The following is a 57671-nucleotide window of genomic DNA, read 5'->3' as shown; positions in this document are numbered from 1 at the left end:
GGCAAGCGGCTGGCGCTCCCGTACTCCCGGGTGCTGATCCACCAGCCCTCCGGTGAGGCCGGCGGCCAGGTGTCGGACCTGGAGATCCACGCCGCGGAGATCGAGCGGGTGCGCACGCAGATGGAGCAGATCCTCGCGCGGCACACCGGCCGGACCGCCGAGCAGGTCCGTTCCGACATCGACCGCGACAAGATCCTCACGGCCGAGGAGGCCAAGGAGTACGGCATCGTCGACCAGGTCATCCAGAGCCGGAAGCTCAACGCGCTCCCGGCATGACCGCCGTCGTCCCCCGAACGGGACGGGGAGAAACCCGCGCGTGTCGCGGTCGTACCCCGTACCGTTCGGGGGGCAGTGCCGGGAGTGACGAGCGAGCCGAGCGCCCCCGGCGCACCGGGGCGTCGGAGCCCCGCGGCGTCGGCGGCGACAGGTACGGTCGGCGAGCGCCCGATCCCCGGCCAGCAGAGCCGGGAGGACCGTCCTCACGGCACCCGTCACCAGCGGGACCGAGCACGGGCACAGAAGTGACACACAATCGGCAGGTCCGCTTCCCCAGGGCCTGCATCCCCCCGAGGTGGAGGTCAGCAGGTGGCACGAATCGGTGAGAGCGGTGACCTGCTCAAGTGCTCGTTCTGCGGGAAGAGCCAGAAGCAGGTCAAGAAGCTCATCGCGGGCCCCGGCGTCTACATCTGCGACGAGTGCATCGACCTCTGCAACGAGATCATCGAGGAGGAGCTCTCGGAGTCGTCGGACCTGAAGTTCGACGAGCTGCCCAAGCCCCGGGAGATCCACGACTTCCTCGAGCAGTACGTCATCGGCCAGGAGAAGGCCAAGCGCACGCTCGCCGTCGCGGTCTACAACCACTACAAGCGGGTGCAGGCCGGCGGTGAGCGCTCCAGCCGCGACGACTCCGTCGAGCTGGCCAAGTCCAACATCCTGCTGATGGGCCCCACCGGCTGCGGCAAGACGCACCTGGCCCAGACGCTGGCGCGGATGCTCAACGTGCCGTTCGCGATCGCCGACGCCACCGCGCTCACCGAGGCCGGGTACGTCGGCGAGGACGTCGAGAACATCCTGCTCAAGCTGATCCAGGCCGCCGACTACGACGTCAAGCGCGCCGAGACCGGGATCATCTACATCGACGAGGTCGACAAGATCGCCCGCAAGAGCGAGAACCCGTCGATCACCCGCGACGTCTCCGGCGAGGGCGTGCAGCAGGCGCTGCTGAAGATCCTCGAGGGGACGACGGCGTCCGTGCCGCCGCAGGGTGGGCGCAAGCACCCGCACCAGGAGTTCATCCAGATCGACACGACGAACGTGCTGTTCATCGTGGGTGGTGCCTTCGCCGGCCTGGAGAAGGTCATCGAGCAGCGGGTCGGCAAGCAGGGCATCGGCTTCGGCGCGGAGATCCGCGGCAAGAAGGAGATCGAGGCCTCGAGCGCGTTCGCCGAGGTCATGCCCGAGGACCTGCTGAAGTTCGGGATGATCCCCGAGTTCATCGGCCGGCTGCCGGTGATCACCAGCGTGCAGGCCCTCGACCGGGACGCGCTGATCCAGATCCTCACCGAGCCGAAGAACGCGCTGGTGCGCCAGTACCGGCGGCTGTTCGAGCTCGACGGCGTGGAGCTCGACTTCACCGACGACGCGCTCGAGGCGATCGCCGACCAGGCCATCCTCCGCGGCACCGGCGCCCGTGGGCTCCGGGCGATCATGGAGGAGGTGCTGCAGTCGGTGATGTACGAGGTGCCCAGCCGCGACGACGTCGCCTCCGTGGTGATCTCCAAGGAGGTCGTGCTGGAGCACGTCAACCCGACCATCGTGCCGCGCAAGCCCGCCCGCGAGCGCCGCGAGAAGAGCGCGTAGGTCCTCCCGCTCCACCCGACGAGCCCGTCCCCGACCTGCGGGGGCGGGCTCGCTCGCGTTGATGGGACCTGCCCGAGCGTGTGCGCCGACGCCGGGTCCGGCGGCCTGGAACGCGGCGCCGGCGCACACGCCGGGCCGTACACCGGGGGCCGGCTCTCCACAGTCCGTCCCGACCCGGCCGGCGGACCCCGTGTCCCGGCGAGCCTCGCGGCATGGCACACGACCTCGACGCCGTCGTCGGCCCGGACGGGTGGACGACGTGGGAGTCGCTCACGGCCCGCGTGGACCGCAGCACGCTCACCCGCTGGGTGGCCTCGGGCCGACTGCGACGGGTCCAGCCCGGCGTCTACGCGCTGCCGCGCGCCGTCGGCGACTGGCGGGCGCGCGTCGAGGCGGCGGCGCGGTCCTTCGGTGGCGTGGTCAGCCACCGGTCCGCGCTGGCGCTGTGGGAGCTCGCGCCGTCCGGTGGACCGGTCCACCTGACGGTGCGGCACACGCGCAGCGGACGAGGGGCCCCGGGCGTCGTCCTGCACCGCACCCGGGAGCTCGACGACAGCGTCCGCCGGGTCGAGGGACTGCCGGTGAGCTGCGCGGCGCGGGCGGTGGTGGACACGTGGGGGAGACCCGGCGGGTTGACCCGGGCGGAGGTCCGCGCCGCCGCGATCGACGCCGTCCGGCGCCGGCTGTGCCGACCCGACGACCTGGCCTGGGAGGTCAGGCGCCGACCGTGCCTGCCCGGACGGGCGTCCCTGGTCGAGCTGGTCCGGTTGCTGGCCGAGGGCTGTCGCAGCGAGCTGGAGGGCTGGGGCTGCCTGACCGTGCTCCGCGGCCCCGGCATGCCGGCGTTCACCCTGCAACGCCGACTGGTGGTCGCGGGCGACGTGTACGTCCTCGACGCCGCGTACGAGGACGCGCTGCTCGCCGTCGAGATGGACGGCGCCGCCTGGCACGGCTCGCGGGCACAGCGCGAGCGGGACATCCGGTGCGATGCGCGGGTGGCGACGGCGGGCTGGCAGACGCTGCGGTTCGGCTACCGCCGGCTGACCGGCGAGCCGGACGCGTGCCGGACGGAGATCCGCGCCGTCCACGCCGCTCGCCGCCGCCTGCTGAGCCCGGAGCGTGGGCGCTGACGCCGCACTCGCGGGCCCGGAACCCGGCGCGAGCGCACACCCTCCGGCCCGGGCGGCGGGGGGCGCGCCGGGCTGGCACCCTCGACGACGTGCGCGTTCTCACCGCCCTCCCCGATGCGGCGCGCGCAGCGTTCCGCTCCCGGGTCTCCGGGGACCCCGCCGGCGCGCCGGACTGGGTGCGCGACATCGCCCGGGTCGGCACGGGGCCGGGCTGGTTCGAGCCCGACGGCGTCGTCTGGCGGGTGCACGGCGACCTCTCGACACTCGTCGGCGGCGTGGCCGCGCTGCTGGGCCAGGCGGCGCACCCGCTGGCGCTCGCGGGCGTGCAGCAGCACTCGGCCTACCGCGAGGACCCGTGGCAGCGCCTGGCCGGCACCGCCCGCTGGCTCGTGGTGAGCACCTTCGGCTCCGCCGAGCTCGCCGAGCGCGAGGCCGCCCGGGTGCGCGGCATGCACGAGAGCGTCCGCGGCCGGGTGCGCGGGCGGGCCTACTCGGCGTCGGACCCGCAGCTGCTGCGCTGGGTGCACCTGGCCTTCACCGACGCGTTCCTCGCCGCGCAGCAGGCGGTCGGCCGCGACCTCACCGCCCGCTTCGGCCCCCGCTGGCCCGACGTCTACGTCGCCGACTGGGCGCGCAGCGCCGAGGAGCTCGGCGCCACCGACCTCCCGCACAGCGCCGCCGAGCTCGCCGATGCCCTCGCCGCGTACCGCCCGCAGCTCGCGCCCGTGCCCGACTCGCTGCGCGCCTTCCTCGCCGCCCCGCCCGGGCTCAGCCCGCCCGAGCGGGTCTTCTACCGCGGCCTGTCCGGCGCCGCCGCGCAGCTGGTCTCGCCCGCGCTGGCCGGGTGCGCCGGTGTCCCGGGCCGCGGCCGCGGCGGGGCCGCGCAGGTCGCCGTCGCCCGGACCCAGCTGATCGCCCTGCGGCTCGCGCTCGGGGACCGCAGCCCCTCGGAGGAGGCCGCCCGCTGGCGGCTGGGCCTGGGCCCGGCACCGGACTGGGCGGTCGAGGACGCCGCCTAGCCAGGGAGCCGGGCTCAGCCCTCCGCGGGTGGCGCCAGGACGACGTCGACCGACAGCGGGCCCTCGCCGGCGACGACGGTCAGCGACGCGATCCGCCCGGCGTCGGTCAGGTCACCGCGGCCGGCCTCCACCAGCGCGACGTCCGGCGTGGTCACGGTCGCGGACTCGACGTCGGCCCGCATCGACACCTTGGCGTCGGACTTGGCCTTGCGGACCCCGGCCAGCGCGGCGGCCACCGCGGGCAGCACCTCCGGGTCGCCCCCGGCGGGCAGCTCGGCGGCGGCCGGCCACGGCGCGCGGTGCACCGAGCCGCTCTGCCACCAGGACCAGACCTCCTCGGTGACGAACGGCAGCACCGGCGCGAACAGCCGCAGCTGGACCGACAGCGCCAGCGCCAGCGCGGCCTGCGCCGACTCCGCCGCCGCCCCGCTGCCGTAGGCGCGGGACTTCACCAGCTCGACGTAGTCGTCGCAGAACGACCAGAAGAACGTCTCGGTCACCTCGAGCGCGCGGGTGTAGTTGTAGGACTCCATCGCCGCGGTGGCCTCGTCGACGACGTCGGCCAGCCGGCGCAGCAGCCCCAGGTCGATCGGCTCGGTGACCTGCTCGGCGGAGAGGTCGGCGGTGACCCCGAGCCCCAGCACGAACTTGCCGACGTTGAGGATCTTCATGGCCAGCCGCCGGCCGACCTTCATCTGCGCCTCGTCGAACGGCGAGTCCGCCCCCGGCCGGGCGCCGGCGGCCCGCCAGCGGACGGCGTCGGTGCCGTAGCGCTCGAGCACGTCGATCGGGGTGACGACGTTGCCCTTCGACTTCGACATCTTCTTGCGGTCGGGGTCGACGACGAACCCGGAGATCGTGGCGTGCGTCCACGGCACCGTGCCGTGCTCGAAGTGCGAGCGGACGACGGTGGAGAACAGCCAGGTGCGGATGATGTCGTGCGCCTGGGGCCGCTGGTCCATCGGGAAGACGTGCGCGAACAGCTCCGGGTCGGTGTCCCAGCCCGAGGCCACCTGCGGCGACAGCGACGACGTCGCCCAGGTGTCCATGACGTCGGGGTCGGCGACGAACCCGCCGGGGACGCCGCGCTGCGACTCGTCGAACCCGGGCGGCACGTCGGACGACGGGTCGACCGGCAGCGACTCCTCGGGGGCGAGGATCGGGTCGTCGTACACGGGGTCGCCGGCGGAGTCGAGCCGGTACCAGACCGGGAACGGGACGCCGAAGAACCGCTGCCGGCTGATCAACCAGTCGCCGTTGAGGCCCTCGACCCAGTTCTCGTAGCGGTACCGCATGTGCTCGGGCACCCACTGGATCTCCCGCCCGCGGGCGATGAGGGCGTCGCGCAGCTCGGCGTCGCGGCCGCCGTTGCGGATGTACCACTGCCGCGTGGTGACGATCTCGAGCGGGCGCTCGCCCTTCTCGTAGAACTTCACCGGGTGGGTGATCGCGGTCGGCCCGCCGTGCAGGTCGCCGGACTCGCGCAGCATCTCCACGATCCGCTGCTGCGCGCTGTACGCCGTCTTCCCGGCCAGCTCGGCGTAGACGTCGGCGGGCACGTCGGCCGGCGCGTCGGGCACCAGCCGACCGTCCCAGCCGACCACCGCGCGGGTGGGCAGCTGCAGCTCCCGCCACCAGGTGACGTCGTTGAGGTCGCCGAAGGTGCAGATCATCGCGATGCCCGAGCCCTTGTCCGGCTCGGCCAGGCGGTGGGCGACCACCGGCACCTCGACGCCGAACAGCGGCGTCCGCACGGTCGACCCGAACAGCCCCTGGTAGCGCTCGTCGTCGGGGTGGGCCACCAGCGCCACGCAGGCCGGCAGCAGCTCGGGCCGGGTGGTCTCGATGAACACCGGCCCGTCCGACGAGTGGAACGAGATCCGGTGGTAGGCGCCGGGGCGTTCCCGGTCCTCCAGCTCGGCCTGCGCCACCGCGGTGCGGAAGGTGACGTCCCAGAGGGTCGGCGCCTCCTGCGCGTAGGCCTCGCCGCGGGCGAGGTTGTGCAGGAAGGCGCGCTGCGCGGTGGCGCGGGAGGCCTCGGAGATCGTCCGGTAGACGTTGGTCCAGTCCACCGACAGCCCGACGCGGCGCCACAGCTGCTCGTAGGCGGCCTCGTCCTCCTCGGTGAGCCGCATGCACAGCTCGACGAAGTTGCGCCGCGAGACCGGCTGCTGGTCCCTGCCCGGCTTCGCGGGGGGCTCGAACGACGGGTCGTAGGGGAGCGAGGGGTCGCAGCGGACCCCGTAGAAGTTCTGCACCCGGCGCTCGGTGGGCAGCCCGTTGTCGTCCCAGCCCATCGGGTAGTAGACGTGCCGGCCGCGCATCCGCTGGTAGCGGGCGACGACGTCGGTGTGGGTGTAGCTGAACACGTGCCCGACGTGCAGCGACCCGCTCGCGGTCGGCGGCGGGGTGTCGATGGAGTACGTCTGCTCCCGGGGTGCCGACAGGGCCGCCGCGCGGTCGAAGGCGTAGGTGTCGGCCTCCGCCCAGCGGGCGGCCCACTTCTCCTCGAGACCGTCGAGGCTCGGCTTGTCGGGTACGCCCGCGCCGGCTCCCGGAGCGGTGCTGACCGGGGTGCGGGTGTCGGCGACCATGGGCTCCATCCTAGGAACCGCCCGGCTGGCATCCTGGGGAGGATGAGCAGCGACCTGACCCGCGTCGAGGAGGAGCTGCTGGCCCGCTGGCCGGAGACCCGGCTGGAGCCCTCGCTCACCCGGATCGCCGCCCTGGTCGACCTGCTGGGCAACCCGCACCGGGCCTATCCGGTGGTCCAGGTGGCCGGCACCAACGGCAAGACGACGACGGCGCGGATCGTCGACGAGCTGCTGCGCGGCTTCGGCCTGCGCGTGGGCCGCTTCACCAGCCCGCACCTGCAGTCGGTGCGCGAACGGATCGTCCTCGACGGCGAGCCGGTGGGCGCCGAGCGGTTCGTCGAGACGTACGCCGACATCGCGCCCTACGTGCAGATGGTCGACGCCGCCGGCGAGCACCCGATGAGCTTCTTCGAGGTCATGGTGGGCATGGCCTACGCGACCTTCGCCGAGGCCCCGGTCGACGTCGCCGTGATCGAGGTCGGCATGGGCGGTACCTGGGACGCCACCAACGTCGTCGACGCACGGGTCGCCGTCGTCACCCCGGTCGCGCTCGACCACGCGGAGTACCTCGGCCCCGACGTCGGCACGATCGCCGGGGAGAAGGCCGGGATCGTCAAGGCCGACGCGATCGCCGTCCTCGCGCACCAGCAGCCGGCCGCCCTCGACGCCCTGGTGCGCCGCGCCGTCGAGGTGGAGGCCGTCGTCGCCCGCGAGGGCGCCGAGTTCGGGGTGCTGGAGCGCAAGGTCGCCGTCGGCGGGCAGCAGCTGCGGCTGCAGGGCCTCGGCGGCGAGTACGACGAGCTCTTCCTGCCGCTGTTCGGCGCGCACCAGGCGCAGAACGCCGTCACCGCGCTGGCCGCCGTCGAGGCGTTCCTCGGCGCGGGGGCGACCACCGGCCCGATCGACGTCGACACCGTGCGCGCCGCGCTCGCCGCCGTGCGCTCCCCGGGCCGGCTCGAGCGGGTGCGCACCAGCCCCACCGTGCTGGTCGACGCCGCGCACAACCCCGCCGGCATGGCCGCCACCGTGGAGGCGATCCGGGAGTCCTTCGACTTCACCCGGCTGGTCGGCGTCGTCGGCTGCGTGCGCGGCAAGGACGTCGAGGGGATGCTGCGCGAGCTGGAGACCGTCTGCGCCGAGCTGGTGGTCACCCAGAACGGGTCGCCCCGGGCGATGCCGGCCGACGAGCTGGGCGCGCTGGCCGTCGACGCCTTCGGCGCCGACCGGGTCAGCGTCTCCCCGCGGCTGCCCGAGGCGATCACCGAGGCGGTCGAGCTCGCCGAGGCCGGGCCCGACGACGCGCTCGGCGGCTCGGGCGTGCTGGTCACCGGCAGCGTGGTCACCGCCGGCGAGGCCCGCACCGTGCTGGGCGGGAAGCCGTGACCGCGCCCGACCCGGTCCGGGCGGGGCGGGCGCTGCGCGGCGCCGCCGCGGCCGTGCTGCTCCTCGAGGGCATCGCGGTGCTGTTCGTGCCCCGCGCGATCGCCCAGACCGAGGCCGGCCTCGGCGGGGCGCGGCTGACGGTCCTGCTGGTGCTCGCCGTGCTCCTGGTGCTGGCCAGCGGGATCCAGCGGCGGCCGCGCGGGCTGGAGATCGGCACCGCGCTGCAGGTCCCGCTGCTGCTCACCGGCCTCGTCGACGCCGCCATGTGGTTCGTCGGCGGCGTCTTCGTGCTCATCTGGCTCTACCTGCTGCAGATCCGCAAGGAGCTGCTCGGCTCGCCGTTCCGCGAGCCGGCCGCGCCGCCCGACCAGGACGCCCCGCCGCCGGTCTGAGCCGCCCCCGCTCTGGCAGGGTGACCGGGTGGGCCTCGACCGCGCGGTGCTGTTCCGGCTGGCGACCAGCGCGCGCTTCGAGAGCGCCGTCCGCGCGCTGCCGGCCGGCGAGCGGCTCGGCTGGCGGGCGGCGTCCCGCTACGTGGCCGGCCGCACCCGCGAGGAGGCGCTGGCGGTCACCGGGCGGCTGCTCGCCGACGGCCGGGGGGTGAGCGTCGACCTCTTCGGTGAGCACGTCGCCGACGTCGCGGTCGCCGAGCGGGTCGTCGAGGAGTACCGGTCCCTGGCCGCGGCCCTGCCCGGCCCGCCGGCCGACGCGTGGCTCGCGGTCGACCTGAGCCACCTCGCGCTCGACACGGACCCGGCCGGCACCGCCGACCGTCTCGCCACCGTCGCGGGCGCCCTGCCGCCGGGGCGGCGGATCCAGGTGGGCGCGGAGGAGGCCGCCCGCACCGACGCGGTGCTGTCCTGCGTGCTCGCCGTCGCCGGCCGTGGCCTGGCCGACCGGCTCGGCGCCACCGTCCAGGCCAACCTGCGGCGCTCACCCGAGGACGTCGACGCCCTCGTCGCCGCCGGCGTCCACGTCCGCCTGGTCAAGGGGGCCTACGTCGAGCGGGCGGGGGTCCACCGCTACGGGGAGCCCACCGACGTCGCCTACCTCCGGCTGGGCGCCCGCCTCGCCGAGCGCGGGGCGGACTGGTCGATGGCCACCCACGACGGGCGGCTGCGCGAGGCGCTGCTCCTGCTGGCGGGGCGGCCGGTGACCGTGGAGCAGCTGCTGGGCGTGCGGCCCGACGTCCTCGACGACCTGGCCCGCCGCGGGATCCCGACGCGCGTCTACGTGCCCTACGGCTCCGACTGGTTCCGCTACTGGATGCGGCGTGTCGCCGAGTCGCGGGGGGCCTGACCGGCGTCCCGTAGGCTGCCGCCCCGTGACTGATCGCACCCTGGTCCTCGTCAAGCCCGACGGCGTCGCCCGCGGCCTGGTCGGCGAGGTCGTCTCGCGGCTGGAGGCCAAGGGCCTGCGCCTGGTCGCCGCCGAGCTGCGCACGCTGCCCCGCGAGGTCGCCGAGCAGCACTACGCCGAGCACCGCGAGAAGCCGTTCTTCGGCTCGCTGGTCGAGTTCATCACCGGCGGCCCGCTGCTGGCCCTCGTCGTCGAGGGGCCGCGCGCCGTCGAGGCCTTCCGCGCCCTGGCCGGCGCCACCGACCCGGTGAAGGCAGCCCCCGGCACCATCCGCGGCGACTTCGCCCTCGAGGTGCAGTCCAACATCGTGCACGGCTCGGACTCCGACGAGTCCGCCGCGCGCGAGATCGGGCTCTTCTTCCCCGACCTGGGCTAGCCGGCGCGAGGCCCTTCGGCCCCCTCGTAGGGGCCCGCCACGAGCCTGCGAGTAGTGGGGGGCGAGGGGGTCCTTCAGCAGGCCGCGCCGATGAGCGGGCGGCCGGCGCGCACCATCCGCTCCACGGCCGCGGCCGGCACCGGGGCGCCGAACAGGTGCCCCTGGGCCACGCCGCAGCCCAGCGCGCGCAGCGCGGCGAGCTGACCGGGCTGCTCGACGCCCTCGGCGACGACCTCCAGGCCCAGGCTGTTGCCCAGCGCGATGACGGCGTCGGCGAGCGACCCGCCCGCCGCCCCGGCGGCCAGCCGCGCCACCGAGGACGGGTCGATCTTCAGCCGGTGCAGCGGCAGGTCCCGCAGCCGGGCCAGCGACGACGAGCCGGTGCCGAAGTCGTCGATCACCACGTGCACGCCCAGCGCGTGCACGTCGCGGATGCCGGCCGCGGTGTCGGGCCCGGACGCCACCGCCTCGGGGACCTCGATCTCCAGCCGGCCGGGGTCGACCCCGGCGGCGCGCGCGGCGCCGGCCAGCGAGACGGCGAGGTCACCGGTGGCCAGCCGGCGCGGGGAGACGTTGACCGCCATGCGCAGCTCCGGCAGGCCCGCCGCGTCCCACGACCGCAGCTGGCAGCACGCCTCGCGGATGACCCAGTCGTCGATGGCGTCGATGACCCCGGCGGCCTCCGCGACCGGGATGAAGCCGGCCGGCTCGACCAGCCCCCGGCTGCCCGACTGCCAGCGGGCCAGCGCCTCGACGCCGGTGACCGCGCCGGTGCGCAGGTCGACCTGTGGCTGGTAGAGCACCCGCAGCTCGCCGGCGTCGACGGCGGCGCGCAGGTCGCGCACCAGCTCGTCCTGCGCGGCGACCTCCTCGCGCATCCCGCGCTCGAACACCCGCACCCGGTTCTTGCCGCCGGACTTGGCCACGTACATCGCGAGGTCGGCGTCGCGCAGCAGGTCGTCCATGCCGCGGCGGTCGTTGGCGTCGGTGAGCGTGACGCCGACGCTGCCGCCCACGGTGAACCGCTCGTCGCCCCACGCCACGGGCTCGCACAGCGCCCGCAGCAGCCGTTCGGCCACGGTGACGACGTCGCGGCGGCCCTCGACGTCCTCCATCAGCACGACGAACTCGTCCCCGCCGAGGCGGGCGACGGTGTCGGCCGGGCGCACGCTGGACTCCAGCCGCCGCGCGACCGCGGTCAGGACCGCGTCACCGGCCTCGTGCCCGCAGTCGTCGTTGACCGCCTTGAAGTCGTCGAGGTCGAGCAGCAGCACCGCGTGCCGGCGGGCGCGGCGGTCGGCGAGGGCGTGCTCGAGGCGGTCCTGCATCAGCGCGCGGTTGGCCAGGCCGGTGAGCGGGTCGTGCAGGGCCAGCCGGGCCAGCTCGCCGGCCTGCTGCTCGAGCTGGCGGGCCGCCGCGTGCGCCTGGGCCTCGCTGCGCTTGCGCCCGGTGATGTCCCGCGCGATGCCCGCGACGCCGGTCGGCCGCCCGTCGTCGTCCCGGATGAGCGAGAAGGTGACCAGCGCGTCGAAGGCCGAGCCGTCCCGCCGGCGGTGCCGCCGCTCGTGGCTGCCGGGAGGCAGCCGCGTGAGGTCCGCCGGCAGCGGCGGGCCGGCCGACAGCAGCGAGACGTGCCGGCCGACGATCTCGGGGGCGGACCAGCCGTAGAGCCGCTCGGCGCCGGGGTTCCAGCTGGTGATCGTGCCGTCGGTGGTGGTGGTGACCACCGCGTCGTCGGTGGTCTGCACGACGGCGGCCAGCCGGGCCAGCGCGTCGCGCTGGGCGGCGAGCTCCGTGGTGCGCTCGGCGACCAGCGCCTCGATGACCTCGCGCCGGTCGTCGAACCGCCGCCAGGCCACCAGGCACGCCCAGCTCTCCACCAGCACGAAGGCGGCGTGCAGCAGGGCCATGGGCAGCGGCGCGACGTCGTGCTCGAACACCGCGTGCGGTACCAGGGTGCCCAGCACGAGGTGGTGCACGCCGACGAAGGCGATCGCGAGCAGGAACGGCGCCCGGGCGGCGTAGAGGGCGGCCAGCGGCAGCAGCGCGAAGAAGAGGAAGTGCGCCTCGGTGGCGCCGGAGGACAGCTGCACGGCCAGCGCGGCGGCGGTCATGAGCGCGAGGGCCGCGGCGGCCGCCCGGGTGCTGCGGCGCAGGGCCGGCGCCGCCGCGAGCAGGACCAGCACCGCCAGGGGAGCGGTGTGCAGGGCCGCCGACACCGGACCGGCGCCGCGCACCAGCGCGTACACCGGCACCGCGGCCAGCAGGACGACGAGCGTGCGCAGGACGAACGCGTGGTGGGCGGCCCACTGCTCGACGGGCATCACGCGCCCCGGGGGGAGGGTCAGCCAGGACCCGCCGCGAGGTCGGGTGGGGAGGACGCCGTCGGCGTCCTGGAGCACACCGGTGCCCCCGGCCGGCTGGCTCATGGTCCCCCTCGCGAACGCCCCCGTCGGTCACTCGGAGTTTAGGTGCGGTCACGGAGTGGTGCAGCTCGGCGAACCGGTCCGGCGCCGGGGGACGGCGCGTCTACCCTGGACCGGTCATGACCGGACAGAGTCTCTACCCCCGTCTCGAGCCGCTGCTGGCCCAGGTGCAGAAGCCGATCCAGTACGTCGGCGGTGAGCTGAACGCGCAGGTCAAGGCGTGGGACGACGTCGCCGTCCACTGGGCGCTGATGTACCCCGACGCCTACGAGGTGGGGCTGCCCAACCAGGGCCTCATGATCCTCTACGAGGTGCTCAACGAGCGCCCCGACGCCCTCGCCGAGCGCACCTATGCCGTCTGGCCCGACCTCGCCGCGCTGATGCGCGAGCACGGCGTCGGCCAGTTCACCGTCGACGCCCACCGCGCCGTGCGCGACTTCGACGTGCTCGGGGTGAGCTTCGCGACCGAGCTCGGCTACACCAACCTGCTCGAGGCCCTGGACCTCGCCGGGATCCCGCTGCACGCAGCCGACCGCGACGCGACCCACCCGGTCGTCGTCGCCGGCGGGCACGCCGCCTTCAACCCCGAGCCGATCGCCGACTTCGTCGACTGCGCGGTCCTCGGCGACGGCGAGCAGGCCGTCGGAGACATCACCGACGTCGTCAGGGCGTGGAAGGAGCAGGGCCGCCCCGGCGGCCGCGAGGAGCTGCTGGCCCGGCTGGCCCGCGTGGACGGCGTCTACGTCCCGCGCTTCTACGCCGTCTCCTACGGTCCCGACGGCGCGATCGCGGCGGTGACCCGCACCCGCGACGACGTCCCGGCGCGGGTCGGCAAGCGCACCGTGATGGACCTCGACGAGTGGCCCTACCCGAAGACGCCGCTGGTGCCGCTGGCCGAGAGCGTGCACGAGCGGATGAGCGTGGAGATCTTCCGCGGCTGCACGCGGGGCTGCCGCTTCTGCCAGGCCGGGATGATCACCCGTCCGGTGCGCGAGCGGACGATCACCGGTATCGGGTCGATGGTCGACCAGGGCCTGCGCGCCACCGGCTACGAGGAGGTGGGGCTGCTCTCGCTGTCCAGCGCCGACCACTCCGAGATCGCCCAGGTGGCCAAGGAGCTCGCCGACCGCTACGAGGGCACGAACACCGGGCTGTCCCTGCCCAGCACCCGCGTCGACGCCTTCAACGTCACGCTGGCCAACGAGCTGTCCCGCAACGGCCGGCGCTCCGGGCTGACCTTCGCGCCCGAGGGCGGCAGCGAGCGGATCCGCCGGGTGATCAACAAGACCGTGTCCAAGGAGGACCTGGTCCGCACGGTCACCACCGCCTACGCCAACGGCTGGCAGCAGGTGAAGCTCTACTTCATGTGCGGGCTCCCCACGGAGACCGACGAGGACGTGCTCGAGATCGCCGAACTCGCCGTCGAGGTCATCCGCGCCGGCCGGGAGGCCAGCGGCCGCAAGGACATCCGCTGCACCGTCTCCATCGGCGGCTTCGTGCCCAAGCCCCACACGCCCTTCCAGTGGGCCGGCCAGGCCAGCGCGGAGACCATCGACCACCGGTTGAGGGTGCTGCGGCAGGCCATCAACGCCGACCGCCGGATCGGCCGCTCGATCGGCCTGCGCTACCACGACGGCAAGCCCGGCGTCATCGAGGGGCTGCTGTCCCGCGGTGACCGCCGCGTGGGCCGGGTCATCGAGCGGGTGTGGCGCGACGGCGGCCGGTTCGACGGCTGGAGCGAGCACTTCTCCTACGAGCGCTGGACCGCCGCGGCCGCCGAGGAGCTCGGCGCCCTCGGCGTCGACCTCGACTGGTTCACCACCCGCGAGCGCACGCAGCACGAGGTGCTGCCCTGGGACCACCTGGACTCCGGGCTGGACAAGGAGTGGCTCTGGGACGACTGGCAGGAGGCGCTGGCCGAGGAGGAGGTCGCCGACTGCCGGTGGACCCCCTGCTACGACTGCGGCGTGTGCCCGACCATGGGCACCGAGATCCAGATCGGCCCCACCGGGCGCAGCCTGCTGCCGCTCACCGTCGTCGGGCGCTGACCGGTGGCCCGCTCCCCGGAGGGCCCGCCTCCGCCGCCGACCGTGCAGCGGCTGCGGCTGCGCTACGCCAAGCGCGGTCCGCTGCGCTTCGCCTCCCACCGCGACCTCGCCCGCGCGCTGGAGCGGGCGCTGCGCCGGGCGCGGGTGCCCATGGCGTACTCCGCCGGCTTCACCCCGCACCCGAAGATCAGCTACGTCGGGGCGGCGCCGACCGGGGCGGCCAGCGAGGCGGAGTACCTGGAGATCGGCCTGGCCGAGCGGCGTGACCCCGAGCAGGTCCGGGCCGCCCTCGACGACTCGCTGCCGCCGGGCATCGACGTCCTCGAGTGCGTCGAGGCCGCCGAGGGCGGCGGGTCGCTGGCCGACCGGATCGACGCCGCCCGGTGGAGCGTCGAGCTGCCCGGGATCGAGCCCGCCGAGCTGTCCGCGGCGCTCGCCGCGTTCCTCGCGCGGGACGAGGTCACGGTGGCCAAGCGCACCAAGAACGGCCTGCGGGACGTCGATGCGCGGGGTCCCGTGGCCTCGGCGTCCGCGGGCGGTGCGGCAGGACGTGCCATACTGCACATGGTCGTCCGGCAGGTGACGCCCGCCGTTCGACCCGACGACGTGGTGGCCGCTCTCGCTGCCGTCGCCGACCTGCGCCCGCCGTCGCCCCCACGGGCCGTGCGTGAGGCGCAGGGCCGGCTCGACGACAGCGGGACCGTGGCCGATCCGCTCGGTCCCGACCGAGCGGCGCGCACCCGCTGCCAGGGGGAGCACGCCGCGGTCTGACCGGCGACCCCGGGCGCCACCGCGCCGTCGAGCGGCACGGCTGCCAGACGTGACGCGCCCCGCCCGGCACCACCCCAGACCACCGGCACCACCGCACCACCTGCAGTCCGCACCACCTGCAGTCCGGCTCCGGCCGCGGCCACCGCCGACCGGGACCGACCACAGACTTCGCGAGCCGAGCGCGCCGCCGTACCCCGAGCGGCCGCCCGGCCCGCCCAACCCGTGCTCCTGCGCGGCCGCCTGTCCCCGAGGGGACCGGCGCCCGGGAGCACCACACAGGAGGCGAGCCCTCGTGGCCGACCAGGACAACGACACCACCAGCGACACCACCAGCGACCCGACCGCCACCGACGGCGCCCCCGGCCCGGACACCCCCGCCGGCGACTCCGCCGCCGTCGCGGAGGTGCTCACCGGAGAGGCGGCGAACGGCGAGCCGCTCCCCGATGCGGACGAGCAGGCCGAGGCTCCCGCCGAGCCCGAGCCCGAGCCCGAGGCCCCCGCCGGACCCGAGGCCGAGGAGGAGCCCGAGGAGACGCTGCCGGCGCCGTTCGGCGCGCAGTTCAGCTCACCCGAGCCCACCGCCGTGATCGCCCGGCCCCGCCGCCGGGCCACCCGCCCCGCCGGGTCGGCCGACCCCGTGGCTGCCCCACCCCCGCTGCCGGTCGCGCCGGTGGCCCCGGCGTTCGTGAGCTTCGTGGCGCCCCCCGAGGCCGAGGTCGCGCCCGCACCCCGCCGGCGCAGCCGCCGGCCGCTGCCCGAGTCCCCCGAGGTCGAGGACGCCGGCCCGCCGGCGGAGGACGGGGAGCAGGCGCCCGCGCCCCGCTCGCGCCGCGGTCGGTCCCGCCGCCGCGGCGGGTCCGCGGACGCCGAGGGCCCGGCCGACGAGACCGTCGCCGCCGAGGACGCGGTCGCCGAGGACGCCGTCGACGACACCGAGACCGACGCCGAGGAGACCGACCGCGACGACGCCGACCGCGACGAGGCCGGCGGCAGCCGGCGTCGCCGCCGCGGCCGCCGGGGCCGCGGCCGGGGCCGCACCGGCGACGAGGCCGACGAGGAGTCCGGCGACCGGGCCTCCGACGAGGACGCCGACGACGAGGACGCCGACGCGACCGAGGACGCCGACACCGAGGGCGAGGACGGCGCCGACGCCGACGCCGAGGACGAGAGCGCCGACGCCGAGGCCGGGTCGGGCACCCGCCGCCGGCGCCGTCGCCGCCGCCGTGGCGGTGAGGCCGCCGCCGAGTCCGGCGCCGAGGACGACGACGACCGCCCGGAGCGGGCCGGCCGCAACGGCCGCGCGACCAGCGACGACGACGTCCGGGGCGTCACCGGCTCCACCCGGCTGGAGGCCAAGCGCCAGCGCCGCCGGGAGGGCCGCGACACCGGGCGCCGCCGCGCGCCGATCCTCACCGAGGCCGAGTTCCTCGCCCGCCGCGAGTCGGTGGAGCGCCGGATGGTCATCCGCCAGCGCGGTGAGCGCACCCAGATCGCGGTCCTCGAGGACGGCGTCCTGGTCGAGCACTACGTCACCCAGGCGCAGGCGACGTCCTTCGCCGGCAACGTCTACCTCGGCCGGGTGCAGAACGTGCTGCCCAGCATGGAGGCGGCGTTCATCGACATCGGCAAGGGCCGCAACGCCGTCCTCTACGCCGGCGAGGTCAACTGGGAGGCCGCCGGCCTCACCGGCAAGCAGCGCTCGATCGAGCAGGCGCTCAAGTCCGGCGACAAGGTCCTCGTCCAGGTCACCAAGGACCCGATCGGCCACAAGGGCGCCCGGCTCACCCAGCAGGTCAACCTGCCCGGCCGGTTCCTGGTCTACGTGCCCGGCGGCTCGATGACCGGGATCAGCCGCAAGCTGCCCGACACCGAGCGGCAGCGGCTCAAGGACATCCTGCGCACGATCGTCCCGGAGGACGCCGGCGTCATCATCCGGACCGCCGCGGAGGGCGCCTCGGAGGAGGAGCTCACCCGCGACGTCGCCCGGCTCAAGGCGCAGTGGGAGGTCATCCAGACCAAGGCGTCGTCGTCGAGCAACGCCCCCTCGCTGCTCTACGGCGAGCCCGACCTCGCCATCCGGGTCATCCGCGACGTCTTCAACGAGGACTTCACCGAGCTCGTCGTCCAGGGCGACGACGCGTGGGACACCGTCGAGGCCTACGTCGCGCACGTCTCCCCGGAGCTCACCGGCCGGCTGATCCGGCACACCGGCGAGGGCGACGTCTTCCGCGACCTGCGCATCGACGAGCAGCTGGCCAAGGCGCTGGACCGCAAGGTGTGGCTGCCCTCGGGCGGCTCGCTGGTCATCGACCGCACCGAGGCCATGACCGTCGTCGACGTCAACACCGGCAAGTTCACCGGGTCCGGCGGCAACCTCGAGCAGACCGTCACGCGCAACAACATGGAGGCGGCGGAGGAGATCGTCCGCCAGCTCCGGCTGCGCGACATCGGCGGCATCATCGTCATCGACTTCATCGACATGGTGCTCGAGAGCAACCGCGACCTGGTGCTGCGCCGGCTCACCGAGTGCCTGGGCCGCGACCGCACGAAGCACCAGGTGGCCGAGGTGACCTCGCTGGGCCTGGTGCAGATGACCCGCAAGCGGGTCGGGCAGGGCCTGCTCGAGGTGTTCTCCGAGCCGTGCGAGCACTGCCGCGGCCGGGGCGTCCTCGTGCACACCGACCCGGTGGACGAGAAGCGCCGCGGGAGCTCCGGCGGGAACGGCTCCGGCGGCGGCAACGGCGGCCGCCGGGACGCGGGCCGCCGGGACGAGCGCAAGCAGGAGGCCGAGCGCAAGGAGGCCGAGCGCGAGCCGGTCGAGGTCGCCGCGACCGAGTCGTCCGGCCCCGACGCCGACGCGACCCCCGGTGACGGGCAGCGCTCCGGCGGCCGGCGCAACCGCGGCCGGCGCAACCGCGGGCAGTCGGGGGAGGAGCGGGCCGCCGAGGACGCCGCCGTGCTCGCCGTCGCCTCCGGTGCCGACCCGGCCGCGGAGGACACCACCGCCGAGCCCGCCGACGACGCACCGGCCGGGGCCGACGCCGCCGAGGCGCCCGTCACCGAGCCGGCCGTGGTGGCCGCCGAGGCCCCCGAGGTCGAGGTGACGGTGCAGATCGGCGCCGAGGTGCCCGGCGGAGAGGTGACCCAGCCGGTCGCCGACGAGCCGGTCGCCGACGAGCCGGCCGCCGGTCCCGTCCCCGGGGACGACGACGAGGCGCTCCCCCCGGGCGCCGGCGTCGACGACCCCGGCCCGGTCGACGAGGACCCCGCCGACGGCGGGCCCGCCGGCAACGGTGCCGGTGCGGTCGCCGGCGCCGTGCGCCCGCGGCGTCGCCGCGCCGCCAGCCGCCCGGCCGGTCCGCCGGCGAGCTAGCAGCCCCTGGAGCGGCCGGGACCGCGTTCGACCCCGGCGCGGCCGCTCGGGTACGCTGGTCGGGTTGCACCGCCCCGACCGGGCTCCGCCCCGGGGTCGAGGAGGCGGTGCGGCCCGTCCAGCACCCGGCGCCCGCGCCGGGGTGCGCTCGGGGACGATTCGCGGGACTGACAGCAGCGATCGAGGAGTTCAGTGGTGTACGCAGTCGTGAAGGCCGGTGGCCGGCAGCACAAGGTGGCCGTGGGCGACCGGTTCACGGTCAACCGTCTCGCGGGTGAGGCGGGCGACACCGTCACCCTCCCGGCCCTGCTCCTGGTCGACGGCGAGACCGTCACCAGTGACGCGCAGGCGCTGGCCGGCGTGACCGTGACCGGCGAGATCGTCGGCCACGGCAAGGGCCCGAAGATCCGCATCCACAAGTTCAAGAACAAGACGGGCTACCACAAGCGTCAGGGCCACCGTCAGCCGCTGACCGACGTGGTCATCCGCGACATCACGAAGGGCTGACGACGACATGGCACACAAGAAGGGCGCCTCGTCCTCCCGCAACGGCCGCGACTCGAACGCCCAGCGCCTCGGCGTGAAGCGCTTCGGCGGCCAGGTCGTCAAGGCCGGCGAGATCATCGTGCGCCAGCGCGGCACCCACTTCCACCCGGGCCTGGGCGTCGGCCGTGGCGGCGACGACACGCTGTTCGCGCTGCAGCCCGGTGCGGTCACCTTCGGCACCAGCCGCGGCCGCAAGACCGTCTCGATCACGACGGTCTGAGGACCCCCTCGCCCCCCGCGCCTCGCAGGCTCGGCGCGGGCCCCTGCGAGGGGGCCGTTCCAGTACGTCACCTACGAGCGCACGGGCCGGCCGGCCCGTGCGCTCGTGGCGTTCCCGAGGCAGTGAGCAGGTAGAGCAGACATGGCCGCGTTCGTCGACCGCGTCGTCGTGCACGTCACCGCGGGCAACGGCGGTCACGGCGTCGCGTCCGTGCACCGCGAGAAGTACAAGCCGCTCGGCGGCCCCGACGGCGGCAACGGCGGCAACGGCGGGGACGTCGTCCTCGAGGTGGACCCCAACGTCCACACCCTCCTGGACTTCCACCACCGCCCGCACCAGAAGGCCGGCAACGGCCGCCCCGGCGCCGGCAGCCACCGCAACGGCGCCAACGGCGAGGACCGGGTGCTGCGGGTCCCGGAGGGCACCGTCGTCAGCACCCCCGACGGCGAGGTGATCGCCGACCTCGTCGGCGCCGGCACCCGGGTCGTGCTCGCCCAGGGCGGGAAGGGCGGCCTGGGCAACGCCGCCCTGGCCAACCCCCGCCGCAAGGCGCCGGGCTTCGCGCTGCTCGGCGAGCCCGGGGAGGCCCTCGACGCCGTCCTCGAGCTCAAGAGCATCGCCGACGTCGGCCTGGTCGGGTTCCCCTCGGCGGGCAAGTCCTCGCTGATCGCGGCGATGTCCGCGGCCCGGCCGAAGATCGCCGACTACCCGTTCACCACGCTGGTGCCCAACCTCGGCGTGGTCCGGGCCGGCGACACCGTGTTCACGATGGCCGACGTCCCCGGGCTCATCCCCGGCGCGTCCGAGGGCCGCGGGCTGGGCCTGGAGTTCCTCCGGCACGTCGAGCGCTGCGCGGTGCTGGTGCACGTGGTCGACATGGCCACCCTGGAGCCCGGCCGCGACCCGGAGAGCGACATCGACGCGCTCCAGCACGAGCTGGCGCAGTACCGCGAGGATCTCGTCGGCCGGCTGCGGTTCGCCGTCCTCAACAAGATCGACGTGCCCGACGGGCGGGAGCTCGTCGACCTGGTCCGCCCGGCGCTGGAGGCCCGCGGGCTGCAGGTGTTCCCCGTCAGCGCCGCCACCGGCGAGGGGCTGCCCGAGCTCGGCTACGCGCTGGCCGCCGCCGTCGAGCGGCACCGGGCCACGCTGCCGGCGCCCGAGCCCGCCCGGGTGACCGTCGTGCCGCGCGCGGTCGACGACTCCGGGTTCACCGTCACCCCCGACCCCGACGACGCGACCACGTTCGTCGTCCGCGGCGTCAAGCCCGAGCGGTGGGTGCGGCAGACCGACTTCACCAACGACGAGGCCGTCGGCTTCCTCGCCGACCGGCTCAACCGCCTCGGCGTGGAGGACGAGCTGGCCCGGCTCGGCGCGCAGGAGGGCGACACGGTCGTCATCGGCGACGTCGCCTTCGACTTCCAGCCCAGCCTGCCCGCCGGCACCCCGCTCGCCGAGGAGACCGCGGGCCTCGGCGGCCGGGGCACCGACAGCCGCATCGACGCCCCGCACCGCGTGCGGGCCGCCGAGCGGCTGGCGGCCAAGAAGGCCCGCCGGACGCCCTACGAGCTCACCGAGACCTGGACCGACGAGGACCTGCCCGACGACGACCTGCCCGGGGACGGCGCGTGACCGTGCGCCCGGAGATCGCCGGCGCCGCCCGGGTCGTGGTCAAGGTCGGGTCCTCGTCGCTGACCACGCTGCCCGGCGGGCTGGACCCCGCGCGGCTGAGCGCGCTGGTCGACGTCCTCGCCGCCGTGCGGGCGTCGGGCCGGGAGGTGGTCCTGGTGTCCTCCGGCGCGATCGCCGCCGGCCTCGCGCCGCTCGGCGTCGAGGGCCGGCCGCGCGACCTCGCCACCGCCCAGGCGGCCGCCAGCGTGGGGCAGCTGCGCCTGGTGCAGACCTACGCCGACGCCTTCGACCGGCACGGCATCGTCGTCGGGCAGGTGCTGCTCACCGCCGACGACCTCACCCGCCGCGGCCACTACCGCAACGCCCGCCAGACGGTGGAGCGGCTGCTCACCCTCGGCGTCCTGCCGATCGTCAACGAGAACGACACCGTCGCCACCGAGGAGATCCGCTTCGGCGACAACGACCGGCTCGCGGCGCTGGTGGCGCACGTGGCCGCCGCCGACGCGCTGGTCCTGCTCTCCGACGTCGACGGCGTCTACGACGGCGACCCGCGCACCGGCCCGGCGCGGCTGGTCGACCGGGTCGGCGGCCCGGGCGACCTCGCCGCGGTCACGCTCGGCACCGCCCGGCGCAACGGGGTGGGCACCGGCGGCATGGCGACCAAGGTCGAGGCGGCGTTCATCGCCTCGGGCGCCGGCGTGCCCGTCGTCGTCACCTCGACGCAGCAGGCGGCCGCGGCCCTGGCGGGGGAGCGGGTGGGCACGCTGTTCGCGCCGACCGGCCGCCGTCCCTCGGGCCGGCAGTTCTGGCTGCGCTACGCCAGCCGGCCGCGCGGGCGGCTGCTGCTCGACGAGGGCGCGGTGCGCGCGGTCCGCGAGCGGTCGGCGTCGCTGCTGGCCGCCGGCATCACCGGCGTGGACGGCGACTTCCTGGCCGACGACCCGGTCGAGCTGGTCGGGCCCGACGGCGCCGTCGTCGCCCGCGGGCTGGTCGCCTACGACGCCCGCGAGCTGCCCGGGCTGCTCGGCCGGCGCACCCCCGACCTCGACCCGGAGTACCGGCGCGAGGTCGTGCACCGCGACGAGATGGTGCTGGTCGGGCGCCCGCGGGCGGCTGGGAGACTGCCCGGGTGACGATCCGCCCCATCCGCGAGCTCGGTGACCCCGTGCTCCGCACGCCCGCCGACGAGGTGCGGGCCTTCGACAAGGAGCTCGCCGCCCTGGTGCGCGACCTCGTGGAGACCGTCGACCACCCCGGCCGCGCCGGGCTGGCCGCCCCGCAGATCGGGGTGAGCGCCCGGGTGTTCAGCTACAACGTCGACGGCGAGATCGGCCACCTGGTCAACCCGCGGATCGTGGAGCTGTCCGAGGAGACCCAGGACGGCGACGAGGGGTGCCTGTCCATCCCCGGCATCTGGGCGCCGACCGTGCGGGCGATGCACGCCGTCGTCGAGGGCTTCGACGTGCACGGCGAGCCGCTGCGGCTGTCGGGCTCGGGCCTGATGGCGCGCTGCCTGCAGCACGAGGTCGACCACCTCGACGGGAAGGTCTTCCTCGACCGGCTCACCGGCGAGCCCCGCAAGAACGCCCTGCGCGCGCTGCGGTCCCGCTAGACGCCGGCCGTACGGTCGGGAGCCGTGACCGACCTCGCGACCCGCGCCCGGACCCTGCTCGACCTGCACACCGCCCCCGAGATCCTGGTCCTCACCAACGTGTGGGACGTCGTCTCGGCGCAGGTGGTGGCCGCCACCGACGGCGTGCGGGCGCTGGCCACCGCCAGCCACGGCATCGCCGCCACCTTCGGCTACGAGGACGGCGAGAACATCCCGCTCGACCTGCACCTGGACATGGTCGGCCGGATCGCCGCCGCCGTGGACCTGCCGGTGAGCATGGACATGGAGGCCGGCTACGGCGACGCCGGCGAGACGGCGCGGCGGGCCATCGCGGCCGGCGCCGTCGGGGGCAACCTCGAGGACCAGATGAAGCCGCTCGACGAGGCCGTGGCCGCCGTCGAGGCCGTGCTGCGGGCCGGGCGCGACGCCGGCATCGACTTCGTGCTCAACGCGCGCACCGACGCCTTCGTCCGCGCCCCGCGGGACGCCGACCGCGGCGAGCTCGTCGCCGAGGCGATCCGCCGCGGGCAGGCGTTCCTCGAGGCCGGCGCCCCGGTGGTCTTCGTGCCGCGGCTGGTCGACCGCGACGAGATCGCCGAGGTCGTCGAGGGCCTGGGACGGAACAGGCTGTCGCTCATCAGCGTCCCCGGCGCGTCGCTCCCGGCCCGCGAGATGCAGGAGCTCGGCGTCGCCCGCGTCTCCACCGGTCCGTTCACCCAGCGGGTCGCGCTGACCGCGCTGCAGGACGCCGTCGTCGACATGGTCGGCGGCGGCGTCCTGCCGCCCGGCACCCGCGCCCTCAACTGACACCGGGCCTCAGCGGGCCGCCACGCCGGCCGGGACCACCAGGCCGCGGACGTCGAACGGGGTGACCACCACGGTCGGCCACGGCCGCCCCGCGAGGACCTCTGCGACCAGCGGCCCGATGCCCTCGCGGCCGTAGCGGTCGTACTGCTCGCGGGACTCCCACACCGCGACCTCCCGCAACCCGTCGGCGGTCGCCCAGGCCAGCTGGACCAGCCGGCCGTCGACGACCCCGCCGGTGCGCTCCAGCACCAGCCGGTGCACGGCGTCGTAGAGCTCCACCACGTCGTACGGCTGCTCCACCGGTGCGGACGCGTCCTCGATCACTGCCCACACCACCTCGTCCCCCTCTCCGACGAGAGCGCGACGTCAGACCGCGACGCCGGCCCGCGGCAGCACGAGGCCGCGGACCTCGAACTCGGTGACCACCCTGGGCGGCGGTGTCTGGCCGCCGAGCGCCTCGAGGGACGCCGGGCCGACGATCTCCTGGATCCCGCGCTCGTAGGCCTCCCGGGACTCCCACACGTCGATCACCTGGAAACCACCCGCGGTGGGCCGGGCCAGGTGCAGCAGCAGGCCGTCGACGGCCGGGCCGGTCTTCTGGAGCATCACCGCGTGCACCGCGTCGTAGGCCTCCACGGGTGCGGACACGTCCGTGATCACGCCCAGGGTCATGTCGTCCTCCTCGAGTCCTCCCGGCGGCCCTGCGCCGCCGGCAGCCGGTGCAGGCCCTCGCCGGAGAGCCGGTGCAGCGTGGCGGTGCGTCCGGTGACCAGCAGCAGCAGGTCGCCGGTCGTGCCCTCGACCGGTGCGCCCTCGCCCAGCACGAGGTCGCCGTCGGTGGCCCGCAGCTGCAGGCCGGCCAGTCGCCTCCGCACGCCGAAGGGGAAGCTCATGTCCCAGGCCCGCCTGGCCGACACGGCCGCGGGGACCGGCGGGACGGGCCGCTCGCGACCCAGCGGGATCGCGACGTCCTGCCCGTGCACGAGCACGTCGGTGAGCGGCTCGATCGGGGAGATGAACGGCGCCCGCCTCCGCGAGCCGACCATCGCCCGGATCCGCCGGCCGTACTCGTCGTCGGGCAGCGGGCCGACGCGCAGCGCCGTGTCGCGGATCATCCGGTTGAAGCCGCCGCCCGCCCGGATCGCCGGGACGATCGCGTACCGGAGTCCCATCTGCGCCAGCGTCAGGTGCGCCGCGACGTCGCGCACCCGCCAGGCGTCGCACAGGGACGGGGTCTCCCACTCGGCCGGCGACAGGTCGTCGAACAGGTCGGCCAGGCTCGAGCGCTGGGCGTCGATGGTGCGCCACACGTCGTCGAGGTCCACGACGGCCCCCTCGGTGTTGGTAAGATGGTCTGACTATTCAGTCAGAACATCTGACTACCGTCAAGGGGGATCGTGAGCGTCCGCGACGAGGTCCGGCGGGACGGGGACCGCCGGGACCACGAGGAGCAGGAGCACCAGAACCTCGCCCTGCTGTGCTTCTACCCGCACCGGGCGATGGAGGCGCGGCTGCTCGCGACGCTGGCGGCCGAGGGGCACGACGACATCACCCTCGCCCAGGGCCGCATCGCCGCCCGGATCGGCCCCGCCGGCACCCGGCTGACCGACCTCGCCGCGCAGGCGCTGGTGACCAAGCAGACCGCTGGCCACCTGGTCGACCAGCTCGAGCGGGCCGGCTACGTGCGCCGCGTGCCCGACCCCACCGACGCCCGCGCCCGGCTGGTGCAGATCGCCGAGCGGGGTCAGGAGCTGGTGGCGCTCGCCCGCCGGGTCGAGGCCGAGGTCGAGGCCGAGTGGACCGCGTACCTGGGGGAGGAGACGACGGCCCAGTTGCGCGCGGCCCTCGTCCGGCTGCGCGAGGTGACCGACCCCTACCGCTGAGCGGGGGTGCAGCGGCCGCAGGTGCCGAACACCTCCAGCTGGTGCTGCACGTCGGCGAAGCCGTGCTCGGCGGCCACCCGTGCGGCCCAGCGCTCCACCGGCGGGTCGGCGACCTCCACGGTGAGCCCGCAGGACCGGCACACCAGGTGGTGGTGGTGCACCGGCGAGCACCGCCGGTACGCCGCCTCGCCGTCCTCGCCGCGCAGCACGTCGACCAGGCCGTCGTCGACCAGCGCCTGCAGCGCGCGGTAGACGGTGGCCAGGCCGACGGCGTCGCCGCGCTCGCGGAGCAGGGCGTGCAGGTCCTGCGCGGTGCGGAAGCCGTCGAGCTCGTCGAGCAGCGCCAGCACCGCCGTCCGCTGCCGCGTCTGCCGGCGGACCGGGACCTCGGGGGCGCTCACGGCCGCTCCGTCCCCACCGGCGGCGTCGCCGCAGCGTGGTCGTGGCCGCTGTGCTCGTCGTAGTGCGTCCCGGTTCCGGTCCGGTGCGGCGCGTGCAGGTGCCCGTCGTGGTCGTAGTCGAGGTGGTCGCCGTGCGGCACCGCCCGGTGGCCACAGCCCTCGCCGTGCTCGTGGGGGTGGGCGGCGTGCACCTCGACCCGGCGGACGTGCCGCCGCCGCGCCGTCGCCTCGCGCAGCGCGGCCCCGGCGGTGACCACGAGGAACAGCGCGATGGCCAGCAGCACGATCGTGCCGCCCGAGGGGGTGCCGGTGTAGTAGGAGCCGGCGGTGCCCGAGACGCTGACGACGACGCCGATCGCGCAGGCCAGGTACAGGGTGCTGCGGAAGCTGCGCCCGACGAGCTGGGCGATGGCGCTGGGCAGGATCATCAGCGCGCTGATCAGCAGCAGGCCGACCACCCGCATCGAGAGCACGACCGTCGAGGCGACCAGCACGGCGAGGACGACGTTGAGCGCCAGCACCGGCAGGCCGACGGCGCGGGCGTACTCCTCGTCGTCGCTCACCGCGTACAGCCGCTGCCCGAGCAGCCACACGACGGCCAGCACCACCACGGTGATGACCGCGAAGACGGCGACGTCGGCGCCGGTCGTCGTGGTGATGGCGCCGAAGAGGTAGGCGTCGAGGTTGGTCGCCTGCCCGCGCGGGGCCAGCGAGAGCAGCACGACGCCGCCGGCGATGCCGCCGTAGAACAGGACCGCGAGCGCGACGTCGCCACTGGTGCGGCCGCGGGCGCGGACGAGCTCGATGAGCACCGCGCCGAGCACGGCGGCGACCAGCGCCGTCCCCACCGGCGCGGTGGAGGTGAGCACGCCGACGGCGACGCCGGTGAGCGCGACGTGCCCCAGCCCGTCACCGAGCAGCGACAGCCGCCGCTGCACCAGGAAGACGCCGACCGCGGGTGCGGCCAGGCCGACCATCAGCGAGGCCAGCAGCGCCCGCTGCATGAACCCGTACTCGAGCAGCTCCACGTCAGCGGCTCCCGTCGCGCACGCGGACCGCGTCGGGCGCCGGTCGCGGCTGGTCCAGCCGGTACCCCCGCACCGGCGGGGCGGCGGCCTCGTCGGGGTGGTGGCAGTCGACGCCGGCCACCGGGCCGACGGCGGCGAGCGGGCCGTCGTGGGTGAGGCGCCCGGAGTCGACGACGACCGCGCGGGTGAGCACGCCTGACAGCGGCCCGGTCTCGTGGGTCACGACGAGCAGGGTCGTGCCCGCCGCCGACACCCGCGCCAGCACGGCGGCCAGCGCGGCCTGGCTGGCCGCGTCGACCCCGGCGGTGGGCTCGTCCATGACCAGCAGCTCCGGCTCGGCGGCCAGCGCGCGGGCCATGAGCACCCGCCGCTGCTGACCGCCCGACAGCGCGGCCACCGGGTTCTCGAGCCGGTCGGCGAGGCCCACGGCGTCGACCGCCTCGGCGACCGCAGCCCGGTCGCGCGGGCCGGGCCGCCGGAACAGGCCCAGCCGGGGCAACCGGCCCACGCCCACCACCTCCCGCACGGTGGCCGGCATCGCGCCGCTGACGGTGTGCCGCTGGGGGACGTAGCCGATGCGGCCGTGCTCGCGCTGGCGGCCGACCGGGGCGCCGAGCACCTCGACGGTGCCGCCGAGGACGGTGGCCAGGCCGAGCAGGCCGCGGGAGAGCGTCGTCTTGCCCGAGCCGTTGGAGCCGAGCACCGCGACCGCCTCACCGCGCCGCACCGTCAGGTCGGCGTCGCGGACGATCGCGACGTCGCCGTAGCCGATGGTGGCGCCGGTCAGCCGGAGCGCGAGGTCGGTCACGCGCAGCCCTGCCCCTCCTGCAGCGTGGCCAGGTCGGCCCGCATGACCTCGAGGTAGTCGTCGCCGGCCGACTCGTCGGTCAGGCCCTCGATCGGGTCGAGGACGGCGGTCTGCACACCGGCCTCCTCGGCGACGGTCTCGGCGACGGCGGGGTCGGCGAGGGTCTCGGTGTAGACGGTCGTCACGCCGCGCTCCCGGACCAGCGTAGAGATCTCGGCCAGCTGCTCGGGGGTGGGCTCGGCCGAGGGGCTCAGCCCGCTGACGCCGACCACCTCCAGGCCGTAGCGGTCGGCGAGGTAGCCGAAGGCGTCGTGGCCGGTGACCAGCGTGGTGACCGCGCAGTCGGCGAGCCCCTCCTGCATCTCGGCGTCGAGGGCCTCGAGGTCGCCGCGCAGGGCCTCGGCGTTCGCGCGGTAGGTGTCCGCGCCGGCGGGGTCGACCTCGGCGAGCCGGTCGGCCAGCGCGTCGCCGACGTCGGCCAGGCGGGTGGGGTCGAGCCAGAAGTGCGGGTCGGTGACCTCCTCGCCCTCGGCGTGCTCCTCGTCGGCGTGCTCGGCGTGCTCCTCCTCGCTCTCGCCCTCGTGCTCGTGCGCCTCGGTCGTCAGCGAGAGGTCGGCGGCCTGCCCGGCGTCCCAGGCGGCGTCGCCGGCCTCGGTGACCGCGTCGTCGAGCGCGGGCTGGAAGCCCTCCAGGTAGACGACCAGGTCGGCCTCGGTCAGCGCGGCGACGTCCTGCGGGGTGAGCTCCAGGTCGTGCGGCTCGGCGCCGGGCGGCGTGAGCGAGGCGACGCCCACCCGGTCGCCGCCGACCCGCTCGGCCGCCCACTGCAGGGGGTAGAAGGCGGCCTGCACCCGGACGCCGTCCTCGGCGGCGGCGGCCTCGTCACCGTCGGAGGAGCCGCAGGCGGCGAGCAGGAGAGCGGTCGCGGCAGCGGCGGCGACTCGCACCGCGGTCCTGGTCATGAGAACCATTCTCACACGAGGCGGGACGTGCCCGGGCGGGAGGGGCGGCGCGTACCCTCCGGGGCGTGTCCGACGCCGTCGAGCTGCCGCTGATCGGGGCCGCCGTCCTGCGCGCCCGCGCCGCCGCCCGCGTGTTGCGCACGCTGCCGACCGACGTGAAGGACGCCGCCCTGTCGGCGATGGCCGACGCGCTGGTCGAGCGCACCGACGAGGTGCTGGCGGCCAACGCACTCGACGTCGAGGCCGCGGCGGCCGACGGGACCCCGGCGTCGGTGCTCGACCGGCTGCGGCTGGACGCCGGGCGGGTGGCCGGGGTCGCCGGGGCGCTGCGCGAGCTGGTCGCCCTGCCCGACCCCGTCGGCGACGTCGTCCGCGGCTCGCGGCTGCCCAACGGGCTGGAGCTGCGGCAGGTGCGGGTGCCCTTCGGCGTGGTCGGGATCGTCTACGAGGCGCGGCCCAACGTGACCGTCGACGCGGCGGGCCTGTGCCTCAAGAGCGGCAACGCGGCGCTGCTGCGCGGCTCGGCGTCGGCGTACCGCACCAACACCGCGCTGGTCGCGGTGCTGGCCGAGGCGGGGCAGAAGGCCGGTCTCCCGGAGGGCGCCGTCGAGCTGCTCCCGGCCGACCGCGCCTCGGTGGGCGAGCTGCTGTCCGCGCGCGGGCACGTCGACCTGGTCATCCCGCGCGGCGGGACCTCGCTCATCCAGCGGGTGGTCCGCGAGGCGCAGGTGCCGGTGATCGAGACCGGCGTCGGCAACTGCCACGTCTACGTCGACGCCTCCGCCGACGCCGCCGTCGCCGAGGCGGTCGTGCTCAACTCCAAGACCCACCGGGTGAGCGTCTGCAACGCCGCGGAGACGCTGCTCGTGCACCGCGACGTGCCGTTCCTGCCGCGGCTGCTGTCCGCGCTCGCCGACGCCGGCGTGACCCTGCACGGCGACGACGCCGCCCGCGCCGCGCACGACGCCGTCGTCCCGGCCACCGACGAGGACTGGGCCACCGAGTACCTGTCGATGGACATGGCGGTGCGCGTCGTCGACCATCTGCCCGCGGCGCTCGATCACATCGCGCGGTGGGGGAGCGGGCACAGCGAGGCGATCGTGGCCGACTCCGCGACCGCGATCGCGGCGTTCACCGCCGGGGTCGACGCGGCCGCCGTCCTGGTCAACGCCTCCACCCGGTTCACCGACGGCGGCGAGTTCGGCTTCGGCGCCGAGATCGGCATCTCCACCCAGAAGCTGCACGCGCGCGGGCCGCTGGGGCTGCCCGAGCTGACCAGCACCACCTACGTCGTCACCGGGAACGGCCACACCCGCTGACCCGCCCGCGCCCGGGCCGCCCGGGCCACCCCCCGAGGAGCCGCATGCCCCGCCCGCCGACGCAGTCGCCGCAGTTCTCCTCCGTCGCCGACGTCGGCAAGCGGCTGTCCACCGCCGGCTACCTGCCCGACGAGCGGATCGCGACGACGGTCTTCCTCGCCGACCGCCTCGGCAAGCCGCTGCTGGTCGAGGGGCCCGCGGGCACCGGCAAGACCGAGCTGGCCAAGGCCCTGGCGACGGCGACGGGCGCGGAGCTGATCCGGCTGCAGTGCTACGAGGGCCTCGACGAGGCGCGGGCGCTCTACGAGTGGAACTACAAGAAGCAGCTGCTGCGCATCCAGGCCGCACAGGGCGGGGACGGCGCCGACTGGGACACCGTGCACGACGACATCTTCGGCGAGGAGTTCCTGCTCTCCCGGCCGCTGCTGACCGCGATCCGGCGCAGCGACCCGACGGTCCTGCTCATCGACGAGACCGACAAGGCCGACGTCGAGGTCGAGGGCCTGTTGCTGGAGGTGCTCAGCGACTTCCAGGTGACCATCCCCGAGCTCGGCACGGTGACCGCGACCCGCCGGCCCACGGTCGTGCTGACCTCCAACGCCACCCGCGAGCTGTCCGAGGCGCTCAAGCGGCGCTGCCTGTACCTCTCGCTGGACTACCCGTCGGCCGAGCGGGAGCGGGAGATCGTGCTCTCGCGGGTGCCCGACCTGGCACCGGGGCTGGCCGAGCAGCTGGTGCGCACCATCCGCGCGCTGCGGGCGATGGAGCTGAAGAAGTCGCCGTCGATCTCCGAGACCCTCGACTGGGCCCAGACCCTGCTCGAGCTCGGCCTGGACACCCTCGACGAGACCGCGGTCCGCTCGACGCTGGGCGTGGTGCTCAAGCACGCCAGCGACCAGGACCGCGCCGCCGCCGAGCTGCGGCTCAACTGATGTCCGCGCCGTCGGCCGCCCCGGGAGGCCTGGCCGGTCACCTGGACGGCTTCGTGCGCGCGGTCCGCGAGGCCGGCATCCCGGTGGGGATCAGCCAGGCCGTCGACGCCGCGGAGATCCTCACGGTGGTCGACCTGCTCGAGCGCGAGCAGTTGCGGCACGGGCTGGCGGCGGTGCTGCTGCAGCGGGCGTCGCAGCGGCCGGCCTACGACGTGCTGTTCGACCTGTGGTGGCCGCTGTCGGACCGTCCCGCCGACTCCTCCTCCGCCGACCCGTCCTCCGACGACGAGCCCGGGGACGACGGCCTGACGCTGGACCTGCCCGACGGGCACGGCGACGGCGACCCGCGGGACCTGGCCGACCGGATGCGCGAGGAGCTCGCCCGGCTGCTGTTGGAGGGCGACGACGAGGCGCTGCGCCGCTTCGCCCGGCAGGCGGTCGAGCAGCTCGGCCGGGCGCCGGCCTCGCCGTCGGGGCAGTCCTACTTCGGCTACCGGGTGATGCGGGCGCTGTCGCCGGACACGCTGGTCGCCCAGCTGCTGACCGGGCTGCTCGGCGGCGGTCCCGGCGAGGGCGGCGGGGGCGGGCTGGCCGAGCAGGTGGCCCGGCAGACCGTGCGGGAGCGGCTGGCCGCCTTCCGGGCCGCGGTGGAGGCCGAGGTCCGCCGGCGCAGCGCCGCCGAGCGTGGCCGCGAGCGGGTGGCGCGGAGCGCGGTGCGGCCGCTGGCCGAGCAGGTCGACTTCCTGCGGGCGCAGCAGTCCGACCTCGCCGAGCTGCGCCGCGCGGTGGCCCCGCTGGCGAGGCGGCTGGCGGCGCGGCTGTCGGCGCGGCGGCGGATGGGCCGCGAGGGCCGGCTGGACTTCCGCCGGACGGTGCGCGCCTCGCTGGGCACCGGTGGGGTGCCGGTGGTGACCCACCACCGGCCGCGCGTGGTGCACAAGCCCGAGCTGGTGGTGCTCTGCGACGTCAGCGGCTCGGTGGCCGGGTTCAGCCACTTCACGCTGATGCTCACCCAGGCGCTGCGCGAGCACTTCTCCGGCGTGCGGGCGTTCGCGTTCGTCGACTCCACCGACGAGGTGACCCGGTTCTTCCGCCCGGGCGCCGACGTCGCCGGCGCGATCGCGCGGATCGGGCGCGAGGCCGACGTCGTGGCCTTCGACGGGCACAGCGACTACGGCAACGCCCTCGAGGTGTTCGCCGACCGCTGGCCGACCGCCGTCGGGCCGAAGACCTCCCTGCTGGTGCTCGGGGACGGGCGGACCAACTACCGCCAGCCGGGGCTGCCGGTGCTGGCCGACCTGGTGCGCCGCGCCCGCTCGGCGCACTGGCTCAACCCCGAGCCGCGGCGGCTGTGGGGCAGCGGCGACTCGGCGGCCGACCGCTACGGCGAGGTCGTCGACATGGTGGAGTGCCGGAACGCCACCCAGCTGGCCGACTTCGTCACCACCCTCTGAGCCCGGCCGGGTGAGGTGGCCGGCCGGGACCGGGTGTCCCCGCGACGGCCGGGCCCGACCGCCGGGGTGACCGGTCCGGCCCGGCCCGGGCAGTCCCGCCCGGCTAGGCTCGATCGGTGACCGGCACCCGGATCGGCGTGATGGGCGGGACGTTCGACCCCGTCCACAACGGCCACCTGGTGGCGGCGAGCGAGGTGGCCGGCCTGTTCGGGCTCGACGAGGTCGTCTTCGTGCCCACCGGTCAACCCTGGCAGAAGACCGACCGGGTGGTCAGTCCCGCCGAGGACCGCTACCTCATGACCGTCATCGCCACCGCCTCCAACCCGCGCTTCACCGTCAGCCGCGTCGACGTCGACCGCGAGGGCCCGACCTACACCATCGACACGCTCACCGACCTGCACCGGGAGCGGCCCGACGCGGAGCTGTTCTTCATCACCGGCGCCGACGCCCTCGCGCAGATCCTCACCTGGCGCGACAGCGAGCGGTTCCTGCGCCTGGCGCACTTCGTCGGGGTCACCCGCCCCGGGTTCACCCTGGCCGACGCGCACCTGCCCGAGGGCGCGGTCAGCCTCGTGGAGGTCCCCGCGCTGGCGATCAGCTCCACCGACTGCCGCGAGCGCGTGGCCCGCGGCATGCCGGTCTGGTACCTCGTGCCCGACGGGGTGGTCCAGTACATCGAGAAGCGCCGCCTCTACCGCTCGGACGCCGGCCCGCGGCGGCCGGGCGCCCCGCGCGCCGACCGGCCGGACGCCGGTCCGTCCGCCCCACCCCCGACCCCCCTCCAGGAGGTACCCCGATGACCGCCTCGGCCGAGGCGCGGGAGACCGCACTGCTCGCGGCCCAGGCCGCGGCCGACAAGCTCGCGACCGACGTGTCGATCGTCGACGTCAGCGACCGGCTGGCGATCACCGACGCGTTCGTGCTGGCCTCCGCGCCCAACGAGCGCCAGGTGCAGTCGATCGTCGACGAGGTCGAGGAGCGGCTGCGCGGGCGGGGCATCAAGCCGGTGCGGCGCGAGGGCGTCGCCGAGGCCCGCTGGGTGCTGCTCGACTTCGTCGACGTCGTCGTGCACGTCCAGCACGCCGAGGAACGCGCCTACTACGCCCTCGAGCGGCTGTGGAAGGACTGCCCGACCATCCCGTTCGTCGACCGCGCGGCCCCGGCCGGCGACGGCGCCTCCGCCGGGACCCTGTCCGCGGACGACGTGGACCCGGCCGGCTCCGGCCCGGCGCTGCTGGCGTCCGACCCGGACGAGCCGGCGGCGGACGCGACCGGCGGGACCACCGACGAGGACCTGCTCGACGACGACCTGCTCGAGGGGGACCCCCTGCTCGACGGGACGGCGGGGGAGCCCGGGGACGCGACGGGCCGGTGACGGCCGCCGTCCTGCCCGACATCCCGGTGCCGCGGCTGGTCGTCTGGCGGCACGGGCGGACCGAGTGGAACGCCACCGGCCGGTTCCAGGGCCAGTTGGACCCGCCGCTGGACGGCGAGGGTCGGGCGCAGGCGGTGCGCACCGCACCCCACCTGGTCGCGGGTGGGCTGGGTCGTGGGTCGACCGCCGTCGTCTCGAGCGACCTCGTCCGCGCCGCCGACACGGCCGCGGTGCTGACCGCCCTGCTCGGCGTCCCGCTGCACCTCGACGAGCGCCTCCGCGAGCACGGGCTGGGCTGCTGGGAGGGGCTGACCCGCGAGGAGGTGGCCGAGCGGTTCCCGGGCCAGTACGCCGACTGGCTCGCCGGCAGGCCGGTCCAGGGCCGCGGCGGTGAGGAGAACGCGGCCGTGGTGGCCCGCGCGCTGGCCGCGCTGGCCGACCTGCCGGCGGTGGACGCCGCCGTCGTCGTCACCCACGGCGGCACCGCCGGACGGCTGATCGAGGCCCTGCTCGGGCTCGGCCCGCAGCACCGGCGGGTGTTCGGGCCGCTGGCCAACTGCGGCTGGAGCGAGATCGCCCGGCAGGGGGAGCGGTGGCGGCTGCTGCGGCACAACTGCTCCGTCGCCGTCGTCCCCGGGGCGGAAGGGGACGGGCGGGCCGGACGCTCCGGGCTCGACGCCGGTGCCACCCCGGAGGGTGCCCCGCCGGCCCAGGACGCCGACGCGCTGACCTGAGGCCGGCGCCTCGGCCGGTCGGCACCCCGGCGGTCGTCCGGCCGGCCGCGGACTAACCTCGCCGGATGCCCGTCGCCGTGGTCACCGACTCCACGGCCTACCTGCCTCCCGAGGTCGTCGCCCGGTACGGCATCGAGGTGGTGCCCTGCTACGTGGTGCTGGCCGGCCGGTCGGGACGCGAGGGCGAGGAGATCACCCCCGGGGACGTCGCCCGGGCGCTCAGTGTCCGCGGGCAGCGGGTGTCGACCTCGCGGCCCACGCCCGGTGACTTCGTCGCCGCCTACCGCCGTCGACTGGCCGCCGGCGCCGACCGGGTCGTCTCCGTCCACCTGTCGGCCGACCTCTCCGGCACCTGGGACGCCGCCCGGCTGGCCGCCGCCCAGGTCGGGGAGCACGTGGTCACCGTCGTCGACACCCGGTCGACGGCGATGGGCACCGGCTTCGCGGTCCTGGCCGCCGCGCGCGCCGCCGCGGAGGGCGCGGACGCCGCCACGGTCGCCGCCGCGGCCAACGGCACCGCGGCGCGCACCCGCACGCTGTTCGTCGTCGACACCCTCGAACACCTGCGCCGCGGTGGCCGCATCGGCTCCGCCGCCTCGCTGCTGGGCACCGCGTTGTCGATCAAGCCGGTGCTGCACGTGGCCGACGGGCGGGTGGTGCCCCTCGAGCGGGTGCGGACCACCGCCCGTGCCATCACCCGCCTGGTGCAGCGGGCGGCGGAGGCCGCGGGCGGGCCGGGCGCCTCCGTGGCGGTGCACCACCTGGCCGCCGCCGACCGCGCGGAGAAGCTGGCCGCCCAGTTGCGCGAGGCGATCCCCGGCATCCGGGAGCTGCACGTCAGCGAACTGGGCGCGGTCATCGGCGCGCACGTCGGACCCGGCGCGGTCGGCGTCGTGGTGGCACCGGCGGAGCAGGAACCCGATCAGGGCGAGGAGCCCGGCACCGGCGCGGAGCGGCGCGGGGACTGACCGGAGGAGGTGGGGCACCGGCGCAGCGTGCACCCGCGTGCCCGGATCCGGCTCCGGCCCGTCCACAGGCGGGGGAGCCGTCCACAGGCGCCCGCCGGACGGTCCGCGGCGGCCGACGTCGTCCCTAGCGTCCGCCGGGTGCGCCTGACCTCCCGCCGCGACGACGCCGACGTCATCCGCGCCCGGCTCCGGGTGCTCCTCGACGAGGGCCGACGGTCCGGCTGGCTGCCTGACGACGACCCCCGCGACGACACCGACGACCACACGCCTGACGACCACGCGCCTGACGACCACGCGCCTGACGACCACGCCGACGACGGGCCCGACGAGGCCGCGGACGAGGGGACGCACGACCCGGGACGGCGCCGGGCGGCGGCGCGGGCGGTGCGCGTCGACCCGGGCCGGCGCGGCACCTGGGCGCTGTGGGCGGCCGGCCTCCTCGCCGCCCTGGTGGTGGCAGGCTGGACCTGGCTCGACCGGCCCAGCGTGCAGCCCGCGCCGCCGGCCGTGAACCCCGCCCCGGCGGCACCGGACGCGCCCGCGGTGGGGGAGCCCGCCGGGACGCAGGCGACCGTCGTCGTCTCCGTCGTCGGCCTGGTGGTGCGGCCCGGCCTGGTGACCCTGCCCGAGGGCGCGCGGGTGGCTGACGCGGTCGCCGCGGCCGGCGGGCTGCTGCCCGAGGCCGACCCCGCGTCGGTCAACCTGGCCGCGGTCGTGACCGACGGCCAGCAGATCGCCGTCGGCGTGCCCGGCGCCGCACCGGCGGCCGCGCCGGCCGGTACCGGACCCCCGGGCGGGCCGCTGGACCTCAACACCGCCACGGCCGCCGACCTCGACGCCCTCCCGGGCATCGGCCCGGTCCTGGCCGAGCGGATCGTCGACCACCGGGACCGGAACGGCCGCTTCACCAGCGTCGAGCAGCTCGACGACGTCCCCGGCATCGGTCCGACCATCTACGCCGAGCTGGCCGACCTGGTGCGGGTGTGACGGTCCCGCCACCGGTCCGCCGGACGTGGCTCGACCTGCGGCTGGTCCCCGTCGCCGTCGCCGTCTGGACCGTCACACTCGGCGCGGTCCACGTCCCCCCGGTCGCATCGGCCGCCGTCGCGGCCGGGGCGGTGGCCGGCGCCGCCGTCGTGGCCCGCAGGCGGGACCGGGCCGGGGCGCTCGTCGTCCTCGCCGTGCTCGGCGCGGTGGCGACCGCGTCCGGGATCGCGGCCGTGCGGGGGGCCGCCCACGCCGCCTCCCCGCTGGCCGGGGTCGGCGCGGACCGCACGGTGACCGTGGTCCTCGAGGTGGACGGGGACCCCCGGCGGGTGGGGAGCGCGGCCGCGCCGCGCCTGGCCCTCGACGCCACGGTCACCGCGTTCGACGACGGCCGCTCGACGGTCGACCTGACCGCGCCCGTCGTGGTCTTCGCGCCCGTGGACGGCTGGGCCGACCTGCTGCCCGGTCAGCGGGTGCGGGCGCGGGTCGCCGTGCGCGCGGCGCCCGCCTCCGAGGGGATCGTCGCCCGGCTCTCGGCGCGTGGACCCCCGCACCCGGTCGGCGAGCCGCCGTGGGTCCAGCGCCTGGCCGGCGGGGTGCGCGACGGGCTGGCCGGCTCGGCGGCCCGCGTCCTGGACCCCTCCGCGGCCGGCCTGCTGCCCGGCCTGGTCGTCGGGGACACCCGCGCCATGGACCCGGTGCTCACCGAGGACTTCCGTCGCGCCGGGCTGTCCCACCTCACCGCGGTGTCCGGCGCCAACGTGGCGATCGTCCTCGCCGGGGTGCTCGCACCGCTGCGCCGCCGGGCCGTCGACCGCCGCGCGCAGGCGCTGGTCGCCCTCGTCGCGCTCGCCGGGTTCGTGGTGTTGGCCCGGCCGACCGCCAGCGTCGTCCGGGCGGCCGCCATGGGCGGCGTCGGCCTGCTGGCGCTGGCCTCCGGCCGCTCCCGGGTGGCGGTGCCCGCACTCGCGGCCGCGGTGACGGTCCTGCTGCTGCTCGACCCGCGGCTTGCGTGGGACGCCGGCTTCGCCCTGTCGGTGACCGCGACGGCGGCGATCGTGCTGCTCTCGCCCGGGTGGTCCCGCGCGCTGCAGCGGCGCCGGTGGCCCGTCGTGCTCGCCGACGCGGTGGCGGTCGCCGCGGCCGCCGGCCTGGCCACCGCGCCGCTGGTCGCCGGGCTGTCGGGCCTGGTCAGTCCCGTGTCGTTGCCGGCCAACCTGCTCGCGGCCCCGGCCGTGGCGCCCGCGACGGTGCTCGGGTTGCTCGCCGCGCTCGTCGGCACGGTCGCGCCGCCGGCCGGCGACGCCCTCGTCTGGGTGGCCGGCTGGCCGGTGCGGTGGCTGGTGGCCGTCGCCCGGACGGCCGCCGGCCTCCCCGACGCGGCCACCGGGTGGCCGGCCGGCACGCGGGGCGCGCTGCTGCTCACCGCGCTGTTCGTGGCGGCCGGGCTGGTGCTGTGGCGCTCCCGGCGGCTGCGCGCCCTGGCCTTCGCCGTCCTCCTCGGGCTGGTCCTCCTGGGCTGGCCGCTGCGCCAGGTGGCCGGCGGCTGGCCGCCGTCCGGTGCCGTGCTGGTCGCCTGCGACGTCGGCCAGGGGGACGCCCTCGTCGTGCCCACCGGCCCCGGGGAGGCCGTGCTCGTCGACGCCGGGCCGGAGGTCGGCCCGGTCGACGCGTGCCTGCACCGGCTGGGGGTCGACACCCTCCCGCTCGTGCTGCTCTCCCACCTCGACGCCGACCACGCCGGCGGCCTGGCCGGCGCACTGGCCGGGCGGGAGGTCGGGACGATCGCCACCGGGACGCTGTCCCCGGCCGACGACCGCGGGGCCGCGCTGGACGCGCAGGCCGCCCGCGCCGGGGCGCGCCGGGAGGTGCTCGAGCCGGGCGACGTGCGGACGGTCGGAGGTGCACGGCTGGAGGTCCTGGCGCCGCCTCCCGAGATCGCCACGGCGGCCGCCGAGCCCAACGACCTGTCCCTGGTCGTCCGGGTCACCCACCGGGGCCTGCGGGTGCTGCTCACCGGGGACCTCGGCGCCTCCGCCGAGGCGCGGCTGCTCGACCGCGGGGTGGACCTCACCGCCGACGTCCTCAAGGTGCCCCACCACGGCAGCGCCGACGCCGACCCGGCGTTCCTGGCCGCGGTCGGCGCCCGGGTCGCGATCGTCTCGGTGGGGGAGGACAACACCTACGGCCACCCGGCGCCGGATCTCCTATCGGCCCTGGTCAGGGCCGGAACGAGGGTGCACCGGACCGACCTCGAGGGGGATCTCGCCGTCGTCGGCAGCGCCGAGGAGTGGGGTGTCGCGCGCCACGGCCCGGCTCCTTGACTCCGCCTCGGCGCAGCAGTCACCCTCTGCCGGACCCCCCAATGACGAGGAGTTCTCTGTGAAGCACCAGCGCCGCCTGATGGTGGCCGCCATGACCCTCCCCATGCTCGCCCTGGCAGCCTGCGGCGGCGGGGACGACGACACGGCCGCGGGCGGCGGCGGAGGCGGTGGCTCCACCGACTGTGCCGCGTCCGACGGCGAGGTCACGCTCAACTTCGTGACGTGGGTGCCCGGCATGGACGAGGTCGTGGCCATGTGGAACGAGGAGAACCCCGACGTCCAGGTCGAGGTGGAGACCACCCCGGCTGGCAACGCCGGCACCTACAGCAACCTGTTCAACGGCCTGGAGGCCGGGACGGCGCCGGACGTCAGCCAGATCGAGTACGACTCCCTGTCGAGCTTCCGGCTCCAGGACGGGCTGCAGGACATCAGCGCCTGCGAGGGCGTCGAGGACGCCTCCGGCGACTTCGTCGACTGGACGTGGTCGCAGGTGCAGCTGGGTGACGAGGGCGTCTACGCGATCCCGCAGGACACCGGCCCGATGGCGCTCTTCTACCGCGAGGACCTCTTCCAGCAGGCCGGCATCACCGAGCCGCCGGCCACCTGGGAGGAGTACTACCAGGCCGCCCAGCAGCTCAAGCAGGCCACCGGCGCCTACATCACCCACTTCCCGCAGGGCGACGCGAACTGGTTCACCGGCCTGCTGTGGCAGCGCGGCGCGAGCCTCTTCGAGCTCGACGGCGACCAGGTGCAGGTCAACGTCGACAGCCCGGAGGCGCAGGAGGTGGCGGACTACTGGCAGCGGATGATCGACGAGGACCTCGTCGCCACCAACCTGCAGGGCTTCTCGCCCGACCTCTACGCCGCGTGGAACTCCGGCCAGGTGGCCAGCTGGCCGTCCGCGGCCTGGGGCTACTCGACCATCCGGGACAACGCGGCCAACACCGCCGGGCTGTGGCGGGTCGCCCCCATGCCGCAGTGGAGCGAGGGTGACCAGGCCGCGGGCAACTGGGGCGGGTCGACCACGGCCGTCCTCTCCGGCACCGAGCACCCCGCCGAGGCGGCGCGCTTCGCGCTGTGGCTGAACACCGACCCCGAGGCGCTGGCCATGGCCAACGAGCTCGGTGGTCTCTTCCCGGCCGCCAACGCCGGCTCGGAGCTGCCCGCCCTGCAGGAGGGCGTCGACTTCTACGGCGGCCAGGAGATCTTCTCGATCTTCACCGAGGCCTCGGGTCAGGTCGACACCGACTTCACCTGGGGCCCGACCATGACCGACACCTACACGGCCATGAGCGACGGCTTCACCGCCGCCCTCAACGGCCAGGGCACGCTCTCGGACGCGCTGACCGACGCCCAGGCCGCGTCGGTGGAGTCGCTGGAGAGCCAGGGCGTCCAGGTCGCGGACTGACCTCGCACCGGTCATGACCGTCGTCGCTCCACCGGCCAGCTCGTCCTCCCCTGCCGCCGCACCGCGGCGGCAGGGGAGGACGGCGGTCCGGTCCCGGGCCTGGATCTGGTTCACCCTGCCGTTCCTGGTCCCGTTCGTCCTCTTCTACCTGCTGCCCATCGGCTACGCGATCGGTCAGAGCCTGACCAAGACCGAGCGCACCGGCGGGATCTTCGGCGAGACGACCACCACCTTCGCCGGCCTGGAGCAGTACTCCCGGGTGGTCACCGACCCGGCCTTCCTCGAGGGGGTCGGGCGTGTCCTGCTCTTCGGCGTCGTGCAGGTGCCGATCATGCTGGGGTTCGCCCTGCTGCTCGCCCTGCTGCTGGACTCGGCGGTGGCCCGGCTCAAGCGCACGTTCCGGATCGCCTTCTTCCTGCCCTACGGCATCCCCGGGGTCATCGCGGCGCTGATGTGGGCGTTCCTCTACAGCCCGCAGCTGAGCCCCATCGTGGGTCTGCTGGAGGACGTCGGGCTCGAGGTCGACTTCCTCGGCTCGGGCACCATCCTGTGGTCGATCGCCAACGTCGTGACCTGGACCTACACCGGGTACAACATGCTGATCATCTTCGCGGCGATGCAAGCGATCCCGCAGTCGGTCTACGAGGCCGCCAAGGTCGACGGCGCCGGCGGCATCCGCACCGCGTGGTCGATCAAGATCCCGCTCGTCCTGCCCGCGCTGGTCCTCACCGGGGTGTTCTCGATCATCGGCACGCTGCAGCTGTTCACCGAGCCGGTCGTGTTCCGGGCGATCTCGACCAACGTGACGTCGAGCTACACGCCGAACCTGCTCGCCTACACGACGGCGAGTGCGAACAACTACCCGCTGGCCGCTGCCATGTCGGTGGTCCTGGCCGTCGCGACCTTCATCCTCTCCTTCGCGTTCCTGCGGGCGACCTCGAGGCGGTCGGGACTGTGAGCACCGCGACGCCCGTCCAGGGCGGGGAGCAGAGCGCCAACCCGCCGCGGTCGCGGCTGGCGCGCCGGGGGGCCACCCGCGAGTCCCCGGTCTCGGTGACCGCGGCGATGCTCGTCCTGGTCGCCGCGGCCGTGTACTTCCTGCTGCCGGTCTACTGGCTGGTCGTCAACTCGACCAAGTCCCAGCCGGACCTGATCAACAGCAACGGCTTCTGGTTCGCCGACTGGAACCTCGGGGCCAACCTGGCGGCGCTCTTCGCCCGCGAGGACGGCATCTTCCTGCGCTGGGCGCTCAACAGCCTCCTGTACGCGGGGCTCGGCGCGGCGGTGGGCACGCTGCTGGCGGCGATGGCCGGCTACGCCATGGCCAAGTACGAGTTCCGCGGCCGGGAGTTGCTGTTCTCGATCGTCCTCGGCGGGGTGCTGGTGCCGGCGACCGCACTCGCACTGCCGCTGTTCCTCCTGTTCGCGCGGGTGGACCTCACCAACACCTTCTGGGCGGTGTTCCTCCCGAGCATCGTCAGCCCGTTCGGGGTGTACCTGTCGCGCATCTTCGCGGCCGCATCAGTCCCCGACGAGCTGATCGACGCCGCCCGGCTCGACGGTGCGAGCGAGTGGCGGATCTTCGCCACCATCGCCGCCCGGCTGATGAGCCCGGCGCTGGTGACGATCTTCCTGTTCCAGTTCGTCGTCATCTGGAACAACTTCCTGCTGCCGCTGATCATGCTGCGCAACAACGACCTCTGGCCGATCACCTTCGGCCTGTTCTCCTGGCAGTCCCAGGTGTCGCGCGACCCGCAGCTGCAGATCCTCACCGTCGTCGGCTCGCTGGTCTCGGTGGTCCCGCTGATCATCACCTTCCTGGTCCTGCAGCGGTACTGGCGGGCAGGGCTGTCGGCGGGGTCGGACCGGTGAGCCGCTGGCCCACCGACTCCATCTCCTTCGGCGGGGACTACAACCCCGAGCAGTGGCCGCGTGAGGTGTGGGTCGAGGACGTCGCCCTCATGCGGGAGGCCGGTGTCGACCTGGTCACCGTCGGGGTGTTCAGCTGGGCCCTGCTCGAGCCCGAGCCGGGGCGCTTCGAGACCGGCTGGCTCGACGAGGTCGTGGACCTGCTGCACGAGGGCGGCATCCGGGTCGACCTGGCCACCGCGACGGCGTCGGCGCCGCCGTGGCTGGCGCGGCTGCACCCGGAGGTGCTGCCCGTCGCCGAGGACGGCACCCGCTTCGCCATCGGCGGGCGGCAGACCTGGTGCCCGTCCTCGCCGGTGTTCCGGGAGCGCTCGCTGGCGCTGGTCGAGCACCTGGCCCGGCACTACGCCGGGCACCCGGCGCTGGCCATGTGGCACGTCAACAACGAGCTCGGCTGCCACAACGTGCACTGCTACTGCGACGTGTCGGCCGAGGCGTTCCGCAGGTGGCTGCAGCGCCGCTACGGCGCCGGCACCGACGGGCTGGCGGCGCTCAACGAGGCCTGGGGCACCGCGTTCTGGAGCCAGCGCTACGGCGACTGGGCCGAGATCGGCGTGCCGCGGCGGACGACGGCCACCGGCAACCCCACGCAGCGGCTGGACTACCTGCGCTTCTCCTCCGACGAGCTGCTCGACCAGTACCTCGCCGAGGCCGAGGTGCTGCGCCGGATCACCCCGGACGTCCCGGTCACGACCAACTTCATGGTCACCAGCCACCAGTGGGCCATGGACTACGGCGTCTGGGCGCCCACCCAGGACGTGGTCTCCAACGACCACTACCTCGACCACCGGCTGCCCGACCCGCACGCCGAGATGTCCTTCTGCGCCGACCTCACCCGCGGCCTGGCCGGGGGCGGGCGCTGGCTGCTGATGGAGCACTCGACCTCCGCGGTCAACTGGCAGCCGGTCAACGTCGCCAAGCGGCCCGGGGAGGCGGTCCGCGACAGCCTCGTGCACGTCGCCCGCGGCGCCGAGGGCATCTGCTTCTTCCAGTGGCGGGCCAGCCGGGCCGGCGCGGAGAAGCACCACTCGGGCCTGCTGCCGCACGCCGGCACCGAGTCGCGCACCTGGCGGGAGGTCACGGAGCTCGGCCGCGCGCTGCGCAGCCTCGACGAGGTCCGCGGGACGCGGGTGCAGGCCGACGTGGCGCAGGTGTTCGACCACCAGGCGTGGTGGGCGAACGACGCGCCCTCCCGGCCCACCGAGCTGCTGCGCTACCTCGACGCCGGCCGCGCGGTGCACCGCGTGCTGCGCGCGGCCGGGGTCACCAGCGACGTCGTCCCCGTGGCCGCCGACGACCTGGCCGAGCGGCTGGCCGCCCACCGCGTCGTGGTCGTCCCGACCCTGCACCTGTGCACCGACGCCACCGCCGAGGCGATCGCCGCCGCGGGCGCCGCGGGAGCCCACGTCGTCGTCACGTGCTCGTCGGGCGTCGTCGACGAGCACGAGCACGTCCGCCTCGGCGGCTACCCGGGCGCCTTCCGCGACCTGCTCGGGGTGCGGATGACCGAGGTGCTGCCCCTGCTGCCCGGTGAGGTGCTCGAGCTCGAGCACGGCTGGCGCGGGACGGTCTGGTCCGAGGAGGGCACGGTCGGCGACGACGTCGAGGTCGTCGCCCGGGTGCTCGCCGGGCCGGTGCCCGGCCAGCCCGCGGTGACCCGTCGCCCGCTGCCCGGCGGGGGCGTCGCCTGGTACGTCGCCACCCAGCTCGACGACGCCTCCTGGGACGCGCTGCTGCGCCGGGTGCTCGAGGAGGCCGGCGTCGGGCCGGTCGCCGCCGTGCCGCCGGGCGTGGAGGTGGTCCGCCGGGTGTCCGACGACGGCGCGCGCTCCTACCTGTTCTGCCTCGACCACACCGGCCGGGAGCAGCGCGTCCCGGCACGCGGGACCGAGCTGCTCACCGGCCGGGAGGTCGACGGCGAGGTGGTCGTGCCGGCGCGGGGAGCCGCCGTGGTCCGCGAGGACGCCTGACCCGCCACCCGGCGGAGGACCGCGGGGCTGTCGGCGGCGCGTGACACCATGCCGGGGTGACCGCCGCACCGCCCCCGCCGACCTCCCGCCTGCGGGTCGTCGTCGGCGAGGAGGAGCTGCTGCGCTCGCGCGCGGTGGCCGCGGTGCGGGCCGCCGTCCTCGAGCGGCACCCGCAGGCGGAGCTGCACGAGCTGACCGCCCTCGGCCTCCCGGTCGGGCAGCTGGCCGACGTGCTCGCCCCCTCGCTGTTCGGCGAGCACCGCCTCGTCGTCGTCAGCGGGGTGCACGAGGCGGCGAGCGCGCTGGTCGACGCGCTGACCGGCTACTGCACGGACCCCGACCCCGACCTCACGCTCGTGGTCGTGCACCACGGCGGCAAGCGCAACGAGGCGCTGCTCAAGGCCCTGAGCGCCGCCGGCGCGGCCGTCGACGAGTGCGCCAAGATCTCCTCACCCGGCGACCGGGCGGCGTTCGTGCGCAACGAGGTGCGCGGAGCCGGCGGGCGGATCACCCCGGACGCGGTCACCGCGCTGGTCGACGCCGTCGGTGGCGACCTGCGGGCCCTCTCCTCGGCGGCCACGCAGCTGGTCGCCGACGTCGGCGGCGCGATCGACGCCGACGCGGTCGCCCGTTTCCACCGCGGTCAGGCCGAGGTCAGCGGCTTCACCGTCGCCGAGCGGGTGCTGGTGGGGGACCGGCAGGGGTCCATCGAGACGCTGCGGTGGGCGCTTGAGCGTGGCGTCGCGCACGTGCTCGTCGCCGACGCGATCGCCGACGGCATCCGCACCGCGGCCAGGGTCACCTCGCTGAACACGTCGAACACCGGCGAGCTCGCGAGGGCGCTCAAGCTGCCGCCGTGGAAGGTGAAGAAGGCGCAGTCCCAGGCGCGGGGCTGGAGCATCGAGGGCCTCCAGCAGGCGATCGGCGTGGCCGCCGAGCTCAACGCCGACGTCAAGGGCGTGGCGGCCAGCGCCGACTACGCGCTCGAGCGTGCGATCCGCCGCATCGTCGACATCCGCGCCACCACCGGCCGCGACTCCCGCGCCCGCGCCCGGTACTGAGCCGGAGAGAGCGACGGGCCCCCGTCCTCCGGCGAGGAGGACGGGGGCCCGGGAGCGCGGCGACGCAGCTCAGAGGCTGGTCAGCTGCTTGGCCATGCCCGACTTGCGGTTGGCGGCCTGGTTCTTGTGGATGATGCCCTTGCTGGCGGCCTTGTCGAGGGCCTTGCTGGCCCGCTGCAGGGCGGTGGTCGCGGCGTCGGTGTCGCCGGAGGCAGCGGCCTCGCGGAAGCGGCGGACGGCCGTCTTCAGGGCGGACTTGACGGCGACGTTGCGCTGCCGCGCCTTCTCGTTCGTCTTGTTCCGCTTGATCTGGGACTTGATGTTCGCCACGCGTGAGCCTCGGTGTCTCGCAGGAAGGGTGCAGGTCTGTCGGTACGTCCGGACGGCAGGCGTCAGCGGACCGGCCTGCCAGGTTACCAGCGTCCCGGGGGCCGTCCCACCCCGGCCGCAGGTGTGCCCCGGCACGGTGCTCCGCACCGTCGCGCCCGGCCGTGGGACGATGGCGGCACTGTGACGACTCCCGCTGCCACCGATCCCGCCCGGATCCGGAACTTCTGCATCATCGCCCACATCGACCACGGCAAGTCGACGCTGGCCGACCGGATGCTCGAGGTCACCGGGATCATCGAGGCACGGCAGATGCGCGCCCAGTACCTCGACCGCATGGACATCGAGCGTGAGCGGGGCATCACCATCAAGGCGCAGAACGTTCGCCTGCCCTGGACGGTCGGCGGCGACGAGTACGTCCTCGACATGATCGACACCCCGGGCCACGTCGACTTCACCTACGAGGTGTCCCGGTCGCTGGCCGCCTGCGAGGGCGCGGTCCTGCTGGTCGACGCCGCGCAGGGCATCGAGGCGCAGACCCTGGCCAACCTCTACCTGGCCCTGGAGAACGACCTCACGATCATCCCGGTCCTCAACAAGATCGACCTGCCGGCCGCCCAGCCGGAGAAGTACGCCGCCGAGATCGCGCACATCATCGGCTGCGACCCCGACGACGTCCTGCGGGTCAGCGGCAAGACCGGCGAGGGCGTGCCCGAGCTGCTCGACGCGATCGTCGCCCAGATCCCGCCGCCCGAGGGCGACGCCGACGCCCCGGCCCGCGCGATGATCTTCGACAGCGTCTACGACATCTACCGCGGCGTCATCACCTACGTCCGGGTGGTCGACGGGCGGATCGCCAGCCGCGAGCGGATCAAGATGATGTCGACCGGCGCCACCCACGAGCTGCTCGAGATCGGCGTCATCTCACCGGAGCCCAAGCCGGTCGACGGCCTCGGCGTCGGGGAGGTCGGCTACTTCATCACCGGGGTGAAGGACGTCCGCCAGTCCCGCGTCGGCGACACCGTCACGCTGCAGCACCGCCCGGCCGCCGAGCCGATCGGCGGGTACAGCGACCCCCGGCCGATGGTCTACTCCGGCCTCTACCCGATCGACGGCAGCGAGTACCCGCTGCTGCGCGAGGCGCTGGACAAGCTGCTGCTCAACGACGCCGCGCTCACCTACGAGCCGGAGACCTCCGCGGCGCTGGGCTTCGGGTTCCGCGTCGGGTTCCTCGGCCTGCTGCACCTGGAGATCGTCCGCGAGCGCCTCGAGCGCGAGGCCGGCATCAGCCTCATCTCCACCGCGCCCAACGTCGTCTACCGCGTGGTCATGGAGGACGGCACCGAGCACACGGTGACCAACCCCAGCGACTGGCCCGAGGGCAAGATCGACACGGTCTTCGAGCCGGTCGTCAACGCCACGATCATCGCGCCCAGCGACTACACCGGCACCATCATGGAGCTCTGCCAGGGCCGGCGCGGCCAGCTCGGCGGCATGGACTACCTGAGCGAGTCCCGCGTCGAGCTGCGCTACACGCTGCCCCTCGGCGAGATCATCTTCGACTTCTTCGACGCGCTGAAGTCGCGCACCCGCGGCTACGCGTCGCTGGACTACGCCGAGGCCGGTGAGCAGGAGTCGGCGCTGGTCAAGGTGGACATCCTGCTGCAGGGCGAGGCCGTCGACGCGTTCAGCGCGATCGTGCACAAGGACAAGGCGTACAGCTACGGCGTGATGATGGCCGGCAAGCTGCGCGAGCTCATCCCGCGGCAGCAGTTCGAGGTGCCGATCCAGGCCGCCGTCGGCTCGCGGGTGATCGCCCGCGAGACCGTGCGCGCCATCCGCAAGGACGTCCTGGCCAAGTGCTACGGCGGTGACATCACCCGCAAGCGCAAGCTGCTGGAGAAGCAGAAGGAGGGCAAGAAGCGGATGAAGATGGTCGGCCGGGTCGAGGTCCCCCAAGAGGCCTTCGTCGCCGCGCTGTCCACCAGCGAGCCCTCTTCCGCCAGGAAGTGACCGCGCGGCTGCTGGCCGTCTGCGTGTCCGGCCCCGACCTGCTGCCCCTGCCCGGGCGCCGGCCCGACCGCAGCGGCATCGACAAGCGGCCGGTCGACGGCCGGGTCGCCGTCGGGGCGCTCGGCCTCGCCGGCGACGTCCAGGCCAACCGCAAGCACCACGGCGGCGAGGGGCAGGCGGTCTACGCCTTCGCCCAGGAGGACGCCGACGTCTGGGCCGCCGAGCTCGACCGCGACCTGCCGCCGGGCCGGTTCGGGGAGAACCTGCGGACGGCGGGGATCGACCTCACCGGCGCCGAGATCGGCGAGCGCTGGCGGGTGGGAACGGCGCTGGTCGAGGTGACCGCGCCGCGGACCCCGTGCGCCACCTTCGCCCGCTTCTGGGACGTCCCCGACCTGATCAAGCGGTTCACCGCGCGCGGCGCCACCGGTGCCTACCTGCGGGTGCTGGAGACCGGCGACCTCGGGGCGGGCGACGAGGTCACCGTCGTCGAGCGCCCCGGCCACGGCGTCACCACCGGCCTGGCGTTCCGCGCGCTGACCACCCAGCCGTACCGGATCGCCCAGCTCGAGCCGGCGCTGGCCGCCTTCCCGGTGAAGGCGCAGGCCAAGCTCGCCGGACGCATCGCCCGCGCCCGCGTCCGCGCGGAGAGCGCACCCGGCGCTCAGTGCAGCCAGGGCGCGTAGGACAGCCCCACCACGAGTCCCTCGGCGCTCTGCAGCCGGGCCACGGTCTGCCCCCACGGCTCCGTGCGCGCCCCGTGCAGCAGCTCGACGCCCCGGCCCTCCAGCTCGGCCGCGCCGGCGGCCACCGCGTCGATGCCGGCGAGCTCGAACTCGACGCTCGCCTGCGGCACCGGCCGCCCGGCCGGCCAGTCAGGGGTGCCGAAGCAGGCCTGCGCGGCCTCGCGCAGCGGCCAGACGCCGAAGTGCCTGCTGCCCTCGATGCGCTCGCTGGCGAAGTAGTCGCCGTCCAGCCGTTCCAGGGGCAGGCCGAGGGCGTCGACGTAGAGCGAGCGGCTCCCCACCGGGTCCGGGGCGATCACGCTGACGCTGGCGATGAACAGGATCTCCATGCGCACACCCTGCCCCCGGCCGCCGACAGGACCGGACGCTCCCGCTGGCGCGGCTCCCGGCGCGCTACCGTGCCCGCGCCGGGCCCGCCGGCACGGACGGGGAGGGACGTCGATGCCGCTGCAGCGCACCGCCGCACTGGCCGCCGGGCTGGTGGTCGCGCTGGCCGGCTGCGGGGGAGGGGAGCCCGAGGAGTCCGCCGGCGAGCTGCTGACCCGGGCGAAGACGACGCTCGACGAGACCAGCAGCCTGCACTTCGTGCTCACCAGCGAGGGCGCCCCGACCACCGGCACCGCGCTCACCGGCGGGGAGGGCGACGTGCTGCGCCCGGCGTCGTTCGAGGGCACCCTGCAGGTCCTCGCGGCGGGGGCGTCGCTCGACCTCGCCGTCGTCTCGGTCGACGGCACCGTCTACGCGCAGCTGCCCTTCACCAGCGGGTTCAGCGTCGTCGACCCCGCGCAGTTCGGCTTCGGCGACCCCGGCGCGCTGCTCGACCCCGACACCGGCATCTCGCAGCTGCTGGCCGAGGCCGACGCCGCCGAGCTGGGGGAGGAGCGGCGGGTCGACGGCGAGGTGGTGCGCGAGGTGACCGCCCAGCTGCCCGGGGACCTGGTCGAGCAGGTGCTCACCAGCGCCGACCCCGCCCAGCCGGTGGACGCCCGCTTCTCGGTGGCCACCGACAGCGGCCAGCTGCGCCGTGCCGAGCTCACCGGCCCCTTCTACGCCGCCGACCAGGACGCCACCTTCACCATCGAGCTCTCCGACTTCGGCGCCGATGTCGAGATCACCGCACCACCTGCCGGCTGACCCGGCGACCCGCGCCGTGCCGGGGCTGCCGCTGGTCGCCCTGGCGACGCTGGCGGTGCTGGTCACCGCGGCCGACACCTACGTCGTCGTCCTGGCCCTGCCCGACATCCTCACCGGGGTCGGCGTCGGCATCGACGAGCTGCAACGGGCGACACCGATCATCGGCGGCTTCCTGCTCGGCTACACCGCCACGCTGCCGCTGCTGGGCCGGCTGGCCGACCTGCGCGGGCGGGTGCCGGTCCTGGCCGGCTGCCTGCTGCTGTTCGCCCTCGGCTCGCTGCTGACCGCGACGGCGGCCGGGCTGGGCCCCGCCGTCGCCGGCCGCGGCCTGCAGGGGGTGGGCGCCGGCGGGCTGGTGCCCGCCACGTTGGCGCTGGTCGCCGACCGCTGGCCGCCCGAGCGCCGCGCGGTGCCGCTGGGCGTCGTCGGCGCGGTGCAGGAGGCCGGTGCGGTGCTCGGACCGCTGGTCGGCGCCGCGGTGCTCGCCGTCGCCGACTGGCGCGCGGTGTTCTGGCTGAACCTGCTGCTCGGGCTGGCCCTCGCCGCCGGGGTGGTGGTCACCGGCGGGCGGCGGGCGGACCCGCTGGGGCTCCTGCTGCTCGCGGTCACCGGCGCCGCGGCGGGCCTGCAGCTGGCCGAGCCGCCCGCGCTGGCCGAGGACGTCACGCTCGGCCTGGCCTGGGTGCCGCTGCTCGACGGCGTCCCGCCCGCGACGCCGCTGGTGCTCGCCGCCGTCGTCGCGGGGGCGGCGCTGGTCGCCCGCAGCCTCACCGCTCCCGACGGCGCGGTGCTGCCGCTGCGCGGGGTGCCGCGGCTGCTGCGCGAGGTCGACGTCGCCGGCTCGCTGCTCGTGGTGGTGGCGCTCGGGGCGCTGGTGTGGGCCTTCGCCGCGGCCGACCCGGCCACCGAGGTCGTCGCGCACGGCCCGGTGCTGCTGCCGGTCGCCGCGGCCGCCGCGGTCGCGTTCTGGCTGCACGAGCGGCGCACGCCCGACCCGGTGCTGCCGCTGGCCGAGCTGCGCCCGGCCGGGGCGTGGGGCGCCCTGCTGGTCAACCTGCTCGTCGGCGTCGCACTGGTGGCTGCACTGGTCGACGTCCCGCTGTTCGCCCGGGCGACGACGACCCCCGGCGACCAGCTCGGCGCGGCGCTGGTGCTGCTGCGGCTGCTCGTCGCCGTCCCGGTCGGTGCGGTGGCCGGCGGGTGGCTGTGCCGCCGGGTGGCCCCCCGGCTGGTCGCGGCCGCCGGCACGGCGCTGGCCGGGCTGGCGCTGTGGGCGATGACCGGCTGGGGCGAGACCTCGCTGGACGAGTGGCCCTCCACCGTCGTGCTGCTCGCCGTGGGCCTGGGCTTCGGCCTGGCGATCGCGCCGGTCAACGCGGTGCTCCTGGCGGTGACCGGCGCGGCGGTGCACGGCAGCGCCAGCGCGCTCGCCGTCGTCGCCCGCACCGTCGGCATGCTCGTCGGGCTCTCGCTGCTGACCGCCGTGGCGCTGCGCCGGTTCACCGCCGAGGTCGAGGCCATCGGCTCGCCGCTGACCCTCTGCCCGGCGACCCCGGCCGACTGCCCGGCGTACGAGGCGGCCACCGACGCCGCCGTGCTCACCCAGCTGCACACCGTGTTCGCCGGCGCCGCCGTGGCGGCCGGGCTGGCCGCGGTGGCGGCGCTGGTGCTGCTGCGGGAGGACCGCGCCGCGCGCTGACCGATACCCCCGGGTCGGCGTCTGCTCTACCGTGCGCGGGGGAGGGACGCCGGTGGACGACACGCAGCAGCTGCGGATCGGCCTGCTGGGCCCGGTGACCGCCTCGTCCGCCGGGGTCCCCCTCGACCTGGGCGGTCCCCGCCAGCGCGCCGTCCTGGTGGTCCTCGTCCTGGCCCGCGGCGAGGTGGTGCCGGTCGGCAGCCTGGTGCAGGCGGTCTGGGGCGACGACCCGCCGGAGGACGGCGTCGGCGCGCTGCAGGCCTACGTCTCGCACCTGCGCCGCCGGCTGCAGCCCGGCAGCGCAGCCCGGACCCGCTCGGCGGTCATCGTCCGCGAGGGCCGCGGCTACGCCGTCCGCCTGCCGCCCGACGCGGTCGACGCGTGGCGCTTCGAGGTGCTGGTGCAGCAGGCCGGCGCCACGGAGGACCCGGTGGCCGCGGTCGCGCTGCTGGACCAGGCGCTGGCGCTGTGGCGCGGGCCGGCGCTGGCGGAGTACGCCGACGAGCCGTGGGCGGAGGCCGCGACCGGCCGGCTCGCGGAGCTGCGCGCCGTGGCCCGGGAGCGGCGGGCCGACGCCCGGCTGCGGTGCGGCGAGGCCGCGCTGCTCGTCCCCGACCTCGAGGCGATGGTCGCCGAGGAGCCGCTGCGCGAGGAGCGCTGGCGACTGCTGGCGCTGGCGCTGTACCGCGCCCACCGGCAGGCCGACGCGCTGGCCGCCCTCCGCCGGGCCCGGACCGCGCTCGCCGAGGAGCTCGGCGTCGACCCCGGCCCGGCCCTGCGCGAGCTCGAGCAGCAGGTGCTCGCCCAGGCGCCCACCCTGCACGGCCCGCCGGCGCCGGCCGGCCGCCGGCCGGCCCCGCCCGCCGCGCACGTCTCCGTGCCCGCCTCCGCGGCCGGCGCCGGCGACGAGCTGCTCGACCGCGACCGCGAGGTCGCCGCCGTGCACGCCGCCCTGGACCACCTCACCGCCGGGGAGCACGGCGTGCTGCTGGTCGAGGGGCCGGCCGGCATCGGCAAGTCGCGGCTGCTGGCCGAGACCCGCCGGCTGGCGGCGGAGCGGTCGGTGCGGGTCCTCGCCGCCCGCGGCAGCCAGCTGGAGCGGTCCTTCGGGTTCGGCATCGCCCGGCAGCTGTTCGAGCCCCTGCTCGCCGGCGAGCGGGGCGAGGCGCTGCTGTCGGGCGCGGCGGCCAGCGCCCGCGGGGTCTTCGACCTGGCGCCCGCCGAACTCGCCGACGGCTCCTTCGCCGCCTTGCACGGGCTGTACTGGCTGGTGGTCGACCTGACCGCCGAGGGACCCCTCGTCCTCGCCGTCGACGACCTGCAGTGGTCCGACGGCGCCTCGCTGCGCTTCCTCGCCTACCTCGTCCGCCGGCTGGAGTCGCTGCCCGTGCTGGTGGTGGCCACGGTCCGCACGGGGGAGGCCGACGACGACGAGGCGCTGGTCGGCGAGCTGGCCCTCGACCCGGCCGCCGTCGTCCTCCGGCCGGCGCCGCTGTCGCTGGCGGCCACCGAGCGCATGGTGGGCCGCCGGCTCGGCGAGCCGGTCTCCCCGCTGTTCGCCCAGGCGTGCCACCGGACGACCTCGGGGATCCCCCTGCTGCTGCGCCAGCTGCTGCGCGGGCTGGAGGCCGACCGGGTCCGGCCGGACGCGGCGCACGCCGACACCGTCGTCGCCGTCGGCTCGCGGGCGGTGTCGAGCATGGTGCTGGTGCGGCTGCGGCGGATGCCGCCGGAGGTGGCCGACGTCGCCCGCGCCGCCGCGGTGCTCGGCGACGGCGCCTCGCTGCCGGCCGTCGCCGCACTGGCCGGCTGCGGCGAGGCCACGGCGGCGGCCGCGCTCGCCGCGCTGGCCCGCGCCGAGGTGGTGCGCGACGAGCAGCCGGTCGCGTTCGTCCACCCGCTGGTCCGCGAGGCGATCCACCGCGACCTGCCGGCGGCCGAGCGGGCGCTGCACCACGAGCGGGCCGCCGCGCTGCTGCGGGCGGCCGGCGCCAGCGACGAGCAGGTCGCCGCCCACCTGCTGCTGGCCCCGCGGCGGCACGACGACGCCACCGTGGCGGTGCTGCAGCGGGCCGCGCGGACGGCCGCCGAGCGCGGCGCCTCCGACAGCGCCGTCACCCACCTGCGGCGGGCGCTGGACGAGCCACCCTCCGACGCCCGGCGCCGCGACGTGCTCACCGACCTCGGCCTGCTCGAGGCGCTGCTCGACGGCGCGGCCGGCGTCGGGCACCTGCTGGAGGCCCACGCGCTGCACGAGGACCCCCGGGCGCGCGCCGACATCGCCACCGCGGTGGCCCGCACCCTCGTCTTCGCCGGCGAGCGCGGAACGGCCACCGCCTTCGCCCGGGAGGCGGCGAGCGTGCTCCCCGACGAGCTCGCCGACCACCGCCAGGCGTTGCAGGCCATCGAGATGACCAGCGGCTACATGCACGCCCTCGACCCGTCGGTCTGGCGGCGGGACGTGCCCGACCCCAGCGGCGAGGGCCACGGCGCGCAGATGCTCGCGGCCGCGCTGGCCTACGACGTCACCATCCAGGGCACCGACCGCGCCCGCGCGGTGCGGCTGGCCCGCGCCGCTCTCGCCGGCGACCGGCTGTGGGAGGTCGACAGCGGCCTGTTCTGGGTGGTGGCCGCGATCATCCGGATGCTGGCCGACGACGACGTCGGCGACTTCTGGGACCGCGCCCGGGCGCACGCGCACGCCCGGGGATCGCTGTTCGCCGCCATGTCCACCAACATCTGGCAGGGCTTCTGGCACGGCCGGCGGGGCGAGTTCGACGAGGCGGAGTCCTGCCTCACCGAGGCGCTCGAGCAGGTCGCCATGTGGGGCGGCGCCGGGGTGGGCGCGCCCTTCGCCGCCGCCTTCCGCATCGGCGTCCGGCTGGACCGGGGCGACGTCGCCGGGGCCCGCGCCGCCGCGGACGTCGCCGCGGCGGTCCCGGCCGCCGGCGACGGCGACCGGCTGCTGCGGCTGGCCGGGGCCCGGCTGCTCGTGGCCGAGGGCCGCTGCGCCGAGGCGCTGGACGCGCTGGCCGCGATCCCCGCGCCGGTCCCCATCCCGAACCCGGTGTGGAACCCGTGGCGCGGGATCACCGCGGCGGCGCTGGCCGGCCTCGGCCGCACCGGCGAGGCGGCCGACCTCCTCGAGACCGAGGCCGACCTCCTGCGCCGGTGGGGCGCGCCGAGCGCGCTGGGCCCGGCGCTGGTCCGGCTCGGCCGCCTCCGCGGGGACGCCGAGGTCGACCTCCTCCGCGAGGGCGTCGCGCTGCTGGAGGGCACCACCGCGGCCGTGGAGCTGGCCCGCGCCCGCTGCGCCCTGGGCGGCGTCGCGCGGCTGCCCGACCGGGAGGCGGTCCCGTTGCTGCGCGACGCGCTGCGGGCCGCGCGCGAGCACGGCGCCGCGGCGCTGGCCGAGGAGGCGTGCGCGGCGCTGCGGGCCCGCGGCTGCACCGACGACCCGGCCCGGGACGCCGTCCGCCGGCCCTCGCCGACCGAGCGCCGGATCCTGCAGCTGGCCGGGGACGGGTACGGGACGCGCGAGGTGGCGCAGCGGCTGTTCCTGACCCCGGGCACCGTGCGCGCCGTGCTCGAGTCGGCGGCCACCGACGGCGGTCTCAGGTTCTCCTCAAGTGCCGACCGGCAGCGTGTGGGGACACCGACGGGAGGACCGCCGTGACCCAGCACCAGGTGACGACGACCCCGCGCTCCCGCGCGGACCTGTTCCGCGGCCTGTGCGGCGGCGCCGTCCACCTGCCGGGCGACCCCTCCTACGACCTGGCCCGCGCCGCGTGGAACGTGCAGGTCGACGACCGGCCGGCCGCCGTGGTCTACCCGGCCTTCCCCGACGAGGTCGCCGACGTGCTGTGCGCCGCGGCCGCCGCCGGCCTGTCGGTGGCCCCGCAGGGCACCGGGCACGGGGCGCCGCCGCTGGAGGGCCGGCTCGCCGACGCCGTGCTGCTGCGCACCTCGGCCATGCGCGAGCTCGACGTCGATCCCGTCCGGCGGACCGCCCGGGCCGGCGCGGGCGTGCTGTGGGGCGACCTGACCGAGGTGGCCGGCCGGTACGGGCTGGCCGCGCGGCACCCGTCGTCGCCGGACGTCGGCGTCGTCGGGTACTCCCTGGGCGGTGGCATCGGCTGGTACGCCCGCCGGCTGGGCCTGCAGTGCAACGCGGTGACCGCGGTGGAGCTCGTGCTGGCCGACGGCAGCGCCGTCCGGGCCACCGCCGACCGGGAGGCGGACCTGTTCTGGGCGCTGCGCGGCGGCGCCGCGCCGCTCGGGGTGGTCACCGCCCTGGAGTTCGACCTGTTCCCGCTCGACACCGTCGTGGCCGGCTTCCTCGCGTGGGACGCGGCCGCCGTCGAGGAGGTCCTGCCCGGCTGGGTGGCCTGGTGCGCGACCGCGCCGGAGGAGGCCACCACGGCGTTCCGGCTGCTCGAGGTGCCGACCGCCCCCGAGATCCCGGCCGAGCTGCGCGGCCGCCGGCTGGCCATGGTCGACGGCGCGGTGCTCGGCGACGACGCCACCGCCGCGGACGTGCTCGCCCCGCTGCGCGCGCTCCGCCCGGAGATCGACACGGTCACCCGCGTCCCGGCGTCCTCCCTGGTGCGGCTGCACCTCGACCCCGAGGGGCCCACGCCGGCGTACGCGAGCAGCATGCTGGTCTCCGACCTGCCCGACGCGGCGGTCGCGGCCGTCGTCGACGCCGCGGGGCCGCGGTCGGGGAGCCGGCTGGCCGCCGCCGAGCTGCGCCAGCTCGGCGGCGCGCTCGGCCGGCCCGCGCCGGACGGCGGGGCGCTGTCGCTGCTGGAGGGCCGGTTCCTCGCCCTGGGCCTGGGCCTGGGACAGGGACCGGACGACGGCGCCGCGCACTGGGCGCAGCAGCGGGCCGACGCCGCGCAGTTCCTGTCCGCCCTCGAACCCTGGGCGACCGGCCGGCACTACCTGCCGATGCTCGACGAGCGCACCGACACCCGGAAGGTGTTCCCGCCCGGGGTGCACGCGCGGCTGTCGGCCGTCCGCCGGGCGGTCGACCCCGGCGCGCTCTTCGTCGCGGCGCACCCCGCCGCTTGAGACCGGGTCTCAGGGCCGTCCCAACTCCGCCTCAGGCGCCCGGCGCCACGGTTCCTCCCGTCAGCGACACCCGACCTGGAGGACCCCGTGACCAGCATCCTCGACGCCCCCGTCGACACCATCGTCGACGTCGACCCGGGCGTCTGCCTCGACGCGCTGCGCGACCGGCTGACCGGCTCGGTGCACGCGGCCGGCGAGCCCGGCTACGACGCGCTCGTCTCCCCGTGGAACCTCGCCGTCCCGATGGGGCCGGCCGCCGTGGTCGACGCCCGCACCGCCGAGGACGTCGCGGCCGCGGTGCGCTTCGCCGGCGAGCACGGCCTGACCGCGGGCGTGCAGGCCACCGGCCACGGCGCCGAGAGCTCGCTGGCCGGGCACCTGCTGGTCGTCACCCGCGGCCTCGACGAGTGCACCGTCCACCCCGAGGGCTGGGCCCGGGTGGGCGCCGGCGTGAAGTGGGCGCGGCTGGTCGAGGCCGCGGCGCCCTACGGCCTGGCCGGGCTCAACGGCTCGACCACCGACGTCGGCATCGTCGGCTACACCACCGGCGGCGGCGTCGGCCCGCTCGCCCGGACGTTCGGCCTGGCCGCCGACCGGGTGCGCGCCTTCGACGTCGTCACCGGCGACGGCGTGTCCCGCCGGGTCACCCCGACCGAGCACCCCGACCTGTTCGCCGCGCTGCGGGGCGGGAAGGGCGCCGTGGGCATCGTCACCGCCGCCGAGTTCGACCTGGTCCACCTGCCGACCTTCTACGGCGGCGCGGTCTACTTCGACGGCCCGGACATCCCGGCGGTGGTCGACCGGTGGCGGGACTGGGCGGACGCGCTGCCCGAGCAGGGGACGACGTCGTTCGTGGTCTTCCAGCTGCCCGAGGCGCCGGAGGTCCCGCCGCCGCTGGCCGGGAGGATGACGCTCGGCGTCCGGCTGGCCTGGACCGGCGACCCGGCCGAGGGCGAGCGGCTGCTCGACGAGATCCGCGCCGTCGCGCCGGTGCTCCTCGACGACGCCATGCTGCGGCCCTATCGCGAGATCGACCACGTGCACGCCGACCCGGTCGACCCGATGCCGGTCACCGACCCGGCGATCCTGCTGCACGACTTCCCGGCCGCGGCGGCCGAGCGGCTGCTCGCGGTGGCCGGCCCCGGCTCGGGCTCCGTGCAGGTCATGGTGGAGGTCCGGCACCTGGGCGGCGCGTACGCCCGCCCGCCGCGGTACCCGGACGCCTTCGCGCACCGGTCGGCGCGCTTCAGCGTGCTGACCGTCGGCGTGGCGCCCGACCCGGTGGCCGAGGCGACCACGCTGGCGCACGCCGCGGAGGTCTTCGCCGCGCTGGCCGACTGGGACACCGGCGGGGTGTGGCCGAACTTCGGCATCCCGCACGACGCGACGTCGGCCCGACGGTGCTACGACCCGGCGACCCTGGCCCGGCTGAGCGACGTCGTCGCCACCTACGACCCGCAGGGCGTCCTGCAGGCCGGCCACTACACGCGGGCGGGGGCCTGACCCCGACCGCCCGGGAGCCCGGGGGCCGGCGGCCTCCGGGCTCCCGCCGTGCCGGCCGCCGGTCACGGATCGGCGGCAGGTCGGACCCGCCTGTGGTGCCGGGGAGCGACGCGTGTCACAGTTCGCCGGATCCCCCGGCGCAGGAAGGAACTCTCATGGCCGCCATCACCTACGACCACGCGACGTTGACCTATCCCGGTGCCACCGCACCGTCGGTGAGCGGGCTGGACCTGGACGTCGCCGACGGGGAGTTCCTGGTCCTGGTCGGCCCCTCGGGCAGTGGCAAGTCCACCGCGCTGCGGATGCTGGCCGGGCTGGAGGAGGTGACCGAGGGCTCGATCCGGATCGGCGACCGGGACGTCACCCACCTGCCGCCCAAGGAACGCGACATCGCGATGGTGTTCCAGAACTACGCGCTGTATCCGCACATGACGGTGGCCGACAACATGGGCTTCGCGCTCAAGATCGCCGGGATGA

51 protein-coding genes (1 of these 51 running past the window's edge) are annotated in these 57671 nt (G+C 75.8%); 40 read left to right on the top strand and 11 right to left on the bottom strand.

Annotated elements, in window-relative coordinates; all coding sequences use genetic code 11:
* From ACI78U_RS12370 to ACI78U_RS12355, 4 genes are all read left to right on the top strand, one after another.
* Positions 1-276, top strand: the final stretch of a protein-coding gene (locus ACI78U_RS12370) for an ATP-dependent Clp protease proteolytic subunit (protein WP_456875616.1). Its footprint begins 351 nt before the window's first position; the window shows 276 of its 627 coding nt (coding positions 352-627); the start codon falls outside the window, past its left edge; the stop codon is at positions 274-276.
* Between the two features lie 309 nt (positions 277-585).
* Positions 586-1860: an ATP-dependent Clp protease ATP-binding subunit ClpX gene (gene clpX / locus ACI78U_RS12365; RefSeq protein ID WP_456875615.1), complete on the top strand. Its 1275-nt coding sequence runs from the start codon at positions 586-588 to the stop codon at positions 1858-1860.
* Between the two features lie 212 nt (positions 1861-2072).
* The gene (locus ACI78U_RS12360) at positions 2073-2990 is read left to right on the top strand and encodes a DUF559 domain-containing protein (protein WP_456875614.1); all 918 of its coding nucleotides are present in this window, start codon (positions 2073-2075) and stop codon (positions 2988-2990) included.
* Positions 2991-3079: 89 nt separating this feature from the next.
* Positions 3080-4009, top strand: a complete 930-nt coding sequence (locus ACI78U_RS12355; protein WP_456875613.1) for an oxygenase MpaB family protein — start codon at positions 3080-3082, stop codon at positions 4007-4009.
* Between the two features lie 14 nt (positions 4010-4023).
* Here the strand turns inward: ACI78U_RS12355 and valS are convergent, their stop codons facing one another.
* A complete protein-coding gene (valS, locus tag ACI78U_RS12350) occupies positions 4024-6603 on the bottom strand; it encodes a valine--tRNA ligase (RefSeq protein ID WP_456875612.1) in 2580 nt (859 codons plus the stop codon).
* A gap of 42 nt (positions 6604-6645) precedes the next feature.
* Here valS and ACI78U_RS12345 point away from each other — a divergent pair, with 42 nt between their 5' ends.
* The 4 genes from ACI78U_RS12345 to ndk are packed head-to-tail and all read left to right on the top strand — an operon-like array spanning position 6646 to position 9721.
* Positions 6646-7986 (top strand): bifunctional folylpolyglutamate synthase/dihydrofolate synthase, encoded by a 1341-nt coding sequence (locus ACI78U_RS12345; protein ID WP_456875611.1) that lies wholly within the window; start codon positions 6646-6648, stop codon positions 7984-7986.
* The gene (locus tag ACI78U_RS12340) at positions 7983-8378 is read left to right on the top strand and encodes a DUF4233 domain-containing protein (RefSeq protein ID WP_456875610.1); all 396 of its coding nucleotides are present in this window, start codon (positions 7983-7985) and stop codon (positions 8376-8378) included. Before ACI78U_RS12345 ends, ACI78U_RS12340 begins: the two co-directional genes overlap by 4 nt.
* Before the next feature lie 28 nt (positions 8379-8406).
* Positions 8407-9285, top strand: coding sequence for a proline dehydrogenase family protein (locus ACI78U_RS12335; protein ID WP_456875609.1), 879 nt, complete (start codon positions 8407-8409; stop codon positions 9283-9285).
* Positions 9286-9310: 25 nt separating this feature from the next.
* On the top strand, positions 9311-9721 hold the full coding sequence (gene ndk, locus ACI78U_RS12330; RefSeq protein ID WP_456875608.1) for a nucleoside-diphosphate kinase: 411 nt from the start codon (positions 9311-9313) through the stop codon (positions 9719-9721).
* A 74-nt stretch (positions 9722-9795) separates the two neighbouring features.
* Here ndk and ACI78U_RS12325 read toward each other — a convergent pair whose 3' ends face one another.
* On the bottom strand, positions 9796-12150 hold the full coding sequence (locus tag ACI78U_RS12325; protein WP_456875607.1) for a putative bifunctional diguanylate cyclase/phosphodiesterase: 2355 nt from the start codon (positions 12148-12150) through the stop codon (positions 9796-9798).
* 116 nt (positions 12151-12266) lie between these two features.
* Between ACI78U_RS12325 and ACI78U_RS12320 the strand changes: the two genes are divergently transcribed.
* From ACI78U_RS12320 to ACI78U_RS12280, 9 genes are all read left to right on the top strand, one after another.
* On the top strand, positions 12267-14195 hold the full coding sequence (locus ACI78U_RS12320) for a TIGR03960 family B12-binding radical SAM protein (RefSeq protein ID WP_456875606.1): 1929 nt from the start codon (positions 12267-12269) through the stop codon (positions 14193-14195).
* 3 nt (positions 14196-14198) lie between these two features.
* Positions 14199-14966: a TIGR03936 family radical SAM-associated protein gene (locus ACI78U_RS12315; RefSeq protein WP_456875605.1), complete on the top strand. Its 768-nt coding sequence runs from the start codon at positions 14199-14201 to the stop codon at positions 14964-14966.
* A gap of 292 nt (positions 14967-15258) precedes the next feature.
* The gene (locus tag ACI78U_RS12310; protein WP_456875604.1) at positions 15259-18339 is read left to right on the top strand and encodes an Rne/Rng family ribonuclease; all 3081 of its coding nucleotides are present in this window, start codon (positions 15259-15261) and stop codon (positions 18337-18339) included.
* A 195-nt stretch (positions 18340-18534) separates the two neighbouring features.
* On the top strand, positions 18535-18846 hold the full coding sequence (rplU, locus tag ACI78U_RS12305) for a 50S ribosomal protein L21 (RefSeq protein ID WP_456875603.1): 312 nt from the start codon (positions 18535-18537) through the stop codon (positions 18844-18846).
* Positions 18847-18853: 7 nt separating this feature from the next.
* Positions 18854-19105, top strand: coding sequence for a 50S ribosomal protein L27 (gene rpmA, locus ACI78U_RS12300; RefSeq protein WP_456875602.1), 252 nt, complete (start codon positions 18854-18856; stop codon positions 19103-19105).
* 141 nt (positions 19106-19246) lie between these two features.
* Positions 19247-20737: a GTPase ObgE gene (gene obgE, locus ACI78U_RS12295; protein WP_456875601.1), complete on the top strand. Its 1491-nt coding sequence runs from the start codon at positions 19247-19249 to the stop codon at positions 20735-20737.
* Positions 20734-21870, top strand: coding sequence for a glutamate 5-kinase (gene proB / locus ACI78U_RS12290; protein WP_456875600.1), 1137 nt, complete (start codon positions 20734-20736; stop codon positions 21868-21870). The genes obgE and proB overlap by 4 nt, the downstream gene beginning before the upstream one ends.
* Entirely contained in the window at positions 21867-22349 is a 483-nt protein-coding gene (gene def, locus ACI78U_RS12285; protein ID WP_456875599.1) for a peptide deformylase, read from the top strand. The genes proB and def overlap by 4 nt, the downstream gene beginning before the upstream one ends.
* Positions 22350-22373: 24 nt before the next feature.
* Positions 22374-23156: an isocitrate lyase/PEP mutase family protein gene (locus tag ACI78U_RS12280; RefSeq protein WP_456875598.1), complete on the top strand. Its 783-nt coding sequence runs from the start codon at positions 22374-22376 to the stop codon at positions 23154-23156.
* A gap of 9 nt (positions 23157-23165) precedes the next feature.
* Here ACI78U_RS12280 and ACI78U_RS12275 read toward each other — a convergent pair whose 3' ends face one another.
* From ACI78U_RS12275 to ACI78U_RS12265, 3 genes are read right to left on the bottom strand one after another with little or no spacing between them, the layout of a single operon-like run.
* Positions 23166-23480 carry a hypothetical protein gene (locus ACI78U_RS12275; RefSeq protein WP_456875597.1) on the bottom strand — a complete coding sequence of 105 codons (315 nt, stop codon included), beginning with the start codon at positions 23478-23480 and terminating at the stop codon, positions 23166-23168.
* Positions 23481-23522: 42 nt separating this feature from the next.
* Positions 23523-23828 (bottom strand): hypothetical protein, encoded by a 306-nt coding sequence (locus ACI78U_RS12270; protein WP_456875596.1) that lies wholly within the window; start codon positions 23826-23828, stop codon positions 23523-23525.
* Positions 23825-24481: a maleylpyruvate isomerase family mycothiol-dependent enzyme gene (locus ACI78U_RS12265; RefSeq protein WP_456875595.1), complete on the bottom strand. Its 657-nt coding sequence runs from the start codon at positions 24479-24481 to the stop codon at positions 23825-23827. Before ACI78U_RS12265 ends, ACI78U_RS12270 begins: the two co-directional genes overlap by 4 nt.
* A gap of 72 nt (positions 24482-24553) precedes the next feature.
* Between ACI78U_RS12265 and ACI78U_RS12260 the strand changes: the two genes are divergently transcribed.
* Positions 24554-25039 carry a MarR family winged helix-turn-helix transcriptional regulator gene (locus tag ACI78U_RS12260; RefSeq protein ID WP_456875594.1) on the top strand — a complete coding sequence of 162 codons (486 nt, stop codon included), beginning with the start codon at positions 24554-24556 and terminating at the stop codon, positions 25037-25039.
* Here the strand turns inward: ACI78U_RS12260 and ACI78U_RS12255 are convergent.
* The 4 genes from ACI78U_RS12255 to ACI78U_RS12240 are packed head-to-tail and all read right to left on the bottom strand — an operon-like array spanning position 25030 to position 28238.
* On the bottom strand, positions 25030-25440 hold the full coding sequence (locus tag ACI78U_RS12255) for a Fur family transcriptional regulator (RefSeq protein ID WP_456875593.1): 411 nt from the start codon (positions 25438-25440) through the stop codon (positions 25030-25032). The two genes, ACI78U_RS12260 and ACI78U_RS12255, sit on opposite strands and share 10 nt — an antisense overlap.
* Positions 25437-26468 carry a metal ABC transporter permease gene (locus ACI78U_RS12250; RefSeq protein ID WP_456875592.1) on the bottom strand — a complete coding sequence of 344 codons (1032 nt, stop codon included), beginning with the start codon at positions 26466-26468 and terminating at the stop codon, positions 25437-25439. The genes ACI78U_RS12255 and ACI78U_RS12250 overlap by 4 nt, the downstream gene beginning before the upstream one ends.
* 1 nt (position 26469) lies before the next feature.
* On the bottom strand, positions 26470-27276 hold the full coding sequence (locus ACI78U_RS12245) for a metal ABC transporter ATP-binding protein (protein ID WP_456875591.1): 807 nt from the start codon (positions 27274-27276) through the stop codon (positions 26470-26472).
* A complete protein-coding gene (locus ACI78U_RS12240) occupies positions 27273-28238 on the bottom strand; it encodes a metal ABC transporter substrate-binding protein (protein WP_456875590.1) in 966 nt (321 codons plus the stop codon). Before ACI78U_RS12240 ends, ACI78U_RS12245 begins: the two co-directional genes overlap by 4 nt.
* A 65-nt stretch (positions 28239-28303) precedes the next feature.
* Between ACI78U_RS12240 and ACI78U_RS12235 the strand changes: the two genes are divergently transcribed.
* The 14 genes from ACI78U_RS12235 to holA all read left to right on the top strand — a co-directional run bounded on the left by ACI78U_RS12235 (position 28304) and on the right by holA (position 44699).
* Complete coding sequence (locus ACI78U_RS12235) at positions 28304-29557, top strand: glutamate-5-semialdehyde dehydrogenase (protein ID WP_456875589.1); 1254 nt, start codon at positions 28304-28306, stop codon at positions 29555-29557.
* 44 nt (positions 29558-29601) lie between these two features.
* A complete protein-coding gene (locus ACI78U_RS12230) occupies positions 29602-30489 on the top strand; it encodes an AAA family ATPase (protein WP_456875588.1) in 888 nt (295 codons plus the stop codon).
* On the top strand, positions 30489-31943 hold the full coding sequence (locus ACI78U_RS12225) for a vWA domain-containing protein (RefSeq protein WP_456875587.1): 1455 nt from the start codon (positions 30489-30491) through the stop codon (positions 31941-31943). Before ACI78U_RS12230 ends, ACI78U_RS12225 begins: the two co-directional genes overlap by 1 nt.
* Before the next feature lie 116 nt (positions 31944-32059).
* On the top strand, positions 32060-32743 hold the full coding sequence (gene nadD, locus ACI78U_RS12220) for a nicotinate-nucleotide adenylyltransferase (protein ID WP_456875586.1): 684 nt from the start codon (positions 32060-32062) through the stop codon (positions 32741-32743).
* A complete protein-coding gene (gene rsfS / locus ACI78U_RS12215) occupies positions 32740-33318 on the top strand; it encodes a ribosome silencing factor (protein ID WP_456875585.1) in 579 nt (192 codons plus the stop codon). The genes nadD and rsfS overlap by 4 nt, the downstream gene beginning before the upstream one ends.
* Complete coding sequence (locus ACI78U_RS12210) at positions 33315-34052, top strand: histidine phosphatase family protein (protein WP_456875584.1); 738 nt, start codon at positions 33315-33317, stop codon at positions 34050-34052. Before rsfS ends, ACI78U_RS12210 begins: the two co-directional genes overlap by 4 nt.
* Positions 34053-34117: 65 nt before the next feature.
* A complete protein-coding gene (locus ACI78U_RS12205) occupies positions 34118-35020 on the top strand; it encodes a DegV family protein (protein WP_456875583.1) in 903 nt (300 codons plus the stop codon).
* A 138-nt stretch (positions 35021-35158) separates the two neighbouring features.
* A complete protein-coding gene (locus ACI78U_RS12200; RefSeq protein ID WP_456875582.1) occupies positions 35159-36007 on the top strand; it encodes a ComEA family DNA-binding protein in 849 nt (282 codons plus the stop codon).
* Positions 36004-38331, top strand: a complete 2328-nt coding sequence (locus ACI78U_RS12195) for a ComEC/Rec2 family competence protein (protein ID WP_456875581.1) — start codon at positions 36004-36006, stop codon at positions 38329-38331. Before ACI78U_RS12200 ends, ACI78U_RS12195 begins: the two co-directional genes overlap by 4 nt.
* Positions 38332-38389: 58 nt before the next feature.
* Positions 38390-39739 carry an ABC transporter substrate-binding protein gene (locus ACI78U_RS12190; protein ID WP_456875580.1) on the top strand — a complete coding sequence of 450 codons (1350 nt, stop codon included), beginning with the start codon at positions 38390-38392 and terminating at the stop codon, positions 39737-39739.
* A 13-nt stretch (positions 39740-39752) separates the two neighbouring features.
* Positions 39753-40697, top strand: a complete 945-nt coding sequence (locus tag ACI78U_RS12185) for a carbohydrate ABC transporter permease (protein ID WP_456875579.1) — start codon at positions 39753-39755, stop codon at positions 40695-40697.
* Complete coding sequence (locus ACI78U_RS12180) at positions 40694-41611, top strand: carbohydrate ABC transporter permease (RefSeq protein WP_456875578.1); 918 nt, start codon at positions 40694-40696, stop codon at positions 41609-41611. Before ACI78U_RS12185 ends, ACI78U_RS12180 begins: the two co-directional genes overlap by 4 nt.
* Entirely contained in the window at positions 41608-43638 is a 2031-nt protein-coding gene (locus ACI78U_RS12175; RefSeq protein WP_456875577.1) for a beta-galactosidase, read from the top strand. The genes ACI78U_RS12180 and ACI78U_RS12175 overlap by 4 nt, the downstream gene beginning before the upstream one ends.
* A gap of 56 nt (positions 43639-43694) precedes the next feature.
* Complete coding sequence (gene holA, locus ACI78U_RS12170; RefSeq protein WP_456875576.1) at positions 43695-44699, top strand: DNA polymerase III subunit delta; 1005 nt, start codon at positions 43695-43697, stop codon at positions 44697-44699.
* A 69-nt stretch (positions 44700-44768) separates the two neighbouring features.
* Here holA and rpsT read toward each other — a convergent pair whose 3' ends face one another.
* Positions 44769-45029, bottom strand: coding sequence for a 30S ribosomal protein S20 (gene rpsT, locus ACI78U_RS12165; protein ID WP_456875575.1), 261 nt, complete (start codon positions 45027-45029; stop codon positions 44769-44771).
* Positions 45030-45209: 180 nt separating this feature from the next.
* On the opposite strand from rpsT, the gene lepA reads away from it, so the two are divergent.
* Both lepA and ACI78U_RS12155 read left to right on the top strand, forming a co-directional pair.
* A complete protein-coding gene (lepA, locus tag ACI78U_RS12160) occupies positions 45210-47039 on the top strand; it encodes a translation elongation factor 4 (RefSeq protein ID WP_456875574.1) in 1830 nt (609 codons plus the stop codon).
* Entirely contained in the window at positions 47036-47725 is a 690-nt protein-coding gene (locus ACI78U_RS12155) for an MOSC domain-containing protein (protein ID WP_456875573.1), read from the top strand. The genes lepA and ACI78U_RS12155 overlap by 4 nt, the downstream gene beginning before the upstream one ends.
* Here ACI78U_RS12155 and ACI78U_RS12150 read toward each other — a convergent pair.
* A complete protein-coding gene (locus ACI78U_RS12150) occupies positions 47704-48114 on the bottom strand; it encodes a hypothetical protein (protein ID WP_456875572.1) in 411 nt (136 codons plus the stop codon). The genes ACI78U_RS12155 and ACI78U_RS12150 overlap by 22 nt on opposite strands.
* A 112-nt stretch (positions 48115-48226) precedes the next feature.
* On the opposite strand from ACI78U_RS12150, the gene ACI78U_RS12145 reads away from it, so the two are divergent.
* From ACI78U_RS12145 to ACI78U_RS12120, 6 genes are all read left to right on the top strand, one after another.
* The gene (locus tag ACI78U_RS12145; RefSeq protein WP_456875571.1) at positions 48227-48919 is read left to right on the top strand and encodes an LppX_LprAFG lipoprotein; all 693 of its coding nucleotides are present in this window, start codon (positions 48227-48229) and stop codon (positions 48917-48919) included.
* Positions 48888-50618, top strand: a complete 1731-nt coding sequence (locus ACI78U_RS12140) for an MFS transporter (protein WP_456875570.1) — start codon at positions 48888-48890, stop codon at positions 50616-50618. The genes ACI78U_RS12145 and ACI78U_RS12140 overlap by 32 nt, the downstream gene beginning before the upstream one ends.
* Positions 50619-50670: 52 nt before the next feature.
* Positions 50671-54294, top strand: coding sequence for a BTAD domain-containing putative transcriptional regulator (locus ACI78U_RS12135; protein WP_456875569.1), 3624 nt, complete (start codon positions 50671-50673; stop codon positions 54292-54294).
* Positions 54291-55691, top strand: coding sequence for an FAD-binding oxidoreductase (locus ACI78U_RS12130; RefSeq protein WP_456875568.1), 1401 nt, complete (start codon positions 54291-54293; stop codon positions 55689-55691). The genes ACI78U_RS12135 and ACI78U_RS12130 overlap by 4 nt, the downstream gene beginning before the upstream one ends.
* 87 nt (positions 55692-55778) lie before the next feature.
* Complete coding sequence (locus ACI78U_RS12125; RefSeq protein WP_456875567.1) at positions 55779-57194, top strand: FAD-binding oxidoreductase; 1416 nt, start codon at positions 55779-55781, stop codon at positions 57192-57194.
* Positions 57195-57349: 155 nt separating this feature from the next.
* Positions 57350-57671: ATP-binding cassette domain-containing protein (locus tag ACI78U_RS12120; protein ID WP_456875566.1), on the top strand; the 322-nt coding region annotated here is incomplete at its 3' end.

The sequence above is a fragment of the Geodermatophilus sp. SYSU D00710 genome, assembly GCF_054050195.1.
The sequence above is the reverse complement of the archived record's forward strand: the minus strand, read 5'-3'. Positions and strand labels throughout refer to the sequence as shown.

What these genes read in the sequence shown, in the direction of transcription:
- rsfS (WP_456875585.1), top strand. Translation starts at nt 32,740, where the DNA reads ATGACCGCCTCGGCCGAGGCGCGGGAGACCGCACTGCTCGCGGCCCAG.
- ACI78U_RS12345 (WP_456875611.1), top strand. Translation starts at nt 6,646, where the DNA reads ATGAGCAGCGACCTGACCCGCGTCGAGGAGGAGCTGCTGGCCCGCTGG.
- rpmA (WP_456875602.1), top strand. Translation starts at nt 18,854, where the DNA reads ATGGCACACAAGAAGGGCGCCTCGTCCTCCCGCAACGGCCGCGACTCG.
- ACI78U_RS12225 (WP_456875587.1), top strand. Translation starts at nt 30,489, where the DNA reads ATGTCCGCGCCGTCGGCCGCCCCGGGAGGCCTGGCCGGTCACCTGGAC.
- ACI78U_RS12140 (WP_456875570.1), top strand. Translation starts at nt 48,888, where the DNA reads ATGTCGAGATCACCGCACCACCTGCCGGCTGACCCGGCGACCCGCGCC.
- ACI78U_RS12185 (WP_456875579.1), top strand. Translation starts at nt 39,753, where the DNA reads ATGACCGTCGTCGCTCCACCGGCCAGCTCGTCCTCCCCTGCCGCCGCA.
- ACI78U_RS12230 (WP_456875588.1), top strand. Translation starts at nt 29,602, where the DNA reads ATGCCCCGCCCGCCGACGCAGTCGCCGCAGTTCTCCTCCGTCGCCGAC.
- ACI78U_RS12360 (WP_456875614.1), top strand. Translation starts at nt 2,073, where the DNA reads ATGGCACACGACCTCGACGCCGTCGTCGGCCCGGACGGGTGGACGACG.
- ACI78U_RS12270 (WP_456875596.1), bottom strand. Translation starts at nt 23,828, where the DNA reads ATGACCCTGGGCGTGATCACGGACGTGTCCGCACCCGTGGAGGCCTAC.
- ACI78U_RS12240 (WP_456875590.1), bottom strand. Translation starts at nt 28,238, where the DNA reads ATGACCAGGACCGCGGTGCGAGTCGCCGCCGCTGCCGCGACCGCTCTC.
- ACI78U_RS12150 (WP_456875572.1), bottom strand. Translation starts at nt 48,114, where the DNA reads ATGGAGATCCTGTTCATCGCCAGCGTCAGCGTGATCGCCCCGGACCCG.
- ACI78U_RS12320 (WP_456875606.1), top strand. Translation starts at nt 12,267, where the DNA reads ATGACCGGACAGAGTCTCTACCCCCGTCTCGAGCCGCTGCTGGCCCAG.
- ACI78U_RS12145 (WP_456875571.1), top strand. Translation starts at nt 48,227, where the DNA reads ATGCCGCTGCAGCGCACCGCCGCACTGGCCGCCGGGCTGGTGGTCGCG.
- valS (WP_456875612.1), bottom strand. Translation starts at nt 6,603, where the DNA reads ATGGTCGCCGACACCCGCACCCCGGTCAGCACCGCTCCGGGAGCCGGC.
- ACI78U_RS12205 (WP_456875583.1), top strand. Translation starts at nt 34,118, where the DNA reads ATGCCCGTCGCCGTGGTCACCGACTCCACGGCCTACCTGCCTCCCGAG.
- ACI78U_RS12325 (WP_456875607.1), bottom strand. Translation starts at nt 12,150, where the DNA reads ATGAGCCAGCCGGCCGGGGGCACCGGTGTGCTCCAGGACGCCGACGGC.
- obgE (WP_456875601.1), top strand. Translation starts at nt 19,247, where the DNA reads ATGGCCGCGTTCGTCGACCGCGTCGTCGTGCACGTCACCGCGGGCAAC.